Consider the following 55,263-nt stretch of genomic DNA (forward strand, 5'->3'; position numbering starts at 1 on the left):
GTCCTTCGGCGGGGCCCGCCGCGCGGGGGGGGGGGCCCGCCCGCCCCCGCGGCCGGGGCGGTTCGCGTCAGACGGCCCGGCCGGCGGGGGCGAGTTCCCGGTCCTCGTTCTCCGGCTCCGGCAGGCCGTCGCCGTTCGGGCCGCGGTACCGGTCGAGGTCCAGGATGCCCTGCCGCTTGGCCACGATGACCGGGACGAGCGCCTGGCCGGCGACGTTGGTGGCGGTGCGCATCATGTCCAGGATCGGGTCGATGGCCAGCAGCAGGCCGACCCCGGCGAGCGGGAGCCCGAGGGTGGACAGGGTCAACGTGAGCATCACGACCGCGCCGGTCAGCCCGGCGGTCGCCGCCGACCCGACGACCGAGACGAACGCGATGAGCAGGTAGTCGGTGATCGAGAGGGGAACGCCGAAGACCTGGGCGACGAAGATCGCGGCCAGCGCCGGGTAGATCGCCGCGCAACCGTCCATCTTGGTGGTCGCGCCCAGCGGCACCGCGAAACTGGCATATTCGCGCGGCACCCCGAGGTTGGTGATCGTCACCTGCTGGGTCACCGGCATGGTGCCGACGGAGGAGCGGGAGACGAACCCCAGCGTGATCGCCGGCCAGGCGCCGGCCAGGAACGCCCGCGGGGACAACCCATGCAGCTTGAGCAGCAGCGGGTAGACCGCGAACAGCACGATCAGGCAGCCGACGTAGACGTCGACGGTGAAGACGGCCAGCGGAGCGACCAGGTCCCAGCCGTAGGCGGCCACCGCATGCCCGATGAGGGCGCCCGAGCCGATGGGGGCCAGCCGGATGATCCACCAGAGGACGGTCTGGACCACGCTCAGGCCGGCGTCGGCGACGCGGACGAACGGTTCCGCCTTCGCGCCCGCCTTGAGCGCGGCGGCACCGAGGACGATGCCGATGACGACCAGTTGCAGCACGTTGAAGGACACCGCGGTGGTCGCCGTCCCGCTCGCCGCAACGGTCGTGGAGGCCTGCAGGCCCAGGAAGTTCGCGGGCACCAAGCCGGTCAGGAAATCGGTCCAGCCGCCGGTGCGTCCGGCGTACTCGGCCCCCGCGGTCGACAGCCCGGTGCCGGTCCCCGGGCTGGTGACGGTGCCCAGCACGAGCCCGATGGTGACCGCGATCAGCGCGGTGATGGCGAACCACACCACCGTCTGCACGGCCAACCGGGCGGCGTTGGCCACCGCGCCCAGGCGCGAGATCGAGACGATCAGGGCGAGCAGGATGAGCGGCACGACCACCGCGCGGAGCAGGGTGACGAAGATCGAACCGATTTGGTTGAGCGCGCCGTCCAGCCAGCCCACGTCGTAGACCCGGGCGATCAGGCCCAGGCCGACACCGACCACCAGACCGATGACGGTCTGCAGCCAGAATGGGACCCGACGGGCCGACTTACGCACTGCTAACAAAATGGACACCGTGATGAACCGCCTTCGACACTGCCGGTGGGTCGGCACGTCGCTGCGGGTCCGTGCCGATGCCGCTCGGTGATGAACGGCTGGGAACGCACCCGGAAAGTGCTGGGAGCGTCACTCGAGGCAACCGGTCGGCCGGCCCGGACATTCCCCGATCGGTGTGCGCTCCGCCACGCCGCCCGGCCGCCGCAGGGCCCGCCGGCCGGATTGCCCGGCCGGGAACGGGGGTACCTCAGGCACCGACGGCGACAGGCGAAGAGGGGCAACGATGAAGGTTCTGGGCAAGCTCGGCGCGGCGGCCACCGTGTATTCGTTCCTGCGCAGCCCGGCCGGGCAGCGGCTGATCGAGGAGGTCAAACGGCAGGCCGCGGACCCGGCGAACCGCCGCCGGGTCGCCGACCTGCTCCAGCGCCTGCGACCCGGCGACGTGGTGGACGGCACGGCCGATCCTCGACCCCGTCCCTGATCCGGCGCGGGATCGGATCAGGCGGCCGCCGGCCCACCGAGCCGGTGCCGGGGCCGGCGGGCGAGAGCGACGACGGCCGCGACCAGCAGGGCGGTGGCGACGAGGGCGGCGGCGACCCCGGTGACGACCGACGAGGGCGCCGCGGTCAGCCGGCCGACGGCGATCCACGCGATGCCCCAGATCATGGCGAGCGCGATGGCGGGGTTGCCGCGGCTCACGCGCAGCAGCGCGAGCCCGATCCCCAACGCGACGACCAGGACCAGCACCGCGGCGGTCTGTGCGAGCGCCGGGCCGGGCTGGACACCCGCCGCCACCAGCCAGGCGGTGACGTTGGCGCACGTCGCCACGCTGACCCAGCCGACGTAGAGGCCGATCGTGCCGTCCACGATGACCGCGTCGGCCCGCGGGACCGGTCCGGCCGCCGCCCGCTGCCGGACGATCACGCCCAGCACGAGGGCCAGCGCCAGGATGACGACGACGCTGACCGGCAGCCAGCCCGCCCGCACCACCAGCAGCCAACCCGCGTTGAGCAGCATCGACGCGCCGACCCACCAGCCGATGCGCCGGTGCAACCCGGACGCGAGCCGTCCCGGCAGCCACTGCAGGACCGTGTAGACGGCCAGGCCGAGGTAGATGACGGACCAGATGGCGAAGGCGGGACCGGCCGGCGCCAGCAGGGTCGCCTCGGCCGACAGGGCTCCGCCGGCCGACTGGGCCACCGGGGGCCCGCCGAAGATCCCGGCGCCGAGCAGGCTGCCGGCCACACAGGCGATCTCGCTGACCGTCACGAAGGTGGCGCGGGCGACGTCGGACCCGGTGGCCCGGGCCGGTGCCACCGGCCCGGGGACGGGCGGCGACGGGATGGTGGACGGGGACTCCGGCACGGTGATCGCTCCTCGGGTCGGCGGATGCTTCCCCTCCACTGTTACCCGTCCGCGCCGGTCGACTCGGCGGATCCGGCGGCGCCGCGGCAGCAGGACAGAGATCAGTACCCGCAACTGCGGTCCTAGCTGCTACCGGGACCCGTGAATGCGGCGCTATTGTTTCTCCCGTGACGCATTTCCTGATCCGCGATGCGGCCCGGCTACTGGGCGTGAGTGACGACACCGTCCGGCGGTGGGTCGACGCCGGCAGCCTGCCGGCGACCAGGAACGAGTCCGGACGGAAGGTGATCGACGGGGTGGCGCTGGCCGAATTCTCCCGGCGGCACGCCGCAACGCCCGCCCCCGACCCGTCGGGGGTGTCCAGGTCCGCCCGGAACCGTTTCGTCGGCCTGGTCACCCGGGTGGTCATGGACGGCGTGATGGCGCAGGTCGAACTGCAGTGCGGTCCGCACACCGTGGTCTCGCTGATGAGCAGCGAGGCCGCCCGCGACCTGGAGCTGCAGCCCGGCCGGCGGGCCGTGGCCGGGGTCAAGGCGACCACGGTGAGCGTCGAGCCCCCGGCAGGACAGTCATGAGTCGCCCACCCGCCCGGCGCCCGGGCCGCCGGGTCGCCGGCGTGCTCGTCGCCCTCGGTGCCGTGCTGGCGATGGCGGCGTGCAGTGCGGGGAGCACCATCCCGACCACGACCGGCCCCCCCGCGTCCGGCTCCGGTCCGGCGTCCGCATCGGCGGCCCCGGAGGCGGCCGGCACCCTGACCGTGTTCGCGGCGGCGTCGCTGAAGTCGACGTTCACCGAGATCGGGCGGACATTCCAGGAGCAGCATCCGGGCGCCTCGGTCACGTTCAACTTCGCCGGGTCCTCGGACCTGGTCACGCAGCTGACCAGCGGGGCCCCCGCCGACGTCGTCGCGACGGCCGACCGGAGCACCATGGCCAGGGCCGTGGACGGCGGCGTCATCGACGGCGCCCCGGTCGACTTCGCCGGCAACACCCTGACGATCGTGACCGCACCCGGAAACCCGAAGGGCATCACCGGGTTCGCGGACCTGGCCACGGCCGGCCGGCAGGTGGTGGTCTGCGCCCCGCAGGTGCCGTGCGGGGCGGCCACCCGGACGCTCGAGCAGAGCACCGGGGTCACGCTCACCCCGGTCAGCGAGGAATCGTCGGTGACCGACGTGCTGAACAAGGTGACCACCGGGCAGGCCGACGCCGGTCTGGTGTACGTGACGGACGCGACGGTCGCGGGGGACAAGGTCGCCGTGGTGCCCTTCCCGGAGGCCGCCTCGGTGGTGAACCCGTATCCGATCGCCCGGGTCGCGGGCGCCGCCCAGCCGGATTTGGCGGCCGCGTTCGTCGAGCTGGTCACCGGGCCCGACGGGCAGCGGATCCTCTCCGACGCCGGCTTCCGGCCGGCCGGGTGACGGACGCCCCGTGACCGGCGGCGGGCCGGCGCCGGCCCGGCTTCGGCGCCGGACGTCCGCCGGATCGGGCCTGCCCGCCTGGGTGTTCGCGCCGGCCGCACTGGGTGGCCTGTTCGTCGTCCTGCCGCTGGTCGCGATGCTGGCCCGGGTCCAGTGGTCCCGGTTCTGGACGCTGGTCACCTCCGAGTCGTCCCTGGACGCCCTGTGGCTGAGCCTGCGGACCTCCACCGCGAGCACGGTCCTGTGCGTGCTGCTGGGCACGCCGATGGCCCTGGTGCTCGCCCGCGCCCGGTTCCCCGGGCTGCGGCTGGCCCGGTCCCTGGTGCTGCTTCCGCTGGTCCTGCCGCCGGTGGTCGGCGGGATCGCGCTGATCTACACCTACGGCCGGCTCGGCCTGGTCGGGTCGTCCCTTGAGGCCTTCGGGATCCGGATCGCCTTCACCACGACCGCGGTCGTGATCGCCCAGACCTTCGTCGCCCTCCCGTTTCTCGTGCTGTCGCTCGAGGGCTCGCTGCGGACCGCCGGGCGGCGGTACGAGGCGGTCGCCGCCACGCTCGGGGCGAGCCCGACGACGGTGCTGCGGCGGGTCACGATCCCGCTGGTCCTGCCCGGCCTGTTCTCCGGGGCGGTGCTCGCATTCGCCCGCGCGCTGGGCGAGTTCGGTGCCACGCTCACCTTCGCCGGCAGCCTGCAGGGGGTCACCCGGACCCTGCCGCTGGAGATCTACCTGCAGCGGGAGACCGACGCCGACGCCGCGGTCGCGCTGTCCCTGGTGCTGGTGGTCGTCGCGGTGCTGATCGTGCTGGCCACCCGCCGGCGCGGCGGTGGGGCGGCCTCGTGACCGGATCGCGGGCGGCCGCGGGGGAGGGCGCGGTGGAGCTGGCGGCCACCGTGGCCGAGCGAGGCACCGATCTGCGGCTGCAGGTGGCGCCGGGCGAGGTCGTCGCCGTGCTGGGGGCGAACGGGGCCGGCAAATCGACGCTGTTGGCCCTGCTGGCCGGCCTGCTCCCCCCGGACACCGGCCGGATCCGTCTGGACGGGCGGGTTCTCGTCGACACCGCGGCCGGGGTCTGGGTGCCGCCGCACCGGCGCCGGGTCGTGTTGCTGGCCCAGCAGGCCCTGCTGTTCCCGCACCTGACGGTCGCGGAGAACGTCGCCTTCGGGCCGCGCAGCCGGGGCGCCGGGCGGTCGGCGGCCCGGGCGGCCGCGGACCGGTGGCTGGCCGCCGTCGACGCCGCCGAGTTCGCTGCCCGGACCCCTGCCGAGCTGTCCGGCGGGCAGGCGCAGCGGGTCGCGATCGCCCGGGCGCTGGCCGCCGACCCGGCGGTCCTGTTGCTGGACGAACCGATGGCCGCCCTCGACGTCGCGGTCGCGCCGGCGGTGCGCACCCTGCTGCGCCGGGTGCTGCGGGAGTCCGGCCGGACCGCGCTGCTGGTGACCCACGACCTGATCGACGTGCTGTCGCTGGCCGACCGGGTCGTGGTCCTGGAATCGGGGTCGGTCGTCGAGGACGGTCCGACCCGGACGGTGCTGATCCGGCCCCGGTCGGCCTTCACCGCCCGCATCGCCGGCGTGAACCTGATCGCCGGGGTGGCTCAGGGCGGGTCGCTGGTGACGCCCGCCGGCACCCGGATCGCCGGCCTGGTGGACCCGGGGTGCCGGCCGGGGGACGACGCGGTCGCCGTCTTCCGGCCGTCGGCGGTCGCCGTGCACCTGACCGATCCGGGCGGCAGCCCGCGCAACCACCTGCCCGTCACCCTGACCGAGCTGGAGCCCCGCGGGGACGTCGTCCGGCTGCACACCGCCCCCGTGCCGGGCGCCGGCGGGCTGCTGGCCGACGTGACCCTCGCGGCCGCGGCGGATCTGGGCCTGCAGCCGGGCTCGTCGGTGTTCTGTGCGGTCAAGGCGACCGAGGTCACGATCCACGCCGCGGCCCCGGCCGCCCGCGACGGGCGCTGAACCGGGTCAACCGGGACACCCCGCCGGGTCAGTGCCGGCGATCGGCGTCCGGCGGCACCACCAGCACCGGTCCGGATGCCGAGCCGATCAGGTCGTGACCGGTGGAGCCGAGCAGCAGGCCGGCCAGGGGTCCCCGGCCGCGGCTGCCGACGACGGTGAGTTGCGGGCGGGGGAAACCGGTCAGCTCGGCGACGTGGGCCAGGCAGTGCGCCGGCCGGCCGTCGAGCAGCACCCGATGCACCACCACGTCGGGGTACTTCTCCGCCCACCCGGCGAGCTGCTCCGCCAGCAGCGCCTCCTCCGACTCGATCTCGGCCGGCAGCGGCCGGACCGGGCGACGGGCGAAGCCCTGGTGGCCGACGACGCGATCCCCGGCGAGCACCGCCACCAGCGCGGCGCCGCGGCGGGCCGCCTCGTCGAAGGCGACGTCGACGGCGGCCTGGCCGGTGCCGGCCGGGTCGACCCCCACGACGACCGGCCCGTCGGCCGGGGCGGGACGGCGCGGCACGACGGCGACCGGGGTGACCGCGTGGGCGGTGACGTAGAGCGCCACCGATCCGCCCAGGGCCTCGGGCAGCCGGCCGGTTCCCCGGTTGCCCAGGACGGTCAGCTCGGCACCTCGGCCGGCCTCGAGCAGGGCGATCCGCGGGTCCCGGTGCTCGACGGCGCCCTCGACCCGCAGGTCCGGGTGGCGACGCCGCAGGCGCCGGGTCACCAGGTCGACCAGTTCCCGGCCGGCCCGCGGGTGCCCGTCGCGGTCCTCGCCGGGCAGGGCGGCCGGGGGCAGGCCGACCGCGGGCGGGCGGTGGGCCGACAGGACCAGCAGGTCGGCACCCCGCCGGGCGGCCTGGCGGGCGGCCCACTGGGTGGCCACCACGGAGGCGGGTGAGCCGTCGATGCCGACCACCACCCGCGCGGATCGGGGCGCGCTCATCGCACGGCCGGCTCGCGCCGGGCCGCCGCGGCGGTGCGGGTGCCCTCCGAACGCAGGTCGAACACCAACCGTGCCGGGACGGTGCCGGTCAGGACGTCCTGCATCGCCTGCTCGACGTCCTCGATCCGCCGGGTGCGGGCGATCACCGTGGTCCGGGCCAACGCGTGCAGGCGGAACACCTCGGCGAGGTCCTCCCGGGTGCCGACGATCGACCCGATCACCGAGATCCCCTTGATGACGGTGTCGAAGACGGGCAGCACCAGTTCGCCACCGGCCGGCAATGCCACCAGGACCAGGCGGCCGCCCCGGTTGAGCGCGGCGAACGACTGGCCCAGGACGGCGGGTGCCACGGCGAGCACGAGGGCCACGTCCGCACCGCCCAGCGCCCGGATGGCCGCGACCGGGTCGTGCCGGGCCGCGTTCACCGTGTGGTCGGCGCCCAGTTCGGCGGCCATGCGGAGCTTCTCGTCGGAGACGTCGACGGCGATCACCTCACCGCCGACCAGCCGCGCGTACTGCACCGCTAGGTGGCCCAGGCCGCCGACGCCGAAGACGGCCACCCGCTCCGCCGGCACCACCCGGGCCGCCTTGACCGCCGCGTAGGTGGTCACCCCGGCGCAGGTGAGCGGGGCGGCATCGAGGGAGCTGACCGCGTCGGGCACGGGCACGGCGTAACGGGCGTCGGCCACGGCGAACTCGGCGAACGCGCCGTCGACCGAGTACCCGGTGTTGCGCTGGGCCTCGCACAGGGTTTCGCGGCCGGACACGCAGTAGCGGCAGGCCCCGCAGGCCGACCCCAACCAGGCCAGGGCCACACGCTCCCCGATCCGGTGGCCGTCCACCCCCGGACCGACCATCTCGATCCGGCCGACGCCCTCGTGCCCGGGGACGAAGGGCAGCGCCGGGGGGACCGGCCAGTCCCCGCGCGCGGCGTGGATGTCGGTGTGGCACAGACCGCAGGTCTCGATCCGGACCAGCACCTGACCCGGGCCAGGGGCCGGGATGGGCCGGTCCGCAACCTCGATCGGTCGATCGAAAGCGGTGACGACGGCGGCACGCACGATCTCGTTCCTTTCCGGTGGCAATGGCTGTGGCTGTGGCTGTGGCTGTGGCTGTGGCAGTGGCAGAGGTCGGGTGAGGGATCCGGCGGACCGGTGGCCCGGCGATCAGGAGGCGGCGCCGGCCGTCGATCCGCGGAGCTGGGCGGCGATCGCGGCGGCCCAGGCGGTGATCCGGTCGAAGTCCCGGAAATCACCGGCCATGTCGCCCGCGGCCATGCGGCGGGCGAGGAAGCCCTTGGCCGTCGCCGGCTCCAGCCGCCCACCGAACGTCGTCGGCTGGTCGGCGCCCAGGGTGATGGCGTAGGCCGCCACCCGCGACGGGGCCGGGATCTCGTCCGCGGCCCGATCGGCGCCGAGCGGGCCGCTGTGGAAGAGCCAGACCCGCATCGGGTCGGCCAGGTGCCGGTTCGCGACCAGCCGCTTGAGCAGATCCCGGGCCGGCCGCTGCCAGCGCCCGGCGTAGACGGCGCTGCCGAGCACCACGGCGTCATACTCCGTGACCGACCGCACCTGGGCCGCCGGCCGGAGATCGACATCGATTCCGGCGCGCCGTATTTCGTCGGCGACGGCCCGGGCGATCCCCTCGGTTCCACCCATCCGGCCGGCGTACGCGACCAGCGTCCTGGACATTCTTCCTCGCCTCGATCCTGCGGCAGGCCGGTGAACGGGCCCGGGCCGGCGGCCTGCCGGGCCGTCCGGGCGATGGACGGGTCAGCTGATGGCGCCGAGCAGATCGCGCCGGGTGATCACGCCGACGACGGCGTGACCATCGACGACCGGCAGGCACCGGATCCCCTCGTCGAGCATGATCTCGGCCGCGTCGGCGGCGTCCGCGCCGGGCGTGAGCGACTCGACCGGGGTGGTCATCACGTCGGCCACGGTGCCGCCGGGCCGTCCGGGCCGGCCCGGCGCGGACGGCCCGCGGCGGCGCGGATCCGCCGGCACCCGCCCGTCGAGAACGTCGGCCTCACTGACGATCCCGACGAGATGGCCGTCCTCGTCGATCACCGGGAGGGCGGTGAATCCGCGGCTGCGCAGGACCGACGCGGCGTGCTCGACACTGCTGGCCCAGCTGATGGTGACGGCCGGGCTGGACATGAGGTCGCGGATCAACATGACGGTACCTGCTCCCTGGCGGGGTGCGGCCGGGCGCCGTCCGGGCGCCGCATCGCACCCGTCTCCATCGTGCGGCCGGCGCCCGCCCGCGCCCAGGGCCGAAGGTCCCCGGCCGGGGTGGGCCGGAGCCGGGCCTCAACTCGAGCGGGAGCCGGCATCGAACCGGGCCCACTCGTCCTCCCATGAACGGTGCCGGCGCCGGTCCAGGCTCCACCCGGCCGTCCGGCGGATCGCCAGGAACAGGATGCCCAGCATCAGCCAGGCGCCCGCCGCGACCAGGACGAGCAGTCCGGCCGCGGTCCGGGTGCTCATCGGCGGGTCGGCCACCCGGCCCTGCTCGTCGAGCCAGATGGTCTGCTGGTCGCCGGCCCGGGCGCCGATCCGGACCACGATCGATCCGCCGGCGGGTCGGCCGTCCCGGCCGGTCCAGGTCGCGCTCGCCATGGGCTGCACGACGCTGTACGAGTGCGCGTCGACGGTGGCCAGGTCGGCGTCCGTGACCAGGGTCGCCCCGACGGCCGTCTGCGCCTGCTGGACGCCGACCACCCTGGCCTGCACGCCGGGCCACTCCGCGCTGGCGATCGTGGCGATGAACGGGATGGTCAGCAACCAGACGACGACCAGACCGGCGACGAGCACGGCCTCGGCCCGGTCCGAGCCACGGGCCAGGGGACTGCCCCAGATCCGCAGGAACAGCGGCGCACGATGCGCTGGTCGACCCTGACCGGTGTTCATGGCCCCTCCGGGAATCGTCGAGGTGTGGCCGCGGCGGCCCGGCGACGGGTCGGGCGACTCCGGCTCCACTGTGCTCGCGGCGGGGCGGCGGCCGGGAGGGAACAAGGTCCCGTTCGCCGCCGTGGGACCTTCGGCCCGGTCGGACCGCCCCGTCCGGTCCTGCCGATCGGGACGCCGCGGTGATGGGCTGACATTGTTCCGAGCCCGTCCGGACAGGAGGTTCTCATGAGTACCCCGACCACCGGGCCGGGTCGCGTCACGGCCCGTCCCGCCCTGCGCGTCGCGCTGATCGGCATCGAGGTGTTCGTCGCCGTCGGTGCCGTCTACGGCGGCGTCGGCCTGATCGCCGACAATGCGATCGGCATGCTCCCGGAATGGCTGGCGCGCACCCCGTTCGCGACGTGGCTGTGGCCGGGCATCCTGCTGCTGCTCATCGTGGCGCTCCCGATGGCCACGGCCGCCTCCGCCGAGATCGCGCGCCGATCGTGGGCGTTCGCCGCATCCGCGCTCGCCGGCAGCGCGCAGATCGGGTGGATCGTCGCGCAGTGGTTGATCGTCCAGCGCTACTTCGTGCTGCAACCGATCATGCTGGCGTGCGGGATCGCGGTGCTGATACTCGCGGGCGTGGTCCACGGGCGCGTGCTAGGTTTCGCTCGATCGTGACCGGACGACGGGAGGTGGGACCCATGACCGCAGTCATCGCCATGGGCGCTCCGCCGTCGACCACGATCGCGCGCGGGGCCTGAGCCCCCCGGGAGCGCCCACCGGATTCCGAGTGGAAGGCCCTCCCACCATGCCCCTCTCACCATCGTTGCGCTCGTCGTCTCCCGATCCGCTGGTCCCGTTGCCCGGCGCTCCTGGGCCGGACGGCGGTCCGGACCGGCGGGCACTGGTCCTGGGCGGCGGCGGATCGACCGGCAACGCGTGGTTGATCGGCGTGGTCGCCGGCCTCGCCGAGGCCGGTATCGACGTCACGACCGCCGACCTCACCGTCGGCACCTCGGCCGGCGCCACCGCTGCCGCCCAGCTGGCCGGACGGCCGGCCGCCGAACTGCTCGCGGCCGCGCTCGACGCCCGCCCGCCGGCCGGAGCCGGGGCCGCGGCCGCCACCGCGCGTCCGGTGGCCGATCAGCTGGACCGGTTGCGCGCGACCATCGCCGCCGCCCGCGACCAGGCCGACCTGCGCCGCCGGCTCGGGGCCGCAGCCCTGGAGCGGATGGCCGCCACCGACGGTTCGTGGCCGGCTCGCTGGCGGGCGACGGTGGAGGCCCGGCTGCCCGCCGCCCGGTGGCCCGAGCGGGCCGTCCTGATCACCGCGGTCGACGCGCTGACCGGCGAGCCGATCGTCTTCGACCGGCGTAGCGGGATCGACCTGGTGGATGCGGTCGCCGCCAGCTGTGCCAGCGGGCTGCCCTACCCGGTCGCCGGACGCTGGTACCTCGACGGGGGATTCCGGGCGAACGCCGAGAACGCCGACCTGGCCGCCGGATGCGGCCGGATTTTGGTGCTCTCGCCGTTCGGCGGCCGGTCCCTGACCCCGCAGCGGTGGGGGACGCACCTGGCCACCCAGGTCGACGAGCTGCGCGCCGGCGGCAGCCGGGTCGAGACCGTCGTTCCCGCCGCCGAGGACGAGCACCTGTTCGGCGCGAACGCGATGGACCCGGCGCTGCGGCCGGCGGCGGCCCTCGCGGGTCGTCGCCGAGGCCGGGCGGTGGCCGCCCGGGTCGCGGGCTGGTGACGCCGACTCCCGACTACCCGTTTTGATACCCCCTTGGGTACCCGGTCGGCTGCGGGCGGGTCGGGCCCGTCGAGTTGGTCAGGCTCCGTCGCCGGACCGTCCCTGCCCGCGCCCCACCACGCCGATCCGGTCGAAGGCTCCCGCCACCATGGCGGCCGTGCCCGCGCCGACGACCGAGCCGATCACGACGTCGCCCGGGTAGTGCACCCCGGTGTGCACCCGGGAGTAGGCGACCCCGCCGGCCAGCAGCCGGATCGGCACCGCGAGTCCCGGCACGTGGCGACCCACCGCATACCCGAACGCGAACGCCGACGCCGCGTGACCGGACGGGAACGAGGTGGACCCCGGCATGGCGACGAATCGATCGTCGTAGGGCGACGAGCGGGTCGGGCGCCGTCGCCGGGCGATCGGTTTGAGGCCCAGGTTCACCGCGGCCGACGTGACCCCGATCGCCACCACGCCTTCCACCGCGGCCCGACGCCCCCGTCGACCGCCGAGCGCAGCGATCACCGCCGCCAGCCCGAGCCACAGGCGGGAATGATTCGCTGCCGTGGACAACCGACGCACCGGGCCGTCCAGTACCGGGGTGGGTGTGTCCGCCACCGCCCGGTACACCGCCCGGTCCACCGCACCGAGCTCCCGCAACGCCCTGACCACGACCGATTCGTCGCCGCGGCGGGCCGCGACGGTTCGGGCCAACGCGTCCTCGGGCGTCGGCTGCTTCTCGTCGAGCCGTTCGGACATGTCACCAGCCCTTCCTTGCCGGAAACCGGCTGTGGGTGATGACCCTGGCGGATCGCGACGGCCCGGTCAAGGCGTGGTGCGCGGACGTCGGCCGGCGGGTGGACCCCGGTCGCCGCCGCGGCCCGAGTACGCGACGGCGACCGGGCGATCGTCAGGCGTCCCGCCGCGCGCCCTGGGCCGGGGTCACCGACCGCAGGACCGGGGCGGTCCAGCCGTGGTCGGCGAAGGCGGCGGTGACAGCCGCGCCGACGGTGTCGATCCGGCCCGCCGGGACCAGCGCGATGACGGAGCCGCCGAACCCGCCGCCGGTCATCCGCGCCCCGAGGGCGCCGGCGGCCAGCGCCGTGTCGACGGCCAGATCGAGTTCGGGGCAGGACACGTCGTAGTCGTCGCGGAGGGAGGCATGGGACGCCGTGAGCAGATCACCGATCTCGACGATCCGGCCGGCCCGCAGCAGCGCGACGGTCCGGGCCACCCGCTCGTTCTCGGTGACCACGTGCCGGACCCGTCGACGCAGCTCCGGGTCGGGCAGCCGGTCCAGGGCCGCAGGCAGACCCGAGAACGGGACGTCCCGCAGTTGCCGGATGCCCAGGACGTCCGCGGCCCGCTCGCAGGACGCCCGCCGCCGGCCGTACTCGCCGTCGGCCAGGGAGTGCGCGACCCGGGTGTCGATCACCAGGATCGCCAGGCCATGGGCCGCCGGGTCGAACGGGATGTTCTCCACGGTGCCCGCGCGCGTGTCGAAGAGCAGGACGGCGCCGTCGGCGGCGGCCGCGGAGGCGGTCTGGTCCATCGGTCCGCAGGGCACGCCGACGAAGTCGTTCTCCGCGCGCTGGGCCAGGCGAGCCACGGTCAGCGGGTCGAACCGGTACCCGGCCAGGGCCGAGACCGCCAGCACGGTGGCGCATTCCACCGCGGCGGAGGACGACAGGCCGGCGCCGGACGGTACCTGGGAGTCCAGGACGAGGTCGAGCGGTTCGAGGGGTCGGCCGGTCTGCCGCACGGCCCAGAAGGAGCCGAGCAGGTAGCCGGGCCAGCCGGCGGCGGCCGGTGCGCCCGGTTCGATGTCGGCCGGCGCCACGGTGACGACCTCGCCCGGCTTCTGGGCGGACACGATCCGGACCTTGGACGAGTCGCCGCGACCGGCCGCGAGCTGCGCTCGGGCGTCGATGGCGAACGGCAGCACCAGGCCGCCGTTGTAGTCGGTGTGCTCACCGATCAGGTTGACCCGACCCGGGGCGGAGAAGATGCCGTCCGGGTCCCGCCCGAAGGTGCGGCGGAACAGCTCGGCGGCGCTACCGGCGCTCATCGGATGGTGCTCCCGGTGGTCTGGAAGTGCCAGGCGTCGGCGACCATGTCGTGCAGGGTCAGTTCCGGGGTCCAGCCCAGCCGGTGCCGGGCCCGGTCGGCCGAGGCGACCAGCCGGGTGGGGTCGCCGGCTCGGCGCGGGCCGACCGAGTGGGGGACCGGTCGTCCGGTGACCTCCTCCACGGCCGACAGGACCTGCCGGACGGAGTAGCCGTCGCCGTTGCCGAGGTTGCAGATCAGGTGTTCGCCGGGGACCGCCGCGGTCAGCGCGAGCACGTGCGCCCGGGCGAGGTCGAGCACGTGGACGTAATCCCGGATCGGGGTGCCGTCCGGTGTGGGCCAGTCGTCGCCGAAGACCGTCAGCGGGTCCTTGGTGCCGGCGACCGCGCCGAGGGCGTTGGGGATCAGGTGGGTCTCGACCGCATGCCGTTCGCCGGCCCCGAGCGCCGCGCCGGCGACGTTGAAGTAGCGAAGGGACACCGCCGCCAGGGACGTGGCCACGGTCTCGCCGGTAATCATCATGTCGACGGCCAGCTTGGTGGCGCCGTACGTGTTGGTCGGCCGGGTCGGCGAATCCTCGGTGATCGGCACGGTCTCGGGTTCGCCGTAGGTGGCCGCGGTCGAGGAGAACACCAACCTGGGCACTGCGTGCTCGGCCATGGCGTCCAGCAGGGCGCGGGTGCCGGTGACGTTCGTCCGCCAGTACGGCGACGGCTCGACCACGGACTCGCCGACCAGTGACCTGGCGGCGAAGTGCAGCACCGCATCGAATCCACCGCCGGCCAGAACGTCGGCGCAGCCGGTGATGTCGCGCGGGACCAAGGTTGCACCGGGTGGCACCGAGTCGGCGTGCCCGGTGGAGCAGTCGTCCAGCACGACCACCTGGTGGCCCTGGACCAGCAACAGGCGGGTGACCACGGATCCGATGTAGCCGGCGCCACCGACGACGAGCGCCTTCATCGGGCCACCCCGCCCACGGTGTCGGTGCCGGGTACCCACACGTCGCGCAGCCGCTGGGCGGCCGCCTCGGGGGTGATGTCGTTGACGAAGGCGCCCATCGCGGACTCCGACCCGGCCAGATACTTGATCTTGCCCTCGGCCCGGCGGATGGTGAGCACCTCCAGATGCAGCCAGTAGTCCTGCGGATCGGTGTGGACCGGTGCCTGATGCACCCCGGTGATCGCCGGGAGGGAGTCGTCGAACAGACCCTCCATGCGCCGGATCACCTCCAGGTACAGCACGGCCAGGGCGTCGCGCCGGGCGTCGTCCAACCCGGTGAGGTCGCGGACCTGCACGCGCGGGTACAGGTGGACCTCGACCGGCCACCGGGCGGCGAACGGCACGAACGCCACCCAGTGCTCGTTCTGCGCGACGATCCTGGATCCGTCGGCGATCTCGCCGGCCAGCAGATCGGCGAACAGGTTGCCGCCGGTCCGTTCCCGGTAGTGCCGCGCCGAGCGGATCGCGGCGGCGGTCTTCGGCGTGGCGAAGGGGTAGCCGTAGATCTGGCCGTGCGGGTGAGCCAGAGTGACACCGATCTCCACGCCGCGGTTCTCGAAGCAGAAGACCTGCTCCACACCGTCCTGGGCGGACAACGCGGCCGTGCGATCCGCCCACGCCTCGATGACCGTGCGCATCCGCCGCGGCGGCAGGGCCGACAGCACGCAGTGGTGGTCGGAGGTGAAGCAGACGACCTCGCATCGCCCATTGCCCGGCCGGGTCTGGAACAGCCCGGCCGCTGGGTCGCTGATCGCGGCGATCTCCCCGGTCCCGGCGAACGACGGGAACCGATTCTCGAAGACCACGACGTCATAGGACGGAGAGGGGATCTCGCTCTGATTGGTCGCGGTCGACGGGCACAGCGGGCAGGCGTTCGCCGGCGGATGGTACGTGCGCGTCTGCCGGTGCCCGGCGATGCCGACCCATTCGTCCAGCAGCGCGTCGTACCGGACCTGCGATCCGGGCACGACCTCGGGCAGGTCTCGCGGGTCGACCAGGATCCGGTCCGGGTGCGCGGTCTCGTCGAAGTACAGCAGTTCGCGGCCGTCGGCCATCCGGGCGACGGACCGGGTCACCGGGGCGAACGGGGAAGGGGAAGTCACGAGTGTCATCCTCCGGGACGCTGGGCAATAAGTCAACAGATATGAACAGGAACGCGCGTATTCATGTTCGATTGTGAGCGGATGTGCGTCATTGCTCGGGGGTCGCCCGCCGGTACCAGAGCAGGGTGGTCAGGGTGACCGGCACGTCCCGCTCATCCGGACCCTGGATCCGGGTGCCGTCCGGGGCGATCCAGGTCCCCTCGGGGAATCGCACCCGGCGTGAGGTCGCCGCCGGCCGGACCACGGGGGCCACGAGAATCCTTCCGCCGAGCGTGAACTGGTCGGCGATCCATGGTTCTGCGGACCGGTCGTAGTTCAGCGGCCGGAGGATCGGCTCCCCGGTGCGGGCCGCGTCGTCGACCATCGCCAGCAGATCCGGCAGCAGCGACCGGCGCAGCGCGACCGAGTCCCGGACGGCGGACAGGTGAGCGGCGTCCAGCACCCGGGTGGGGTCCAGCGAGAACTGCATCATCGGATGGAGCGCGGCCAGCTGCGCGTAGCGAACGAACAGCTCCTGGTCGACGCCGGCGGTGGCGAGTGCGAGTTCACCGCCGCCGATCATGTCCGGACACCCGAAAGGATGACCGATCAGGCCCTGGGCGATGGACTCGGGAATCAGGGACGCCAGCCCGTGGCCGTCCCAGGTGGCCGGCTTGTCGTGCAGCCGCTGGGCCAGCGGCCGGCCGCCCATCTTCCAGCAGGCCCGGAACTCGTTGAGCGGGAAGCTGGATCCCAGTTCGGCCCAGGCCTGGCAGTGGCCGGTGGGGCCGGCCATCGCAAAGGACACATCGTCGGCCCGGTAGTGGCGCAGGTCGCCGGCGTCGAACTTGAAGCCGTCGACGCCGTGACGCTGCTGCAGGTCCCTGAGCTCGCCGGTCAGCCAGGCGATCGCCTCGGGATGGGTGAGGTCCAGGATCGCGCTGTCGCCGTTCCACCAGTTCCGGACGGCGACCCGGCCGTCGGGCCGGCGCACCAGCAGGCCGCGCGACTGCAGTGCCCGCCGGGTCGCGCTGTCCGGGCTGACGAACGGCACCACCCACAGCATGACCGCGCATCCCCAGTCGTGCAGGCGGTCGATCATGGCGGACGGGTCGGGGAAGGCGACGGGATCGAAGCGCCAGACACCGTAGTCCTGGCTCCACCGGTCGTCGATCATCACGACGCCGGGCGGGAATCCCGCGTCGAGCAGGCCCCGCACGTAGTCCAGAACGCCCTGTTGGGTGGGGGTGTAGGGCAGTTCCATCCAGGTGTTGTACTGCGGGCCGCGGAACAGGGCGGCGTCGGGCGCGCGGCCCGACGGGGGGAAGTGGCGGGCGGCGGCGGCCCGGAACGCCCCCGCCAGCGAGGGGGTCGTGCCCGCGCCGATCTCGACGTCCATCCCCTGCAGCGACAGCCGGCCCCGGGTGACGGTGAACGCGAATGGCTCGGCCGACCAGACGTAGCGGCCCCGATCCGACAGCAGCAGCGGGGCGGACTGGTTCGCGCCGGCGGAGGGATCCTCGGCGTCTCCGGCGTTCACCCCCAGATCCCGGTGGTGGACGGCCGAACCGAAGGGCATCAGGGTCCCATCGGCGACCGCGCCGCCCCACCATCGCTCGCCGTGCACCAGCGCGATCTCGATCGTCCGCCGCGGCGGGCGCACGGCGGCGGACGCGGCGGTGGACACGGCGTCGGCCACGGCGGCCGGGTCAGACCCGGCGGGCATGGAGCAGGAGCAGTTGCTCGGGCAGCAGCTCGGGCCACTGGACGCCGGCGTGGCCCAGCACGGCGCCGGTGAGCCGGATCCCGGTGGTCAACCAGGGGGGCAGGCGGTGGTTGTTGCCCTGGGGTCGGTGCCCGTCCTCGTCCTGGATCATGTCGCCGGGCGGCAGCAGCGCGAGGTCGTAGAGCGCGTCCGGGTCCAGGCCCGGCAGCACCAGGCGGCCGGTCGGCGCGCTGTCCGCCGTGGCCACGGCGGCGACGCTGATCACGGCCTCCGACCGGTCGTCGGCGATGACCCCGTGGACCAGGAGGGAGGGATCGACGTCGTCGAACCGGACCACCCGGCCGCCGTGCAGCAGCGGCCGCAGTCGCTTGTGCAGCGCCACCCAGTCGGCGATCTCCGCGCGTTCGGTCGCGGACAACCGGGCCAGGTTGGCCTCGATGCCCATGTGCCCGAACAGTGCGGTGCCCGCCCGGAAGGACAGGTTGTGGCGACGGCCGGTGGTGTGCGCCCGGTCCGTGCCGATGTGCGCACCGATCAGCTCGGGAGGCAGCAGCAATCCGGTGTAGCGCTGGATCGTCTGCCGCTCGAGCGCATCGATGCAGTCGCTGGCCCAGACCCGGTCGGTGCGCTGCAGGACCTCGAGGTCGATCCGCCCGCCGCCGGAGGAGCAGGATTCGATCTCCAGGCGGGGGTGTCGCCGGCGCAGCTCGTCCATCAGCCGGTAGACCGCCAGTGTCTGCTCGTGCACCGCGGGCCGGCCGTCGGCGCGGTGCCCGGCGTCGATCAGGTCCCGGTTGTGGTCCCACTTGAGGTAGCTGATGCGGTATTCGCGCAGCAGGGCGTCCAGGCTGCCGAGGATGTGGTCGAACGCGTCGGGGTTGGCCAGGTCGAGGACCTGCTGGTGGCGGGACTCGACGGGCAGCCGACCACCGGTGGCCAGGATCCAGTCCGGATGGGCCCGCGCGACGTGGGAATCCGGGTTGATCATCTCCGGCTCCACCCAGAGCCCGAACTGCATGCCCAGGCTCGTCACCCGGTCGACCAGGGGATGCAATCCTCGGGGCCACACGTCGGGGTCGACCTGCCAGTCGCCCAGGCCGGCGTGATCGTCGCGCCGGCCGACGAACCACCCGTCGTCCAGCACGTAACGTTCCACCCCTACGGCGGCCGCGTGGTCGGCCAGATCCAGCAGGGTCGGCAGATCCATGTCGAAATACACCGATTCCCAGGTGTTCAGGATGACCGGCCGCGGGGTGGCCGGATGACCGGGCCGATCGCGCAGGAACCGGTGGAAGCGGCCGGCGACCGCGTCCAGACCCGTCCCGTAGGAGCCGTAGATCCAGGGTGAGGTGTAGGAATCGCCCGGTCCGAGCGCGACCTCGCCGGGCAGCAGCAGTTCACCGCCGGCCAGCAGGGCGTGGCCGTTGGGCGTGCGTTCGGCGACGGTGCGGTGGTTGCCGCTCCAGGCGGTGTGGACCGCCCACACCTCGCCGTGCCCGAAACCGAAGCCTGGCGTGCCTGCGGCCAGCAGCACCGTGGCATCGGAACCGGTGCGGCCGCGCCGGTTGTCCCGGACCCAGCTGCCGACGTCGAACGCCCGGCGCTGCGGGTGCCGTTCGCGCAGATGGCGTCCGGTGAAGTCGAGCAGCTCGGCAGCCCGCCGGGGGACGGGCAGCGACAGCGTCAGTCCGTCGAGGGTGTACGGCCGGTCCGGGTCGGCGTCGGCGGACCCGGTGACGGTGGCCTTCATGCGCAGGACGCCGCTGCGCAGGAGCTCGAGGACGAGCCCGAGCTCCAGCCGGGCGGCCTCGTCGACCGCCTGGACCGTGACCCGCTGGGTTCCGTCGAGATCCACCCGGGTCGCGACGCTGCGGACGACGAACAGGGTCGACCAGTCCGCGCCCCCTCGATGACCGATCAGGCCGGGCAGTCCCATCCAGCCGGTGGCGTGCTCGGCCAGGACGGAGGGGGTGATCGGCCGATCGGGCACATTGCTGACCACCGCCTGCACGTCCGCGCGGACGATGGCCTGCAGGGTGGCGGCATCCAGATCGCCCAGATCGGCCCCCCAGTGCACGACCCGCGGCAGCCGCGGCCCGTCGCAGTCCAGGACGATGCTGACGCCGGCGGCGCGCAGGTGGCGCACGGCCGAGCCGGGATGGGCGATGGTGGCGAGGGGGGACCCGGCCGACACGTCGATGGTGGGTGGTGCGGATGGTGGCGTCATGTGGGTCCTTCGGAGATGGTCGGTGAGTGGATCAACGGGTCAGGTGGTCGTCGATGGCGACCAGCGCCGCGCCGCGCGCCCATTCGGTGAAGGGCAGCGGCCGGACGTCGAGCCGGACGGGCGGGACGGTCGGGTGGAGCACCTCGGCGATCCCGCGGTGCAGCGGGGCGTCGAGCAGATCGAACAGGGCCGCACCTTCGCCGGCCAGCACGACCCGCTCGGGATTCGTGACGTTGCAGATGGTTCCGATGAGGCAACCCATCGCGTACCCGGCATCGGCGAGCACTGCGCGGGCCACGCGGTCGCCGCGGGCGGCCAGGTCGGCGACCGCGGCCAGATCGCGGACCTCGGCGTGGTCGTGCACGGCGGCCAGGATCGCCGCCGTGGTGGCGAATCCGCTGACGCAGCCGCGATGTCCGCGGTGGCAGATCGGCCCGTCGTCCCGGATCCGCAGGTGGTTGACCGCACCGCTCACGCCGCCGGGACCGACGAGCAGCCGGTGGTCCAGGATCAGACCGCAGCCGACGCCGGCCCCGAACGTCACCGTCGCCAGCGACGCGACCGGGCCCGCGGACCAGTGCTGGGCGACGGTCAGCGCCCGTAGATCGTTCTCCACGCTGACCGGGCAGGCCGACCGTCCGGCGAGGAGTTCGCCGAAGTCGAGATCCCGCCAGCCGAGGAACGGGGAGTCCACGATGTGCCCACGGGCTCGCAGGACCGCGCCGGCCACCCCCACCCCGATCCGGGCCGGTCGACGGTGCGGCGTCAGATGGTTCACTTGGTCAAGAATGACGGTGCAGACGGCGTCGACGTCGGTCCCGGGCAGGGATGCCTCGGCGTGGTCGGTGACCGCACCCGACAGGTCGGTCACCACGACATGACAGCTCTGTCCGGTCAGCTTGACCCCGGCGAACGAGCACCAGTCGGGGTCCACCGACAGCGGGTGGGATCGACGCCCCGGTGACGTGCGGACGAGCCCGTCGCCCTCCCGCAGCAGGCCGATCTCCAGGAGAGGAGTGGCGATCTTGGTCAACGCGCCGCGGCTGAGCGAGAGCCGCCGGGCCAACTCCGATCGCGCCATCGGCCCGTGTCGCAGCAGGAGCCGGACGACCTGGCGGGACGACTCCCCGATCGTGGGCAGGACACCGGTGGCCGTCGAGCGCATACGGTGACGGTAGGGCAGTAACTGTCAGACGTAAACAATATTGGCGAGTTGGACAAGTGTGATCCAGGTCACATCAACGCTCGGCTTTGATACACCTGGTCAACCAATGATCGACACCTCGGGCGCGATGATCCGTCAGGTCGGCCGGCCCGCCACCACGCCCCCGGGGCGGGCGGGGCAGGCCGGCCCGGTCCCCGCGCCGGTCCGCAGGTTCGCGAGAAACCCTGCACGTCAACGATTCCACTGAATCCCCAGCATGTCCCGAGAGGTTCTTGCCCTTCGAGACCTTCTTGTTATTGACGCCACCGCAGGGATGTGGTTCCATCCACTTAGTAACCAAGCGCAACTATGAATGAGCTCACCGACGAGATGCTGGAGGCATTCGACGTGGACCTACTGCATCTGTCCGCCGGGGGAGTGTCGGTCGTCCTCGACACGGCCGGTGGAGGTCTTCCCGCGGTGCTGCACTGGGGTGCAGAGCTCGGGTCGCCGGAGCCGGCCGACCTCGCGCAGCTCCGGCTCGCCGCGCAGGCGCCGTTCGGCGACAGCCGGATCGACGTCCCCGAGCGGGTCAGCGTTCTGCCGACTCCGGCCGAGGGTTGGGTCGGGCGCCCCGGCGTCACGGGAAGCAGCGCGGGACAAGCATTCTCACCGATGTTCACGGTCGTCGCCGTTGAGCCGGTGGCCGCGGATGCCGTGGTCGCCGCCGGTCACCGGTTCCGGGCGGCGGACGCCACCGCCGAACTGGCGCTGGTGCTGGAGATCCGCTTGACCCATTCCGGCCTGCTGCAGACCAGGGCGGCCCTGACGAACGAGGGGTCATCGACCTACCAGCTGGACGGACTGGTGATGGCGCTCCCGCTCCCGACCCGGGCGGCCGAGCTGTTCGACCTGACCGGTCGGCACGCCCGCGAGCGGGCTCCGCAGCGGGCGGACTTCACGGTCGGCATCCACGCGCGGGAATCGCGCCAGGGCCGGCCCGGCCTGGACTCGCCGTTCCTGCTGGCCGCCGGGACGGCCGGATTCGGCTGGGAACGGGGCCAGGTGTGGGGCGTGCACGTCGGGTGGTCGGGCAATCAGGTCAGTTACGCGGAACGGATGTACAACGGCCAGCGGTTGCTGGGGGGCGGCGAGTTGCTCCTGCCCGGTGAGGTACAGCTCGCCCCCGGTGAGACCTACACCTCGCCCTGGCTCCACGCCGCGTTCGGGGCCGGGCTCAACGGCGTCAGCCGGGCCTTCCATCATTACCTGCGGTCACGGCCGCAGCATCCGCGGACGCCGCGGCCGGTGGTGGCGAACACCTGGGAGGCCAGCTATTTCGACCACGATCTGACCAAGCTCTCCGCCCTGGCCGAGCGGGCGGCCGAGGCCGGCGCCGAGCGGTTCGTGCTGGACGACGGCTGGTTCCTGGGCCGCCGGGACGACACCTCCGGCCTCGGGGACTGGACCGTGGATCCGGCGGTCTGGCCGAATGGACTGAAGCCGCTGATCGACCGGGTCGACGAGCTGGGCATGCAGTTCGGCCTGTGGGTCGAGCCGGAGATGATCAATCTCGATTCGGAGCTGGCCCGGGCGCACCCGGAGTGGATCTTCCGCGCGGGCGGGCGGGCAGGCATCGCCACCCGGCAGCAGTACGTGCTGGACCTGGGCCATCCGGAGGCGTACGCGTACATCGCGGACTGCTTGCACGCCCTGCTCGACGAGTACGACATCGGCTACCTCAAGTGGGATCACAACCGCATGGTGGTCGAGGCCGGCCACTGGCCGACCGGCGTGCCCGGGGTCCACCGGCACACCCGCGCGGTCTACCGGCTGATGGACGAGTTGCGCGCGCGGCATCCCGGTCTCGAGATCGAATCGTGCGCGGGTGGTGGCGGCCGGATCGACCTGGGCATTCTCGATCGCACCGACCGGGTCTGGCCCAGCGACTGCCTGGATGCGCTGGAACGCCAGCAGATCCAGCGCTACACGCAGCTTCTGGTCCCGCCGGAGCTCATGGGCACGCACCTCGGCGACGCCGAAGCGCACACCACGCGCCGCCGCCACCACATCGCCTTCCGCGCCGCGACCGCGGTGTGGGGGCACATGGGCATCGAGTGGGACCTCACCGCCGCCAGCCCCGGCAAGCGGGCCGAGGTGCGCCGGTGGGTCGATCTGCACAAGTCCCTGCGGCCGCTGCTGCACTCCGGTGACGTCGTCGTCGGTGATCACCCGGATCCCGCCCTGTGGGTGAACGGGGTCGTCGCCCAGGACCGTTCCGAGGCGATCTTCGGTATCACCGCGGTCGATCGATCCGTCACCTTCCCGCTCGGCCGGGTCTGCCTGCCCGGCCTGGCCGCCGACCGGCACTACGAGGTGCGGCCGTTGCCGCCGGCCGACGCCTTCCCCGGGGCGCGCCAGTTCCCGGGCTGGTGGACCACCGGAGTCACGCTGTCCGGCCGGGCGCTGGCCGAGGTCGGGCTGCAGGTCCCGGCGATGTTCCCCGATTGCACCCACATCATCCGCGCCCGCGCCGTGCCCGCGGCGCCGGTCACAAAGGAGTGAACGCCATGACCGCGATTCCCGCCCCCATCGGCGGAGGTCCGACGTGACCACCACCGGCGCGACCCCCACCACGGTCGCTGCACCCGCGAAGAATGGCCGGGGCATCGGCGATCTGAAGATCGCGCTGGTGTTCATCCTGCCGTGCCTGATCGGGTTCGGGCTCTTCTTCCTCTGGCCGACCGTCCGGGGCTTCTACCTCAGCTTCACCAACTACGACGGCGGCAACCGGCCCGGCAAGTGGATCGGCCTGGCCAACTACCAGCAGATGCTCAACGACCCCGTGCTGGCCAAATCCCTGCTGGTCACGCTCGAATACGTCGTGATCAACATCGTCGTCCAGACCGTCCTGGCGCTGATGATCGCGCTGCTGATGCAGCGGGTCGTCACCTCGACCCTGTCCCGCGGCACGCTCCTGACCCCGTACTTCATCGCCCCGGTGATCGCCGCCCTGGTGTGGTTCTGGATGCTCGACCCGAACCTGGGCATCGTCAACGTCTTCCTGGAAAAGATCGGGATCGGGAGCATTTCGTTCTTCGGCAGCAGCCAGTGGGTGATCCCGACCATCGCGATGGTGAACGTCTGGAAGTACATGGGCTACACCGCGCTGCTCATCTTCGCCGGGCTGCAGACCATCCCGAGCAGCGTGTACGAGGCCGCGTCGCTGGACGGCGCGGGCGAGGTCAAGCAGTTCTTCACGATCACCCTGCCGCTCCTGCGTCCGGTCATCGTGCTGGTGCTCATCACGTCGGTCACCGGGTCGTTCCAGGTCTTCGACACCGTCGCGGTCACCAGCAAGGGCGGCCCGGCGAACGCGTCCAACGTCATCCAGTACTACATCGTCGACCAGGCGTTCAACCGCAGCCACTTCGGTTACGGGTCGGCCATTTCCGTCCTGCTGTTCGTCATCCTGGTCGTCGTCGCGCTCATCCAGTTCAAGGCGCTGCGCGGCCGCGAGTCGGACCTGGCCTAGGAGCGACCGATGACCTCACACAACCCGCCGGTGTCCCTCGAGGCACTCGACGAGCACGACGACAACCTGCACGGCGGCCACCCCGAGCAGAAGGAGGGGCGCTCGTTCTCCTGGGGCCGGCTGTTCGTCTGGATCGTCGCCATCGGCTTCATGGCCGTCACCCTCTTCCCGTTCTACTGGATGATCCGGACGGCGTTCTCCAACGGCGCCCTGCTGTCCACCGAGCCGGGCAACCTGCTGCCGGTCGACCCGACCCTGGGGGCGTTCAAGCGGGTGCTGGGCCTGGGCACGGTCGAACAGGCCCAGGCCGAGGGCGGCTCCGGTGCCTCGGTGAACTTCTGGCTCGCGCTGCGGAACTCGATCATCATCGCCACCACCGTGACCACCGGCCAGACCCTGTTCTGCGCGATGTCGGCCTACGCCTTCTCCCGGCTGCAGTGGCCGGGCCGCGACGTGGTGTTCGGCGTGTTCCTGGCTGCCCTGTTCGTGCCGCCGATCTTCACCAGCCTGCCGAACTTCATCCTGATGAACAACCTGGGCCTGCTGAACACGTTGCCCGGCATCATCCTGCCGACGCTGTTCATGACGCCGTTCGCGGTCTTCTTCCTCCGGCAGTTCTTCCTCGGGCTGAGCCGGGAGGTGGAGGAGGCGGCCAAGATCGACGGAGCCGGGAACTTCCGCATCTTCTTCCGGCTGATCGTGCCGATGAGCGCGGCCCCGATCACCACGCTGGCCATCCTGACCTTCATCAACACGTGGAACGACTACCTGTGGCCGCTGCTGATCGCCCGGGACGAGAAGGCGCAGACCCTCATCCTGGCCCTGGGCATCTTCCGCTCGCAGACCCCCGGTGGTTCGCCGGACTGGCCTGGCCTGATGGCCATGACCCTGCTGGCCGCCCTGCCGATCGTCGTCCTGTTCATCATCTTCGGCCGGCGGGTGGTCAACTCCATCCAGTTCTCCGGCATCAAGTAGTCCTCGGCATCACCCGGCCCGCATCATCCGACCCGGCATCCCCGATGCCGCGCCGGGGCGGCGTCGCCGTTCCTGCGGTCCCGTGACCGCCCCTCACCGGCCGTCAGGCCACCCATCCGGGTCGAACCGACCCATCGTGGCCGCAAGGCCCAGAAAGGAAGCATCTCGATGACGAGAACCCGTGCGGCACGGTCGGCGTGGATCGCCGGTACCGCCGCCCTGGCCATGATCCTGACGGCCTGTGGCGGGAGCAGCGACAGCGGCAGCGCCGGCGTCTCGGTCGGTGGCGGCGCCACCGCGACCGCGGTGAGCGGCGACGTCTCCGGCTCCATCGACTACTGGCTCTGGGACTCCAACCAGCTGCCGGCCTACCAGGAGTGCGCCGACGCGTTCAGCAAGAAGTACCCGGACGCGAAGGTCACCATCACCCAGTACGGGTGGGACGACTACTGGGCCAAGATCAACAACGGCTTCACCTCCGGTACCGGGCCGGACGTCTTCACCAATCACCTGTCCAAGTACCCGGAGTTCGTGAACAAGCAGTACATCCTGAACCTGTCCGAGGCCCTGAAGGCCGACGGCGCGGACAAGGACATCTACCAGCCCGGCCTGCTGAGCCTGTGGACCGCCCAGGACGGCGGGATCTACGGTCTGCCCAAGGACTTCGACACCATCGGCCTTTTCTACAACGAGGACATGGTCACCGCCGCCGGATACACCGACGCGGACCTGCAGGACCTGACGTGGAACACCACCGACGGCGGCAGTTTCGAGAAGTTCGTCGCCCACATGACGATCGACGCCAACGGCGTCCGCGGTGACGAGCCGGGCTTCGACAAGACGAATGTCAAGACCTACGGGTTCGGCCAGGAGAACGTGACCGACGGCAACGGGCAGACCCAGTGGAGCCCGTTCACCGGCAGCAACGGATGGACGTACACGGACAAGAACCCATGGGGAACCCAGTTCAACTACGGCGACGAGAAGTTCAACCAGGCGCTGACCTTCTACAAGTCGCTGTCGGAGAAGGGTTACTCGCCGACCCTGGACAAGACCGTCGGGGTGGACACCGGGGCCCAGCTGGCCGCCGGCACCTTCGCCACCGTGTTCGAGGGCGACTGGAACACCAGCAGCTACCTGGGCAAGGGCGTCGACCTGAAGATCGCGCCGACCCCGATCGGCCCGAGCGGCCAGCGGGCCTCCATGTTCAACGGCCTGGCCGACTCGGTGAACGCCGAAAGCAAGAACCAGGCGGTCGCGGTGAAGTGGGTCGAGTTCACCGGATCTCAGGAGTGCCAGGACCTCGTCGCGGCCAAGGCGGTCGTGTTCCCGGCCATTCCGGCGTCCACCGACAAGGCCGAGGCCGCGTTCAAGGCCAAGGGCGTTGACATGTCCGGCTTCCTGGTCCAGGTCAAGGACAAGACGACGTTCCTGTTCCCGATCACCGACCACGCCGCCGACGTCACCGCGATCATGGCCCCGGCCCTGCAGGCCTACCTCGGTGGCCAGGCCGACATCTCCTCCTTCAAGGACGCGAACGACCAGGTGAACGCCCTGTTCCAGTAGCGAGCAGGACGTCGGCGTCGCGGTGCGGGCGCTCGCCCATGCCGAGGCCGGGACGACCAGTCGCTGGTCGCCCCGGCCTCGATGGCGCGGGCGAGGTGTCGTTCTTCCAGTTCGCCCTCAATGACTTCGATGTCGTTCAGTCCGAGGGTGGCGCGCTGAGCGGAGGCCTCGTCATGGGTGAACGATGGTCGGCGTGTGCGGCCAGAAGCCGACCACCACGCAGGAAGAGGTCGTTCGTTGGATCCGGTCGAGGGGCGGCGTCGCGATCGCAATGCCCGGGATCGACCCGCAGATCGAGAAGGCGAGGGAAGCGATCATCCCGCTGGCCCGGATCGGCGGGCCCACGGACCGCATGGAACGGGGCACGGTCGCCGCCACCACCCCTCCGGACGGTGGCGACGCGGCATCACCCACTGGCCGGCGCCGTGGGTTGATCAGCAGGCCGGGGTGCCGGACACCTCGTAGGGTCACCACGATGACATCTCTTGCATTCGTCGCCAACGCCGTCGACGGCACGGTGTCGACCTTCCTGCTCGATGACGGAGCCCTCCGGCGGGTGGCCGTCAGCGAGATCGGGCCGGGCTGTTCCGCGGTGGTGGTGGACGCGGACCGTCGCCAGGTGCACGTGGCCGTCAAGGGCGATCAACCGGCGATCGTCACCGGCCGGATCCACCGCGACGGCCGACTGGAGCCGACGTCGCGCCGCGACGTGGAATCGTCTCTGAGCTACCTCGCCCTGACACCGGATGGACGGACGCTCCTGGGCGCCTCCTACGGGGGCGGTTTCGGGATCTCCCTGCCGGTCCACGACTCGGGTGTCGGTGACGTCGTCTCCCGGATTGCCCACCCGAACATGCATTCCTGCGCGGTCGGGCCCGAGGGAACGACCGCGTACTTCGTCTCCCTCGGGGCCGACCTCATTGCGCAGTGTGCCTTGGCCGGCGCCACCCTGACCCCGCTGGATCCGCCGACCGTGGCGGCGCCCGCCGGGAGCGGACCGCGCCACCTCGTGCTCACCCGCGACGGCACGAACATGTACGTGATGACCGAGTTCTCCGGCGAGGTCTTGCACTATCGGCGGGCGCCGGACGGCAGGCTCACCCTGGCCGGGCAGGCTGCGGCGTCCGTCCCGGGACGTGGATTGCGGCCCAGCCGACTCGGGGCGGATCCGGTTGCCGGCCATCTCATCTGGGGTGCCGATCTGCATCTGTCACCGGACGGGAAGGCGTGCTGGGCGAGCGAGCGCTCCGAGTCGACCCTGGCCACGGTGCCGATCGCAGCGGATGGGACACCGCGCCCCGCCGAACGGTTCACCCCGGCCGAACGACAGCCCCGCGGGTTCGCGGTTTCCCCGGACGGCCGGCATCTGCTGTGCACCGGGGAAAAATCGACGACGGTGTCCCTCTTTCGGACGGAACCCGACGGTGGCCTCGTCCTCCGCCAGCAGGCCGAGACCGGTCGCGGCGCGAACTGGGTGCGGTTCATGTCGGCGTGAAACCGTTCCGGGACCGGGCTGTCCGGAGGAGCCTGATGTGGGCGTCGGCGGGCCGCGCTCTGAGCTGCCCTCGCGCGGAATCGGTCGGTGTCCGTCGGTAGGACCGAGGCCACCACGAATGTCGACCCGGGCACGGTGCGGCCGGCCGGCATGGTTCAGCGCCGCTTCGCCGCGCCGGTACCGGACCGTCATGGGAGGCCGACGCGTCACCTGGGTCAGCCACCCGGTCGGGTGCTGTCCTTCGGGTCGGGGACCGATAGCGACGCCCGAGGCATCGTGGCCGGAGACCGGGACTGCGCGGACTGGGTCCTGAGCGGCCAGTGGAGTTCACGCCGGAGAGGAACATGCCGGACCACCAAAGTGCGCCATCAGGGACTCGAACCCCGAACCCGCTGATTAAGAGACATTCCCGCACTGTCTTCGGTTGTCTGGCAACGTCTCTGACGTGCTGCGATGTGTTTGCTCCGGTCTGCCAACGTGTGCCGTCGGCCGGGGACGTAGGTGTCAACCGTAGGTGTCAGATTCCTCCCGCTCGGTGCCTGTCGTTGGCCCGCGTCCGGCGCTGTCCGTCAGGGTCTCCTGTCTGTCGGCGTCTGTCTTCGTCTGCCGCAGATGCGCTGTGGTTGAGCGGCTCTCGCCCCGCTCGCCCGCAGATCTGCATCCCTCAGTGTGCTCCCGGCCGGCGAGTTGCTCAAGGCCTGGGCGGCGGTCATGTCGGTCGATGAGCGCGACACTGACCGGAACGCCGGTGAGCGCAGCGGGCGGTCGCGGCTGGTCCCCCTGCTGGCCCAGGTCGCCGACGAGGGCTGGGGGAGTGAGGCGGGCCGGCGGGCGATCGGCATCATGCGGGTCGCGTGCCGGCGGGAGGCGGCCGAGTGGACCCGGACGGCGGGTTGGCTGACCGACGAGGGCCTGTCGGTGGTGTGGGAGCAGATGGATCGGCTGGTCCGCACGGGCCGGTTCGCCGACGGCCCCGGGCTGCTTCGGATCGCGGCCCGCCGCGCCTACGCGGCGGAGGCGGCCGCGGCGATGACCGGGTTGGGATCGGCGTCGACCCGAGGGTTGATCGGCGCGGTTCGCCGCGCCGACATCCAGGAGGTGCGGCAGCTGGCCGACGAACCCGAAGCCGCGCCGGGTGAGCCCGAGGCGCCGACGGCGCCGCCGTGGATGCGGATCCTGGCCGCCGTGCTGGCGCGGGAGGGCTGGGCCTGGCCGATCGCCCCGCTGCACGCGGTGATGGCGTCGGCCGCGGGCGCGGCGAGCACGTCCCGGCGGTGCCGGTCGACGATGGCATCGCATGGAACGGGGGTGCCGGCGGCGACGTGGTCGGCGCTGGAGCTGCTCACGCTGGGTTCGGGGCCGGGGTGTCGACCGGAGGCGAGGACGACCGGTGTCGCGGTGCAGATCGACCTGGCCGGTGCGGCCGGCGTGCTGGGTAATCGGGACTTGATGCGGATCGTGCGGGCGGCGGTCGCCGGCCGTACGGTGCGTACCGGGCGTCGGCGGGCCGCCTGATGGTCGAGCTCCATTCTGTCGCGGGGCCGTCCGCGGCGACGAACGATCCCGAGGTCGACCCCGACGACCGGGTGGCGGTTTTCGAGTTGTCGCCGGCGAGCGCCGAGCAGGTCACGATCCAGATCCGGTCGTTGATGGAACGGGCGTGGGAGTACATCGCGATCGCCTACCAGGGCCGCGCCCACCTCGCTCTGGGCTACCCGAGCTGGGACGAGTACGTCGACGACCGCCTCGGTGACCTGCGGTTGACCGTGCCGCGGGAGCAGCGGGGCGCGGTGGTGCAGTCCCTGTCGAAGGCACAGATGTCGTTGCGGGCGATCGCGAAGGTTCTCGGCGTCAGCGTGGCAACGGCCTACCGCGACCTGGCGTCGGGCGGCTCCGAGAGTCCCGACGCGGGCGAGTCCGCGCCGATCGCGGTGAAGGGCCGGGACGGCAAGGAGTACCCCAACCGCCGGAAGATCGAGGTGCGCGCGTGCGCGATCTGCGGTGATGCCCACGAGGCGGACATCGACGAATGCCCATGGGACCTGTTCGCCCAAGGGCTGGGACCCCGACCGGACTCGGGTGGTCGACAGGACGACGAGCAGTCAGACCAGGAGGTTCCGTCGGTGACGAACCACGATGACTGTTCGCCCGATGGGCTCGCACCCTCGCAGGTACTCGGGTCGAGCGTGGTCGACGATGTCACGCGAGCCGTGTGCGTCATCGAGGAGCTGTCGGGTCTGCCGGAACTCGTCGACGAGATCGAGGCCGTCGCAGCGTCGTGGGGAATGGTCGCGTCGCATCCTGACCTGGTGAACCGGGTCCGGGAACTGATCGAACACATCCGCCTGCATGTCGAAGTGATCGCCGGCTTGGTGAGTCGGCTTGAGCGGGTTGCTGGCTCCGGATGACCGCCGGGGGTTGCCGGGCAAGCCGGGCACCTTTGGGCGCAGTCAGCTCGGGCCGCCGGGTCTGCGGTCCGGCAGAGGCTGGTTGCGTTCCCGGAGTTTGGATGCCCACGCGAGGAGCCGCGACTTGACGGCGAGGAACGCGTCTTGGCCGACTCCGTAGACCGCTGCTTCACTCGGCAGATAGGTTGCGACGCGCGACAATTGCTCGGTGAACATGCCGATACCGAATCCATCGTCGTGTTCCCGTCCGAGCTCCAGCAGCACATCGTCGGGCCACCGGCCGGACGACCGGATGGAGTCCAGATCGAGGAAGTCCCAGATCTCGCCGCGGGAGTACGCGGCTGACAGCTTGCCGGCGACGGCATCGCGTTCCGGACAGCACGGGGCCGATCGCCAGATGGACGGGTGGTTCGGACCGCCAGTTGAGCGCGATATCGATGTCCAGGATCTGACCGCGACCGTTGGTGACGCGGAGGCGGGCGAACTGGTCGAAGATCCGGAGTCGATCCACCGTGTAGTCCGCGCCCGTGAGGGCGTCCTGGGCGCGTCGAACGATGGCGGCGAACTGGTCGACCGTGGTCAGCGGTGGTCCGAAGAGATCGACGTCTGCGGTCGTTCGATCGGTCAGCGCGTGCTCGCGGATGGCTCCCGCACCCGCGAGCGCGAAACCGTCGGCACCGATCACGTTCACGTTCGGCCAGGTCCAGCAGTTGGCCGCGGTCGCCGCCGGCCTGCTGGCCGGGTTCGCGGCGCTGGTGCCGTTGCTGTCCGGCGCGACCGGACACCGGGACGCGGTGACGTGGGTGGACGTCGACGACACCATGCGCCAGACCCATGGCTACGCCAAGCAGGGCGTGGCCTACGGCTACAACAAGGTGAAAGGGTTGAATGCGCTGCTCGCGGTGGCCTCGACCCGGGTCAACGCCCCGGTCGTCGTCGGGCAGGGTGATCCGGTGCCGGTTGGACTCGGCGTTCTACACGCGCAAGGTCGTCGCCGCGGTCCTGCGGAGCAAGGCGCAGTTCTCGACCACCGCGCGGATGGACAAGGCGGTCGAGAAGGCGATCGCGTCGATCCCGGAGAAGGCGTGGATCTCGATCAAGTACCCGAAGGCGATCTTCGACGAACAGCAGCAGCGGTGGATCTCCGACGCGCAGGTCGCCGAGACCACCTACACCGCTTCCAGGTCCCTGTCCCGCAAGCATCACATCAAGGCCCGGCTGATCGTGCGATGGGTCAAACGCCTCAACCCGGCCACCGCCGGCGAAGGGCAGACGAGCTTGTTCAAGGCGTATCGCTACCACGCGATGTTCACCAACTCGCCCGCGCCGATGCTCCTCGCCGAGGCCGAGCACCGTGACCACGCGACCGTCGAGCATGTCGTCTGCCAGCGTGAAGGGACCACCTGAGCCGTTTTCTGCCACGGCGGATTCTGGTGGTGGTTGCAACAGAGGGGTTGAGAGTTGGTCAGCCTCTTGCTTGTAGGAGTGTAGCCATCAGTTGGGATGGTGTCTTCCACCCCAGTGTTTTGCGTGGTCTCGAATTAATTTCGGTAGCGACTTGGGCGAGTCTTTCCGGCGTGTGGACCGATAGGTCAGAGCCTTTGGGAAAGTATTGTCGAAGCAGTCCGTTCATGTTCTCGTTGGTTCCGCGTTCCCAGGGTGAGTGGGCGTGGCAGAAATAGATGGTCGTTCCTGTTGCGGCGGTGATGAGGCGGTGCTGGCCGAGTTCGTTGCCTTGGTCCCAGGTCAGCGAAAGGCGCAGCGAGGCGGGAAGAGCTTGCAGGACGGGCACCAGGGCCGCGGTCATGGCTTTGGCGGTTCTGCGTTCGGGCAGGTGCACCAGGATGAGGTACCTGGTGGTCCGTTCGACCAGGGTGCCGATGGCCGTGCCACCGTTGCGGCCGATGATGAGGTCGCCCTCGAGGTGGCCCGCCTCGGTCCGGTCCTGTACCTGGATCGGGCGGGCGTCGATGGACACGGCGGGGTCGACGATGCCGGCTCGGCGGCGTCGGTAGCAGCTGGGGCCGGCGACGCCGCCGGCCGGTCCGCAGACTGTGCCGGGGCGTGCAGGTCAGTCCGTTGCGTTGGGGCTGGTAGACGGCCTGGTACAGGGTCTCGGTCGCGAGCTGGCGGTTCGGGTCGTCGGCAAACTGCACGCCCAGTTCGTGTTTGATCTGTTCCGGGCTGTGCCGCTGGACCAGGCGCTGGTCGACGAACGCGCGCAGGATCGGGTCGGTTTCCAGTCGGGTTGGTTTGGGTCGGCTTCGTCGTTGCGCGGCCAGTCGGTGCGCGGTGTGGGGCAGGTAGATGCCGCTGACCGGGTCTGCGTTGCGGCGCAGCTCTCGGCTGATCGTCGAGGCGGACCGGCCGAGCTCGGCAGCGATCCCACGGATTGGTGTGCCGAGCCGGCGCAGGTCGGCCACTCGAATTCGCTCCGCCGCGGACAGAAACCGCGGAGAGATAATTTCCGAAATGACCTTGTCGACGGGCGAGTAGGAATGCACCCGGCCCTTCTTGGTTTCGTGGCGACCCAGTCGCCACCGAGTTCCGGTCTTTCGGCAGATTCCGACGGCTTTGCAGGCATCATTGTTGCTCCAGCCCAATTTCATCAGACGAAAGTATCGGGCCTGCTGCTCCGACGGCGCAGGCACGCCGCCGGGTGCTCGGGTTGGGTCGGCGGGAGGCATGGGCAGGGGCCCTTCGGATCGGCCCGTTGCGACCATCCCTGGAACCCGGGGGCAATGGGCCGGTCCCTTCACGCTGGCAAGCGACATCGAGCAGGTCATCAGCGACCTGAAGAACAGTGCCCTGGCGCACTTCCCGTCAGCCTCGATGAACGCCAACGCGGCCTGGCTGGTCTGCGCGGTGATCGCCTACAACCTGACCCGGGCGGCCGGGGTGCTGGCCGGTAGGAAGTTCGCCCGAGCCCACACGGGCACGATCCGGGCCAAGCTGATCGCGATCCCGGCCCGGATCGCCACGACCGGACGGGCGACCATCCTGCACCTGCCCGAGCACCACCGGCACCAGCAGCCGTTCCAGAAGATCCTGGACACCGTACGGGCCCCACCGAAAGCGGCCTGACCCACCCGCCCATCGGCCCCCGGCCACGACCAGCGCCACCCGGACACCCCGACAGACAGGCCGGACGGTCCCGGCCGCCCGCAACCGGATCCGCCCCGGAACAAGATCAAGATCGCGATTTCAAGATCAACATCCGGGCTGCGCGGTGGATCCAGGCTGAGCCAGCGATGGAACCGATGAAGCCAGACTTCTATACCTTGGTGCCTCCGGCTGTAAAGCAGTGCCGCGGGCAGTCACACACGCGGGGCTTATCACTTGGATCGGTCATTTAGTCAGGGATGCGATCTTGTTGTACGGACGCCCAGCGATCGTCATGAACGGCTTATACTCCGCATGCGCGTAACCCATCCGCTTCTTGATTAGCCAGTTGCAGTACTGGATCGTAAGAGTCGTGATACCGATCATGCGTGCGATCTGATCAAAGCCGATGGCGCTCTCCGTGAGGCCGCTTCCGTCATCAATGTTGCGGACTTGACCTGCGACTTTAGGACCCCATGGGCGGCCGTGAGCATAGGCGCTTGCCACGCGCCAGTATAAAACCGCCATTTCAGGGTTGACTGCCCGGACGTGCTCGGCTGCTTCCTTCACACAGTCCGAGAAGTTCGGTGTCCTACGGATCCAAGCCGCTACCGCTGGGGTATCCCAACGGGCAGCTTTTACTTTGAACTCTGCGTCATCCCAATCCTCTAGGCTATGTACCTTGTCCTGGTCGCGTGGACGGTAGGTGTGCCTCTCAGCCTTGAACTGGTTGCATCGGTCGTCGTAGCAAAAGCATAAATATCGCTTGATACGTTCGTCCTGGTCGTCCGGGCACGCCATCCATATTGCTTGGGACGCGGATTCAAATGCAGCACGTAGCAGTGTCCAGGGCGCACGTGCGTTCCAATGAGCCCTTCCAATGGGTGGCGCTCCTGATGAGAGCCGCAGCGAGTGGACATGGTCAACTGCGGTACCCAGGAGCGAAGGAACCAGGTTCGATAGTCTCCACTCGGGAATCTGATCGTTGTCCGAGGCGAAGTCGCTGCCCAGAAGAGTGTCGTACTTACCATACTCGGCATCAACTTTATCGAACTCTTCAAACATGTGCTCGATGTCTTCAAGGACCTGCCGGTGTTCTTCTCCTGGCGTGCTCTGCTCCATGGTTCCCCTCTGTCGTTTCTAGAACATCTCCAGCAAGCCGGCCTTAGGCGGTCCGAATCCATCCTTTTCCCACTCCGACACGCAGTATTGGAGCGAGGGTTGGACACGTCCAGGCCAGTCCCGGTGAAACTCATCCGTGAAGCTGAGAAACCTCTGGTGTTCAGGCCATGACACTATGCCTTGGGCGTAGCGGTTGGACGCGTGGTACCTCAGACCGTGATAGATGTAGTTTCTTGCCTGTTCGGAGTACTCCTGCCAAATGTAGGCAAATTGTTGGATAGCAATCCAAGGTGACTGCTGATTCGCGACCGACCAACGGACGACGCCTGCGTATGTACGGAGAATGACTTGGTTGAGCAGACTCTTAAGTTCGTTACCGTCGACGGTAGATAGGTCGGGATACACCATCTTGGTGATAGCGAAGTCGTTGCGAGACTGCTGGGAGACGAATTCTGCTAGTACCAGTTCGCGAAGCCGGCTTTCCACTAAGTCCTGGAACTCACGGTCAAGCTGTTCGAGGCTGTGGACATCCAGGGCATACATTTGCTGTGCGCGCTGGCCGTAGGTAAATGCGTCCTGGTGTGCCATCTCGCTGAGCCGTGTTAGGAACCCATCCTTCATGGCTTGTTCCAACTTCACGAGCTGCGACGTCCAGCTCATGAACGCAGCTAGCATGTCGCCCCCACCGGTGCGCCGGTAGTACTCCTGGAACTGTGAGAAGATCTCAGGAGCAACCTCATCCCTGATGATTTGTCGAACTACTTCTATGTTGAACGGCATCGTTGCGCCCCCCTGAGTCCGCCCGATCAACCTAGCGGGCCGCCTACATCTTAATCGGCCTGACTACCGGGTGTGTCCGCGCGGCGTGGGGGACATGGACGACCTGGCCATGCTGCGTGGATACTCTCATTGGCACCTGAAGACTCAAGCCAGGAGGCAGGACCGAACACTGTAGCGACCGGCGAAAGATTCTTGCCATACAAGCCAAACTGAGCTCAGCGGCGGCCGGCTAAGTACAAGGATGCTATCGCTAGTCCTCTTTGTGGCTGCGGCTGAATGCGGGCGCGCGGCTGCAAGCTGTCAGCCGCGCCTGATGAGCTTCTGAGCCTGGCAGTCGTAGGCATGGCCGACGATGCCGCCGGAGATGATCAGGTTGATCGCCTGGTCGATCAAGTTGAGTGGGACGACGAACCACTCCGAAGCTCGACGATGTCACCCGCGCCGCCACTTCAATTCGCGATGAACTTCAGCGCTGCAAGACTCACCCGGAGGTGCTGCGCTACTGCTCGGTCGAGGTCCTGAAGGACGCGCACTTCCACGCCTGCCTGGAAGCTACGAAGGGCATCTTCGACAGGCTGCGGAGCGTGACCGGAGCGCAGGGCGACGGCGCGAGCTCGTCGACACTACATTGACCCTCGGCAAGAGCGGGACGCCGATGCTCGCGATCAGTACCCTGCGTACGCAGACGGAAAGAATGAAGAGTGAACCGGTTTCGCGAACCTGATCAAGTGGCTGTCCAGCCTCCACCGCAATCCCGCAGCCGACGATGCCTCGCTGATCCGCTCGATCAGCGACCACGAGTTGCTGGAGGTGCTGACGATGGTCGCGATGGTCCATGGCAGGATCGGTGGACTCCGCGACCCGTACGCAATCACATCCAAAGGTCGAAGACGGTTGCGGCGAGTGGGAGTTCCGGCAGCAGACAAATTCTGTCAGCCGACTGATCACATGCACCGCACTTCCTTTCCGCCGGAGCTTGTCCTTTTCCGACGATAGGATGACCGCCAGTTGGACCCGTCCATGTGGGTGGTTGAGCCGGAGAGCAGGGGAAGCGTGGCGACGAAGGCATCGAAGCGGACCTACCCGTGCTGCAAGAAGTGAACGTCTGAGGTCGCTACCATGGCTACAGGAACAGACGCCGGGCTGTTGACCAGTCCCAAGCCGCAGTCGGTTTACAAGCACGGGATCCTCGAGCAGCACGTCATTCGGTTCGCGACGATGACGGCCAGCAAGCTGAATCCGAGGCGTGCGGTGCTCTTCGACGGATTCGCAGGCCGGGGCCGCTTCGACACTGGTGAGGCTGGGTCGGCCGAGCACATGATGCTAGCCGCCCAGAAGGTCATGGCGACCACGACAATCGATCTGCTCCTCGTCGAACAGGCAGCCAAGAGCTACGAGTCCCTCAACAGTGTGGCCGATGAGTACCGTGCCCACGGCATCCGTATCGAAAGCCGCAACGAAGACTGCAGCGACCACCTCGGCGAGGCGCTGCAGCTGGCCGACGGAGCCAGCCTTTTCGTTTTCCTCGACCCCTGTGGGGCGGTGCTCCCCATGGACTCCATCAAGGGCATCCTGAGCAAGCGGGGCACGTGGCCAAGGACCGAGGTCCTCCTGAACTTCAGCGCCGACCTGATCCGGCGCGCCGGCGGACAGCTGAAGAAGGGCCAGGTCGACCTGCACGGCGTCGCCAAGGTGGATGCTATGTGCGGCGGCGAATGGTGGCGGGATGTGGCGCTGCAGGCCCACGAGGTTTCGGGCACGCAGGACTGGGAGTCAGCGGCGGAGGCCGTGGCCGTCGAGTACGCCAGGCGTCTCACGGACGGCACCAAGTACGGGTTCGTCGTCGCGCCCGTACGGCGGCAGGTCCACCACCAGCCCGTCTACTACCTGATCTTCCTCACGCAGGACCCTCACGGCTTCTGGGTGTTCGGCGTCGCCGCCGCCAAGGCGCGCGAGAAGTGGATCGGGTTCCTCGGGCCGGACCCCGATGAAGCCGCTGCCATGCTCTGGGACACCGTGACCGATCAGCTCACGCGTGAGCACGCCAAGGCAATTGCGCATATCACCGAGAACCTGCGCCGGTTGACCGCCGACGGTCAACCGAAGGCCGTGGTCCAGCACGTCCAGGAAGTGTTCGGCGGCCTTTATGGCGAAGCCAAGGAGACGGCTTTCACGGCGGCGCTTCGCGCGTTGGTGAAGTCCGGCGAGATCGAATTCGTGACCAAGGGTAGCAAGCCCCACCAGCACATCATCCGCGTGGCGACAGGTTATGCCAATGCCACAGCCAGCTCAGGCATGTCGTCCCAGGTGCGACCTCCGAGCTGACGGCCGTTTGCCTTCGGCGTCCTGCCACCCCACTGCTTGAAGAAGAACGCCACGTCAGCCGCAATGCACTGATCCCGGATGTCCTCAACCCATGCGGGGTCCATCCGACGAGCCCGAGGCCCGGACTCACCGCCGGCGATCACCCAGCCGATGCCGTCGAGGTTCAGCCCCGGCAGCGCGGTGAGGAGTGGCTCGCACGATAGGAAGCGGGTGGCCGCCGGGACGGCTCGTAGGCGGTCGATCCGGTCGACCACGTCGAAGGACTCCACCGATACGCCCATCCAGAGGTTGTCCGGCCAGTCGAGCCTGTCGGCCAGCCTTTCCAAGCGATGTGCCCGCTTGGTGAGCGCCTGGTAAGTGTGCTGCGGGGTCTCCCGGATCACGTCGAAGATGTCGCGGATGAAATCGAGCGGCACCTTGGCGTGGAACAGGTCGCTCATCGAGTTTACGAACACGAGCTTGGGCGTGCGCCACTGCCGCGGCTGCCGCAGTGATGTCGGGTGGGTGGTGACCGCGAAGCCAGGCCCGGACGTACGGGGATCGCCGTCATTCTGGTACTTGTCGGCGCCCATCGCCTTGAGGCGCTTCGCGAGCGCGAGCGCGTAGCAGTTGTCGCAGCCGGCTGCGACCCGGTCGCAGCCCGTGACGGGGTTCCAGGTGACCTCGGTCCATTCGATTGCGCTGTTCGTGGCCACCATGATCACCTCCCCTTGTTCTGGCGAGCGTAACGGCAACGGACTGAGCCCTGAGGGATGCAGCGCCGAACGTCTCACCCGTCACTTGCGCATCACGCGCGATTTGCTGTCGTGCTGTGTCGCGGACAGCACGATCTCCAACCACACACCACTTGCCAAACCGTCCATGCTTGCCCTGGGCGATGCGCCCCCCGTGGGCGTTGCGGAAGTCAGGATGTTCTGCGGTCACCTGCTGTGACGACGACAGTCGAGCAACTCTGGCCAGACCGTCGCGACGGACGTCAACCTCGTATCGCGGCCTGCCGGGGGGCGGATCGGGGATCGCCCCAAACCCGCATGCAGAGCGGACGAGGAGGTAGCGCTGGCGACGGCCCGCGACTTGGTAACTCACTGCTGCGCACCGCACAGGTAGGCGACGCATCCGTCGCCGGGTGATCCGGCCCTACCTGTGGGAGCACGCGCATGTTCCGAATCCTGTCCGCACCCGATGACACCTCCACGCCGACCGCGCCGGCCGGCGGTTCGAATCCGCTGACCGGTGCAACCGAGACGACTTTGCCGGGTCTGGCCACGTTCAAGGGCCTGGTCCTGGGTCTGATCCCGTACGCCCTGGTCGCCTGCGTAGCGGCGTTCCTGATCGGCGCGATCCTGTGGGCGGTGGGCGCCTTTGGGCACAATCCGCAGCATTCGTCGCGGGGCAAGACGACGTTGATCGTCGCCCTGGTGGCGGCCCTGCTCGTCGGTGGGGCGGCGTACCTGGTGGGCTGGTTCCACGGGGTCGGCGAGACGGTGTCGGCGCCTCTGGTGGTGACGCCGTTGATGGAGCCGGCCGCGCCGTTCGTGACGGTCTGAGTGGCCGCGGCAATGTTGACTCCTGCGCGCCCGAACGGGCTTCGTCGCTGGACGTTGGTGGCCTGTGGGCTGGGTCTGGCCGGCCTGGTCGTCGTGACCGCGATCGTGGCGTTGTCCTCGGATGATTCGTCGGCGAGCCGGGCTCCGGCGACCGCGCCGGCTCGGTCGTCCCGGCCGGCGGTGGTTGCGTCCACCGCGCCGGTCTCGACGAGTTCGTCGGTGATGTTGCCGGGTGGCCGGCCGGACTCCGAGCTCATCGGCGGACAGACGGACCATTTGAAGTTCGCGCGTCTGGTCGCGCAGGCGCTGTTGGCGTATGACCCGTCGACTGACTTCCAGGCGCTGAATCAGGACCTGCTGCACGCGGCCGCGCCGGCCCCGTACGGGGACGAGGCCCGGCTGGCGGAGGATCTGGCGGCGTTGACGCCGTCGGGGCCGGCGTTGGAGTCGATGCGCCGCAACGGGACGACGGTGACGGTCGAGTTGACCGGGGTGCGGGTGTCGTCGTGGGCGGCGAACCGGCTGGCCGGGATCGGTGTCTCGCCTGGGGTGTACGGGGTCGACGTGACAGGTCGGCAGACGGTTACCACGAAGGATGGGTCTTCGACGGTAGTGCCAGTGCAGTTGGGGATCACGGTGGCGTGCCCGCCGGCCACCACGTTCTGCGCGTTGGACGGGGTCCTGCCGGCGCACCTGCAGGACGCGTTGGGGTCGAAATGATCCGCACCGTCCGCAGAATCCAGCTGATCGCGCCGGCATCCGTCGCACTGCTGATTGGCGTCGCCGCCGCGGTCACGGTCGCCGCGGTCGCCGACCCACCGACCACCCGCGCCCGGCCCGGAGCCTTCAGCTGCGTGCCGGTACCGGGCAGCACCAGTGGTGCGTTGGATGCGGCGCAAGAACGCAACGCGAAGATCATCATCTCGGTCGCGCTGGGCCGCGGCCTCGGCCCGACGGGGGCGGCGATCGGGGTGTCCGTCGCCCTGGCGGAGTCGACGCTGTTCAACTACGCCAACGACGGCACCTCTACCCTGGTCGGGTCGGCGGAGGGTCGGCAGCTCAACGACGCGGAGCGGGCGGTGGCCCGGAAATCCCTGGCGTTTCCGCATGATCGGGTCGGGAACAACTTGGACTCGATCGGCCTGTTCCAGCAGCGGCCGATGACCGGCTGGGGCACCCCGGGGGAGTTGATCGACCCGGCGACCGCGGCGGGGAAGTTCTTCGACCGCCTGGTGCAGGTGCCGGGGTGGCGGGGGATGCCGCCGTGGAACGCGGGACAGACGGTGCAGGGGTCCCCGTCGTCGGACGGCGGCATCTACCGCGACATGTACGAGCAGGCCACCGGCATCGTCACCACCCTCACCACAACAGCCGGCGGCACGGCAGTGGCGGTCCCGGTCGCGAACACCGACCCGGGCTGCGGCTCGCCGTCCATCGTGCAAGTCGCGACCACCGATGGTGGTGGGTCGGCGGCGTGGGGTGGGTATGAGAACGGGCGGATCCCGGTGACGGCGTTGTGCCCGGTGCCGTCCGCACCGGGGTTGCTGCTGGAGTGCGGCGCGGCGGCTGCGTTCGACCAGATGAACGGCGCGTTCCGGGCGGTGTTCGGGCAGGACATCGGGATCACCGACGGTTACCGCTCCTACGACGAGCAGGTCGCCTGCCGGGCGGAGAAGGGCAGCCTGTGCGCCGACCCGGGCACCAGCAACCACGGCTGGGCCAAGGCGGTCGACATCGGCGCCTGCTGCGGCGTCAACAGTGGCAGCGGGGCGGCGTTCGACTGGCTCACCGGTAACGCCGCCCGGTTCGGCTGGGTCCACCCGCCGTGGGCGCAACCGGGTTGGTCGAAACCTGAACCGTGGCACTGGGAGTACGGGGCGATCTCATGAACTGGCAACCACAACCCGGGACCGAGGCGATCACCAGCTGGATCAACCAGGGCGCCCTGTTCGCGCTCGTCCTGGCGGTGGCCGCGGTCGTCGCCTGCGCGGCGACGTGGGCCGTCGGGTCCCTGGCCGCGAACGGCACGGTCGTCTCCCGCGCCCGGACCGGGGTCGCGGTCAGCCTGGCCGCGGCGTTGCTGCTGGGCGGCGGGTTCACCTACGTGCAGTGGACGAGCGGCCAGGCGCGGGAGTTCGCCGGCGACCCGAAGGACTACGCCATCTCCGACGCCCCGGAGGTGCCGGGGGTGTGGGAGTTCCTGGACCTGTCGGAGCGGTGGACCGGCAACATCAACACGGTCCGCACGAAAGACGGCCTTCCCCCGTTCCCACGGACAGCGGTCTGGCGGAGCGGGCGCGGTCGTGTGCGAGCAGCCGCGCCGGGCAGGGCGGCGACTGCCCCCGGAACTATTTCTCCTGCCGGGAGGGCACCGGGATGGTGTTCGGCGCCTGGGACTACGGCCCGGGGGATCTGGACAAATTGAACCAGGACCTGGACGAGGCGTTCATCCGGCACCCGAACCCGTGGGGCGGCGACGACACCCAGCTGACGCTGGACGCGTCGGGGGACATGCGGTCGGCGTGGGTGGCGTTGCGGGACAACGCGAACAAGAAGGCCGTCGTCGTCGCGCTGCTGGAAAACGCGGCCGGACCGGGGGAGTGGAACGAATGCGGCACCTTCCAATGATGACGATCGGGGCTGAGAGACGATGACGATGGTGGTGGCGGATGGGGTGCAGGACTGGTTGTCCGATACCTCGGACGACGTGCTCAAGCGGATCGCCGCGGGGGCGGTGAACGCGAATCAGTGGATGATGCTCAAGGCGATCGACCAGATCAATTCCGGGTTGCGGATCAACGTGGGGGCCGACTACCTGCAGGACGTCCTGGGGATGATGCGGTACCTGGTCCTACCCCTGGTCGGGTTGCTGTTTGTGGTGCAGGTGGTGACGGCGATGCTGGCCCGGTCCCCGTCCGGGTTGTGGCGGGCGGTGTGGGGCAGCGCCCTCGGGTTGTTTCTGGGTTCGGCGTGTGCGGTGCTGACCGCCGGCCTGTTGCTGATCGTGGACCAGTTCTCCGCCTCCGTGCTGGGTGGGGCGCAGCAGGCGGCGCAGGACGGCATCAAGAAGGCGTTCGCGATGCAGGGCGCGATCGAGGGGTCCGGGTGGCTGGTCGTCACCCTGCTCGCCGGGTTCGGGATCCTGGCCTGGGCCACGGTCATCGTCGTCCTTTTGCTGCGCAAGGCGATGATCATCGCCAGTCTGGTGTTCGCGCCGTTCGCGATGGCCGGCCTCGCCGCGGGGAAAACCAGGTCGTGGGCGACCAAGTGGGCCGAGTTGGTGTTCGCGTTGGCCCTGTCGAAGTTCGTGATCTGCGCGATCCTGACCCTGGCCTACAGTGCGGTCGCGTCGTCGATCACCGGGGACATCTCCGATGCGCTGTTGGGGTCGGTGTGGGTGCTGCTGGCCGCGTTCAGCCCGTTGGCGGTGCTGCAGTTCGTGCACTTCGCGTCCGATCAGATCACTGCGGCCAACACCACCGGTACCGCCGCGGCGCTGCGCAACGCGAGCCGCGGTGTGGGGATGACCCGCACCGGCACCGCTGCCCTGGCCGGGGGCGCCGGCGCGGTCGGCGGATGGCTCGCCGGCAAAGCCGCCGGCAACGGTGGAAAGGCCGCTTCGCCTGCGAGTCCGGCGGCGGCCGTCGGCGGAAGGCCCGATGTCGGCTCAGCGGCCGGGAAGGCGGCCGGGGATGGAAAACCCTCCGCCTTAACCGGATCCGCGACTCCATCGGCGGCTACGTCATCGGGCGATGATGCGCAGGCGTCGGGTGCCGGGGTGGAGCCGGCGGGTCCGTCGCCGGCTGCGGCGACCGGTTCCCCGGTCTCGGGGGAGTCGCCGGACGGGGTGCAGTGGCCGCGGATGAACGAGTACCTGGGCCGGCAGGCCCAGGAGGGCGGGCACCACCCGCTGGTTCATCCGGCCGGCGCCGCTCAGGCACTGTCGATCCCCCGGTCGCAGGCGGACCGGATGTTCCTGGTCGCCGAGACCCAGGGGGTGCTGGGCCCGCAGCAGGTCGACGGATCCCGCCGGCTGCTCACCACCAGCCCGCCGTCGACGCCGATCCTGACCCCGACTGGTGGAGGTTCCCGCGGATGACGACCACCGAAAAGCAGACCACGAGTGCGCCGCGGACGGCGCGGTTGGCGCGGCGGTCCCGCCGCGGCCTGATCATGAATCTGTCGGTGCCGCAGGCGGTCACCCTGCTGGGCGCGGTGCTGCTGGTCGCCGCGACGGTGCCGCTGGCCGGTGTCGGGGCGGCGTTCTGGGTGGCGTTGCTGGTCGGCGGTCCGCTCACCGCCCTGGCGTTGGTGCGGTGGGACGGGTTCCCGCTGGTCGAGTGGTCGCCGATCCTGTGGCACTACTGGCGGCGCAAGCGGACCCGGCAGAACGGGTTCCGGGCCACCGCCACCCCTCGGACCGCTGGCCGGCTCGCGCTGCCCGGGCAGGAGGCCCGGCTGGTCACCCTCACTGCCGGGGACGGGTCGGTCACGGTGCACGATCCGTGGACGGGTGGGTACACGGCGGTGCTGCGGTTGCGGGCGCCGGCGTTCCTGCTGCTGGACCCGGAGACCCAGGACGCCCAGGTCAGCGGGTGGGGGCGGGTGCTGGCCGGGATCTGCCAGTCCAACCTGATCAGCCGGGTCCAGGTGCTGGAGCAGTGCGTCCCGGACTCCGGCGACGGCCTGCGCGACTACTACGCCCAGCACGCCGCCGGGCAGGACCTGTCGGAGTGGGCCAGTGAGAACTACCGGGACCTGATGGACATCGCCGGCCCCGCGTCGTCCCGCAGCGACGTCCTGCTCGCCCTCACGTTGGACTCGAAACGCTGCCGGGGGTTGATCCGCAAGTCCGGCGGCGGCCACCCCGGCGCCCTGAAGGTGCTGGCCGGGCAACGGCGGGTGGTCGAGGCCGCCCTGGCCGCATCCAGTCTCGCCGTCGAAGGCTGGCTCACCGCCGGGGAGTTGGCGTATGAGTTGCGGTGCGCGTACGACCCGGCGATCCGCCCGATGCTGGACTACCGGCCCACCGCCGGCCGCGACCTGGCGTCGGCGGGACCCTTGGCGGTGCAGGAACACTGGGACTACCTCCGGTCGGACACCGCCTACCACAGCGTGTTGTGGCTGATCGAATGGCCGCGCAGCCTGGTCTACCCGACGTTCCTCGCCCCGCTGGTGCTCACTCCGGGGATCGACCGGCGGCTGAGCCTGATCTACGAACCCGTCCCGACCGCGAAAGCCCTCAAGCAGGTGCAGCACGACAAGACCGAGCTGATCTCCAACGCGCACGACCGGCACCGCTTGGGTCAGGTGGAGAACCACGCCGACGCCGACGAACTGTCCGACACCCTGCAGCGGGAGGCGGAGATCAACGCCGGCCACGGCGACATCGGCTACGCCGGCCTCCTCGTTGTCTCCGCACCCACCCTGGACCAATTGACGCTGGCGGTGGGGGCGGTGCGGCAGGCCGCGATCCAGGCCGGTTGCGAGGCCCGGGTGCTGGCCGGGCAGCAGATGCAGTCGTTCGCCGCCGGCGCCCTCCCCCTCACCCGAGGATTCTGACGATGCGTGAAAACCATGAGCAAACCGCTCATTCCGGCGGGTTCCTGCCCGACGACACCACACGAGCGTCTCGTCGCCGCACCCAACGACTGTGGCGAGATGCCGCCGATCAGCTCGTCCGGGAACAGCAAGAACGGGCCGCCGCCGCCAAGGCCGCCGAGAAGCTGGCGCGGCGGGCGGAGTACCGGTCCCGCACCCCGAAGGCCGGAGAGAAACGCGCCTGGGCCGGCCGCACCAAGCGGAGCCTGCAGTTGCGGCGGCATCGGGCGACGACGGCGAACCTGTCGCACGTGTACCCGTTCCTGGCCGACGGCGGGCTCGGCGCCTCCGGCGTCTACGTCGGCCGGGACTCGTATTCGGGGGCGTCGTTCTGCTACTGCGGGTTCGACCTGTACAACCGGCGCCCGAGGTTGGTGTCGAACACCAACATCATGATGGTCGGCAACATCGGCTGGGGAAAGACGAACACCGCCATGGCCCTCGCGGTGCGGAACCTACCGTTCGGCCGCCGCATCGTCGTCCCCGGCGACCCCAAGGACGACTGGCTCCGCCTGGCCCTCGCCCTCGGCGGGCAAGGCATCCGATTGGGCCGCGGCCTGCCGGCCCGGCTCAACCCGCTGGATGCCGGGGTCAAACCGGCTGGGAAAGACCAGCTGATGTGGGACACCGAGGTGTGGTCCCGCCGACAGAAGCTGCTGGTCGCGCTGGTCGCGACCGCCGCCCCGGCGATCGCCCCGCTGGAACCGCTCGCGGTCGCCGCCCTCGACCTCGCGTTGGCCACCGCCGTCCACCAGGCCGGGACCCCGACGCTGCCGGACGTGGCGCATCACTTGGCCAACCCCGACCCGGACCGGGCCCGGGCGGCTGGGTATGACGTGGAGTTGCTGCGGCACCGCGGGCAGCCGGTGTATGCGGTGCTGTCCTCGCTGATCAACGGGCACCTCGGCGGATTGTTCGACGGGCCGTCCACGGTGCGGTTCGACCCGCAGGCGCCGATGATCGCCCTCGGCTCCGCCGCCCTGGGCGATGACGACCTGTTGCAGTCGCTGGTGATGTTGTGCTGCTCGGCGTGGGTGGGGTCGACGATGGCCGACCCCAGCTTCGGGCAACGGTTGTTCGTGTACGACGAGGCGTGGCGGATCATCGGCGGCGAGGCCCAGCTGGACCGGATGAACACCGATCTGCGGTTGTCCCGGTTCTACGGGATCGCGAACATCCTGGCCATGCACGCCCTGTCCGACCCGGACAAGGTCGGCCACGCCGACTCCGCCGCGGTCAAGAAGGCCCAGGGCCTGCTGTCGCTGTGCGACACCAGGGTGGTGTTCCGGCAGGCGCCCGGCGAATTGGAACGGGCCACCAGCGATCTCGCCCTCACCCAGGCCGAACGGGAGGTGGTCGCCGGCGCCGGCGTCGGCGAGGCCCTGTGGAAGCTCCCGTCGAAATCGTTCCGGGTCCATACAATCCTGTCCGACCGGGAAAAGATCATGTTCAACACCGACCAGCGTATGTCCACCATGTCGAAAACCCAGTGAGGACAACCATGTTCAAGCAGATCCCGATTCTTGTCCGAACGGTAGCGAATAGCGCCGTGACGTCTCTCGACGACCGCACGAGGGTCGCCGTGACCGCCCGGGTGGCGGCCGGCGCCGTCATACGGGACCAGGCCGTCGTCGGCGGCAGCGCGGTGGCACTGGGCGCGGTCACCGTCTCCGACCGGGCGCAGCTCGTCGAGCACGGCATGCTCGGCGGCGCCGCGACCCTCCAGGGTCGGGCGGTGTTGTCCGGGTGGGCCGCAGCCGTCGACCACGCCACGATCGATGGTGACGCGTGGGTGTTCGGCCGGGCCGTCGTCTCCGGGCACGCGAGCGTCGCCGGCCACGCCCAGGCCTTCGGTGACGCCACCGTCACCGGCGGGGCGGTCGTGGATGGGCACGCCTGGATCCATGGCCACGCCCTGGTCGCCGGGGAAGCCTGGGTCAGTGGCCGGGCGCAGGTCGGCGGCCACGCGATCGTCTGCGGCACCGCCAGCATCGCCGGCCCGCTGCGCATCGGCGGACACGCTGTCGTCGGCGACGGCGCGGACATCACCTCGCCGGATCATGTCGAGACGCACCGGCTCAGCTGGGGCGAACACGTCACCCTCTACCGCTGCGACGACGGCAGCGTCGGCCTCGGCCGCAGCGAGAAGAACCATGGCCCGGTCACGGCCGGCCGGTCTCATCTGCTCGACGGGCGGCTGTCCGCCAGAATCGAGGAACTGGGCGAGCTCTGGGCGCAGAACCGATCGGTTAGCGCATCGTGAACAACATGCGGGCGGCCATCCGGGCCAGCACCAGCCCGGCGAGCACGCCCAGGATCAGCGTGCCGAGGACGACCAGGAAGTAAAGCACGACCGCGGCGGCGGCGGTGCCCAGCACGATGAGCACGACGTTGCCGACGTACCGGGCGATCGTCAATCCGCGGGTGGTGGTGTCAGGTGCGTGCGGCATCGGTGGCCTCCTCGGTCAGGACCTGGCGGACGGACTGCAGGTGCCGGTGGACGTCCGGCTCGGTGTTGGCCGGGTCGTGGATGGTGATCTGCCCGGCGGTGTCGCGGCCGCTGGGGCAACCGATCTCCCACCGCACGGTGCGGCCCGGCGCGATCCACACGGCCAGGGCGTCACCGAGGGCGTCCACGGTGGACTCCACATCCGGCCGTTCGCAGACCTCGGCGTCGGCGTCGCTGCCGGCTCTCGGCAGCGTGATGGTGATCGTGTACATGCCGTTCACGGTCGACTCCTTGGAACGACCTGCCAAGCAGGATGTTCGGAAATGTGGATAGAACCTTCGATGTGGATAACCTGGTGCGGCTGAACGGGTCACAGGGTGGGTCGGCGTCCGGGGAGTTCGGCCCAAGCCGGCTGCCGGGACTCGTCGGCGGCCTTCGGCGGGGTCTTGTAGCGGGTGACGGGCAGCACCAGCGGGGCCAGGGCGGAGACCTCTCGCCACTTGCGTTCGGTGCTGGCCCAGGCGGCCTGGTCATGGATGCGCCAGGTCAGGCCGCCGATCCGGATGAGCGCGACATTGTGGGCGGCGTCGAAGACGTGGTCGACCGTGTCGGTCCCGTGGGCGCGGGCCATCATCACCGGTCCGTGGGTGGCGGGGCGGGTCTGGACGGTCTTGGGCAGACGGGATGCGTTGTACCAGGAATCGATCCATGCTCCGGCGTACTGGCGGGCGGCGAGCTGGTCGTGCAGATAGATCAGGAGATTGTCGGTGGCGACGGCGATGTGGCCGCCCCAGTCGCGGCGGTGACCGGACCCGTGGGTGTCCAGGGTCAGCTGCTGTTCGCCTGCGATGCTGACGGTGGCCAGGATCTGCTGACCGGCGCTGGGCGGCAGCTCGGTCTTGCTGCGGTTGGCGCGGCGGACTGCCTCGGCGATGGGATTGCGTCCGGCGTACGCGCCCATCAGCTGATCGCCTTGACTGCGGTGCCTCGCCCGGGGGTCTCCGCTGGCGACGAGGCGGGCTGGTCCCAGCGGTAGATCGCGCCGGGCCGGGCGAAGGTCACCGTTCGGTCGGGTCGGAACCTGATCTGCTGGTGTTCGTGGGTGCCGGCAGCGTGCGCGATTCCGGCGAGGATCAGGTGGACGTGGTGGCGGTCCAGGCCGGCGAGGGCGCGGCCGAGGTTGACGGTGGTGTCGCCGTCGTTGAGGGCGGAGGTGATCTGCAGGAAACGTTGTTCCCCGCCGGAAAGGGCGCCGATTTGGGCGGGGATGGTGTCGAAGTCGATCCAGTGGCCGGAGGTGGTGGGGTGGATCCAGGGGTTGCCGGGGTCGGCGAACCGGCCGTTGAAGCCGCGGATGAGCAGTTCGGTGGCGGCTTCCAGCCCGTAGTTGCCCTTGGCCCAGGCCCGCAGCTGGGCGTGGTGCTGGGAGGTTTCGGTGCTGGTCATCAGAGGCTCCGGCAGGCGGACGCGGCGGTGACGTCGGGGATCTCGATTAGTAGCGGCATGCTGGGTGGGTAGTAGCTGGTGGCGCCGGGGATCTCGGCGTACTGGACGGCGACGACGGGGTGGGCGCCCTGGATGCGGTGCTGGGTGACGTGCCGGTGCCCTCCGGTGTCGGGGATGACGACGTCGCCAAGTTGCAGCTGCAGGGCGGTGATGGTGCGCACGAGGTGACCCATGACGGTTCGGTCCTTCCTGAACGGGTGGATGGTCTGCACTCAGGTGCGGTCGACCAACGGGAGTTGTTGCCCGCCCGGCGCACTCGCCCGGCCGATCGCGGTTTCGAGTCGGATTGCGGCGTAGGTGTCCAGGTGTCCGCACGGGTTGGTCCAGGCGTCGCAGCCGAGGCGGCGGGAGCCGTCATAGGAGATCGCCGGCGTGATCTCGCCGCGTGGTCCACCACAAGCTGGGCAGACCCAGGGGAGGGTGACGGTGATCAGGTGATGGCCGGCATGGTCCTGGCTGCCGGGGATGCGGACGGTTCGCCGGTCGGTGGGGTCGTCGTGCTGGTTGGTGGGCATGATTCGTGTCCCTCCTGGTGTGGCTGCCCGAGGGCAGGGGTTTGTCGGGGCCAGCCGTTCTTCCGGCGGGCCGATCACGGCTGTGATCGGGGGTCGGGGCAAGGGGCCGAAGGCGCGAGGACGACCGGGGCGGATCGGTTCGGCGTGGATCTGTGGAGGAGCGAAGCGGGGGAGCGGATTCACCCGAACGGATCGGCAGTGGGCGGCATCGCCGCAGCCCTTGACCCGGCCCCGTACCATCGACCGTCGGTCGGCCCGCCGGAAGGGCGGGAGCCCCACTGGGCGACCCGAACTGTCAGGCCGCTGTGCGGCCTGTCCACTAAGGCAGTTCGGGCCTCACGTTCACCCCGGTCAGGCCGGAGCGTCGGTGCCGGTGCTCGTTTTCCGCGCTCCGGCTCGATCGTGGCGTCCGGACGCGGCGGATCCGGTCGGGCGGGACGGGCGGAGGAGCGCAGAGAGGGAGAACGAACCGTCCCGGGCTGATTGGCAGCGACCGGCGCCCCCTCCGGCGCCGGATCGCCCACCCAGGAGGTGCCGTTCGCCCGTACGGGCTTGATCCACCGGCGGGCACCGCACCACAGGGTGCGGATCGGCGTGGCGTTCACGTCGGTCCTGGAGGAGGAATCGGTGACGAACTCGACGTCGAAGGCGCCGGCACGGGCAGGCGACATGGACTGGGCGCTGATCGGGGTGGTGCTGCTGGTCGTCGGTGGGTGCCTGCTGCTGTGGGTCGGCGGGCAGGCGGCGAGCCTGCTGACCGGCAACGGGTTCGCCGCCGGCCCCGTGACGGCCGGCGTGCGGGCGCTGTTGACCGACCGGGACAACCCCGCGGCCGCCTGGGACTCGGCGATGCCCGACGCGCCCGCCTATTGGTGGATCACCACGACCGTCACCGGCGCGCTCCTCACGGTCGGCGCGGTCGCGTTCGCCCGGCTGCGCGGCGGACTGCGCCGGCGGGGCCGGCTCACGGAGTTGGCGTCCCGCCCGGGAATGGCGACCAGCCGGGCGATCACCGCCGCGGTGGGGTCGAAACGGTTGCGGCGCAGCGCCCCCGAACTGCGACCCACCCTGGCCGGCCGGCTCGGGCCAGGGGAGTTGGGGTGGTGTTGGGGCACGGCCCGCGGCGTCCGGGTATGGACCAGCGTCCGCGACTCGGTCGTGCTGCTCGGCCCGTCCGGCGCCGGCAAGGGCGTCTACGTCGTCAACAACCGCATCCTGGACGCGCCCGGCGCGGTCGTGGCCACCTCGACCCGTCCCGACGTCCTATCCGTCACCATCACTCACCGACGGACCACCGGTCCGGTCGCGGTGATCGCCACCGACGGGTCGATGGACGGACTTGCCGAGGTGGTGCGCTGGTCCCCGATCCAGGGCTGCCGGGACGGCCGGGTGGCGGCGGCCCGCGCCCAGGTCCTCGCGGCCGGCTCCTCCAGCGGGGTGGAGGACGCGTCGTTCTGGCAGGGCTGGTCGGAGAAGGTCATCAAGACCTTGCTGCACGCCGCCGCCTGGTCCGGCGCCGGGGTCGACGAGTTGTGGCGGTGGTCCCAGTCCGCGGTCGCCGCGCGGTCCGCGCTCGCCGTGCTGCAGAACCTGGACGGCCGCGACGCGAGCGTCGGCGAGCGGGTCGAACCGGGGTGGGCGGACACCCTGGCCCAGGTCGTCGAGGGGGATGAGAAGTTCCGCGGCAACGTGTGGGCCGGCGTCGGCAAGGCCCTGGCCGGCCTGGACCTGTCCGCGGTCCGCCGCCGGTTCGACCCGCGTCCGGGCGAGAACTTCAACCCGCAGCAGTTTCTCGCCGACCAGGGCACCCTGTATCTGTTGGCGGAGGCGGACGACCCGGCGTCCCGGTTGTTGCAGTGTCTGGTCGCGGATATCACCCGCACCGCGAAGGACCTGGCCGATCACTCGCTGCGGTCGCGGTTGGATCCGCCGCTGACACTGGTGCTCGACGAGATCGCGAACTGGGCGCCGCTTCCCGCCCTGCCGACCTATGTGTCGGCGTACGGGGGGTCGGGGATCGTGACGATCGCGGTGATCCAGTCGCGGGCGCAGATGGCCCGGTCCTGGGGCAGTGATGCGGCGAAGGCGATCTGGGACTCGGCGACGATCACCGGGATCCTGGGTGGGGTCACCGACGCGGAGAACCTGCGGGACTTCGTCGCGATCGCCGGCGATCGCGATGAGACCTCGTGGCAGGCGTCCACCGGCAAGGGTGGGGGCGTGCTGGGGTTCGGGGCCGGCCGGTCGTATTCGGAGCAGACCCGGACCCGGGCGGTGCTCACCACCGGGGAGATCCGCGGACTGCCCGAAGGCACGATGCTGATGTTCTATAAGGGCCTGGACCCGATGCTCGTCCGGATGACCGCCTACTACCGCCGCCGGGACCGCAAGGCGCTCCTGGCCGGCCGTGAACGGGTCGAGGCGACGATCAGCCGCGCCGGCACCGACCACCCGATCCTGGCCGAACCGGTCGAGGACTACTAAGTGCGGCCGCCCCGAGCTGGTTCGGCGTGGACACCCAGCCGGTGGGCCCGCCGCGGCTGGTACGCCGACTACATGAACAGCCCGGCCTGGGTCGCCCGGAAACGCCGCTGGTTCCGCGAGCACTGGGCGCGCACCCACCAGCCCGCGGTCTGCGTCGTCTGCGGCGTCCGTCCGGTCGAGCTGCACCACATGGACTACGGGCGACTCGGCAACGAGAAGCACGATCAGCTCACGCCTCTCTGCCATGTCCACCACGCTCGGATCCACATCGCCTGGGACGCGACACCACATCTGCGCCGGCTCGGCCGGCGAGCGGCCACCATCGTGCTGGTGCAGGCCATGCGGTGTGAGCGCTGAATTCCGAACTCGCCGGTGTCGGGCTGCTTGCCGCCCAGGTGTTTCATGATGAAACACCTGGGCGCAGTTACAGGGCGGGCCCCGGCAGCTTCGTCAGGTGTTTCATAGTGAAACACCTGAACCGGCGTCTACTGGAGCAGATCGCCGATGTCGGGATGGCGGCGACGAGCGGACGCGCGTTGGTCGACCGCGGTGGCGCGTGTGGAGGCGGCGGCTGCGGCCCGTTCCGCGGCGATCGCGGCGGGCAGCAGCTGCTCGAGGCTGTCCAGCCACAACTGGCTGATCTCCGTTGTGGGTGGGCCTGTCTCGCCGGCGAGCGCCTCCCTCGCAAAGAGGTCGGCGAGTTCGCGGCGTTCGTCCGCGACGACGGTCTCGCAGGCTGTGTGCTGTTGCGCGTCCAGGACGGTCCGGGCGGCGTCCGCGGCGGATTGTGCGGCCCGGTCGACGGCTTCGGCGGCCAGTTCCTGCAGGCGTTGGGCGACCTGCTCGCGGTCCTGGTCGGTGGCACCCGCCGGGTTCTCCACTGTGTCGGCCAGGATCGCGGGGGCGAGGTCGTGGCGTAGTTCCGCTGCTTGCAGGATGTCGGTGACGACGTCGGCGGCGGCCTGCAGGGCGGCCGCGCGGATGCGTTGCCGGGTCTGCTGGTCGAGGTGGTCGTGCCACAGTTGGTCACCTGCGGGGGGTGTCGCGGCGGCAGGTTCGGGTTCGGCCTGGTGGCGGGTGGCGGTGCAGCCGGTGATCGCGGTGGCTTCGCGGAGCCGGTTGACGGCGGCTTCGCGGCGTTGGTCCCAGTCCAGGCCGATCATGCCGACGCCGGCGTCGGGGTGGCGGGTGAGCAACCACCCGGTCCACAGGTGCCCGATGTCCTCGCGGAGGGCGGGGTGGGTGAACCAGCACGGTGGGATGACGGTGGCCGGGATCCGGTAGGTGCCGCGGAGCCAGCCGATCCAGTCGCCCAGGTCGGCCAGCGCGTGGCTGTAGGCGTCGGCGGGCAGGTCGTCCCAGCACACCACCATCGGGACCGGTGGTGAGCTGGCCTGCCCGCCGAACGTGGCCGGGTCGAAGACCGGTGAGGTCACCGGCCCGTCCCACGGGTGAGCCGGGCCTGCTGGTGGGCGGCGTCGACCGGTCCACCCAGGGTGGGCAGGGCAGCGGTGCGGCGTCGGATCTCCTGCTCCTGGCGGCGTTCGCGGGATTCGGCGACGGCGTCGACCAGGCCCATGAGTTGACGGCGGACCTGCTTGCCCAGGGCGTCGTACTCGGCGGCACGCTCGGGGTGGGGTGTCGCGTCACCGGACGCGATCATGCCCATCTTCGAGTTGTCGGCACCCTCCATGGTGCCCCCGTGGTTGGGGACGTCGGACAGGAACACGTAGCCGAAGCCCCCCGGGCCGGGTGGGCGCAGCACGGTGATCTTGCGGCCGGCGAACGCGGCGTCGATGGCGATGATGTCGTCCCAGTCGTCGTTGGATCGCACGGTTTCCGGGCGCAACGCCGGCTCGAGATCGCCCCGCGGCGATGCATCGGCCGGGACGGTGTCGTCGGGGGTGATGGTGTCCCACACCGGTGACTCGTCCAGGACCTGCTTGAGCCGGCCGACGAGTTCGACGTCCAGGCTGGTGAACCCGTGCCGTTGACCCCGGCCGCGGATCAGCGACAGGGCCGCTTCCGCGGCGGCGAGGTCCGCCTGCACGGACTCGGTTCGGCTGCGGTCCGCGTCGTCACCGACTCGATCGACGATGGACGCCAGCGGGTCGGGATCGGGGTTGCCGGCGTGGGCGTGGGCGCGTTGTTCGGCCTCCCGGGCCAGGACGACGGCCGGTTCGACCGTCGGGGTCCACCAACGGTAGGCGTCGTAGGCGGCCTCGTCCGGGGTGACCCATTTGGTCTGCCGACGCAGGTACCGGCCGAAGGCCAGTTCGGCCTCGTCGGTGCGGAGCCGGTAGTCCTCGCGAAGGGTCTGCAGGACGTTGGCGGCGAAGTGCCGGTGCCGGTCGGAGTCGTCGAGTGCGGGGTCGTACCCGTTGACCGGGGCCGCGGTCACAGCGACCGCCCGTTGGTGACGGCCTGCTCCGTCGTGGGGGAGGGCGCGACGCCGGCGGTGACCGCGGGGGAGCGGTTCGTGTCGTGGGCGGGTTGGTTGACGACGGGGATGTCGCGGCCGTTCTCGCGGACGACGGACAGGACGTCGCTGACCCGGGCGGCCCGGGTGTGCTCGTCCATGCCTGCCGGGAGGTTCCAGCTCGTGGTCGCGGCCGTCCAACGGAACCCGTGATCCTTCAGGGTGCGGTGCAGCGCCGTCGCGGTCCGGCCGACACCGACGACCACCGTCGCCTCGCCGGTGTGGTGGATGACCGGTGTCGTGTCCTGGGCGATGTCCTGGCCATTCGGGTCGGTGGATCGGTCGTCGACGGTCGGGGTGACGGTGCGGGCGTAGACCTTGATGGTGCCGCCGGTGGAGCCGTCTCGGCGGTCGAACAGTTCCAGTTCGGGGCGGCCTTCGACGGTGACCCGGTCACCCTTGTGC

The 55,263-nt window shown here is 70.6% G+C and carries 57 protein-coding genes and 2 pseudogenes (1 of these 59 only partly in view); 30 read left to right on the forward strand and 29 right to left on the reverse strand.

Annotated elements, in window-relative coordinates; translation table 11 throughout:
• Positions 1 to 67 precede the first annotated feature (67 nt).
• The gene (locus ACOJUF_RS00325; protein ID WP_420119870.1) at positions 68 to 1,411 is read right to left on the reverse strand and encodes a dicarboxylate/amino acid:cation symporter; all 1,344 of its coding nucleotides are present in this window, start codon (positions 1,409 to 1,411) and stop codon (positions 68 to 70) included.
• 283 nt (positions 1,412 to 1,694) lie between these two features.
• Here ACOJUF_RS00325 and ACOJUF_RS00330 point away from each other — a divergent pair, with 283 nt between their 5' ends.
• Positions 1,695 to 1,892 carry a hypothetical protein gene (locus ACOJUF_RS00330; RefSeq protein WP_420119871.1) on the forward strand — a complete coding sequence of 66 codons (198 nt, stop codon included), beginning with the start codon at positions 1,695 to 1,697 and terminating at the stop codon, positions 1,890 to 1,892.
• Between the two features lie 17 nt (positions 1,893 to 1,909).
• On the opposite strand, the gene ACOJUF_RS00335 is transcribed toward ACOJUF_RS00330, so the two are convergent.
• Positions 1,910 to 2,776, reverse strand: coding sequence for a TspO/MBR family protein (locus ACOJUF_RS00335; protein WP_420119872.1), 867 nt, complete (start codon positions 2,774 to 2,776; stop codon positions 1,910 to 1,912).
• Positions 2,777 to 2,943: 167 nt separating this feature from the next.
• Between ACOJUF_RS00335 and ACOJUF_RS00340 the strand changes: the two genes are divergently transcribed.
• The 4 genes from ACOJUF_RS00340 to ACOJUF_RS00355 are packed head-to-tail and all read left to right on the forward strand — an operon-like array spanning position 2,944 to position 6,155.
• Positions 2,944 to 3,351: a TOBE domain-containing protein gene (locus tag ACOJUF_RS00340; protein ID WP_420119873.1), complete on the forward strand. Its 408-nt coding sequence runs from the start codon at positions 2,944 to 2,946 to the stop codon at positions 3,349 to 3,351.
• Positions 3,348 to 4,196: a molybdate ABC transporter substrate-binding protein gene (modA, locus tag ACOJUF_RS00345; protein WP_420119874.1), complete on the forward strand. Its 849-nt coding sequence runs from the start codon at positions 3,348 to 3,350 to the stop codon at positions 4,194 to 4,196. The genes ACOJUF_RS00340 and modA overlap by 4 nt, the downstream gene beginning before the upstream one ends.
• A 10-nt stretch (positions 4,197 to 4,206) precedes the next feature.
• Positions 4,207 to 5,037: an ABC transporter permease gene (locus ACOJUF_RS00350; protein WP_420119875.1), complete on the forward strand. Its 831-nt coding sequence runs from the start codon at positions 4,207 to 4,209 to the stop codon at positions 5,035 to 5,037.
• Positions 5,034 to 6,155, forward strand: a complete 1,122-nt coding sequence (locus ACOJUF_RS00355) for a sulfate/molybdate ABC transporter ATP-binding protein (protein ID WP_420119876.1) — start codon at positions 5,034 to 5,036, stop codon at positions 6,153 to 6,155. The genes ACOJUF_RS00350 and ACOJUF_RS00355 overlap by 4 nt, the downstream gene beginning before the upstream one ends.
• Before the next feature lie 28 nt (positions 6,156 to 6,183).
• Here ACOJUF_RS00355 and ACOJUF_RS00360 read toward each other — a convergent pair whose 3' ends face one another.
• From ACOJUF_RS00360 to ACOJUF_RS00380, 5 genes are all read right to left on the reverse strand, one after another.
• Complete coding sequence (locus tag ACOJUF_RS00360) at positions 6,184 to 7,089, reverse strand: universal stress protein (RefSeq protein WP_420119877.1); 906 nt, start codon at positions 7,087 to 7,089, stop codon at positions 6,184 to 6,186.
• The gene (locus tag ACOJUF_RS00365) at positions 7,086 to 8,150 is read right to left on the reverse strand and encodes a zinc-dependent alcohol dehydrogenase (RefSeq protein ID WP_420119878.1); all 1,065 of its coding nucleotides are present in this window, start codon (positions 8,148 to 8,150) and stop codon (positions 7,086 to 7,088) included. The genes ACOJUF_RS00360 and ACOJUF_RS00365 overlap by 4 nt, the downstream gene beginning before the upstream one ends.
• Positions 8,151 to 8,255: 105 nt before the next feature.
• Positions 8,256 to 8,780, reverse strand: coding sequence for a flavodoxin domain-containing protein (locus ACOJUF_RS00370; RefSeq protein ID WP_420119879.1), 525 nt, complete (start codon positions 8,778 to 8,780; stop codon positions 8,256 to 8,258).
• 81 nt (positions 8,781 to 8,861) lie between these two features.
• Entirely contained in the window at positions 8,862 to 9,266 is a 405-nt protein-coding gene (locus tag ACOJUF_RS00375) for an HPP family protein (RefSeq protein ID WP_420119880.1), read from the reverse strand.
• A 135-nt stretch (positions 9,267 to 9,401) separates the two neighbouring features.
• The gene (locus tag ACOJUF_RS00380; protein WP_420119881.1) at positions 9,402 to 10,001 is read right to left on the reverse strand and encodes a hypothetical protein; all 600 of its coding nucleotides are present in this window, start codon (positions 9,999 to 10,001) and stop codon (positions 9,402 to 9,404) included.
• Positions 10,002 to 10,226: 225 nt separating this feature from the next.
• Between ACOJUF_RS00380 and ACOJUF_RS00385 the strand changes: the two genes are divergently transcribed.
• The gene (locus tag ACOJUF_RS00385) at positions 10,227 to 10,664 is read left to right on the forward strand and encodes a hypothetical protein (RefSeq protein WP_420119882.1); all 438 of its coding nucleotides are present in this window, start codon (positions 10,227 to 10,229) and stop codon (positions 10,662 to 10,664) included.
• 130 nt (positions 10,665 to 10,794) lie between these two features.
• Positions 10,795 to 11,739, forward strand: coding sequence for a patatin-like phospholipase family protein (locus ACOJUF_RS00390; RefSeq protein ID WP_420119883.1), 945 nt, complete (start codon positions 10,795 to 10,797; stop codon positions 11,737 to 11,739).
• A 78-nt stretch (positions 11,740 to 11,817) separates the two neighbouring features.
• Here the strand turns inward: ACOJUF_RS00390 and ACOJUF_RS00395 are convergent, their stop codons facing one another.
• The 7 genes from ACOJUF_RS00395 to ACOJUF_RS00425 all read right to left on the reverse strand — a co-directional run bounded on the left by ACOJUF_RS00395 (position 11,818) and on the right by ACOJUF_RS00425 (position 20,990).
• The gene (locus ACOJUF_RS00395; protein ID WP_420119884.1) at positions 11,818 to 12,483 is read right to left on the reverse strand and encodes a phosphatase PAP2 family protein; all 666 of its coding nucleotides are present in this window, start codon (positions 12,481 to 12,483) and stop codon (positions 11,818 to 11,820) included.
• 151 nt (positions 12,484 to 12,634) lie between these two features.
• Positions 12,635 to 13,792 (reverse strand): galactokinase, encoded by a 1,158-nt coding sequence (galK, locus tag ACOJUF_RS00400; RefSeq protein WP_420119885.1) that lies wholly within the window; start codon positions 13,790 to 13,792, stop codon positions 12,635 to 12,637.
• On the reverse strand, positions 13,789 to 14,751 hold the full coding sequence (gene galE / locus ACOJUF_RS00405; protein ID WP_420119886.1) for a UDP-glucose 4-epimerase GalE: 963 nt from the start codon (positions 14,749 to 14,751) through the stop codon (positions 13,789 to 13,791). Before galE ends, galK begins: the two co-directional genes overlap by 4 nt.
• On the reverse strand, positions 14,748 to 15,893 hold the full coding sequence (gene galT, locus ACOJUF_RS00410) for a galactose-1-phosphate uridylyltransferase (protein WP_420119887.1): 1,146 nt from the start codon (positions 15,891 to 15,893) through the stop codon (positions 14,748 to 14,750). Before galT ends, galE begins: the two co-directional genes overlap by 4 nt.
• Before the next feature lie 88 nt (positions 15,894 to 15,981).
• Positions 15,982 to 17,598 (reverse strand): glycoside hydrolase family 31 protein, encoded by a 1,617-nt coding sequence (locus ACOJUF_RS00415; protein WP_420119888.1) that lies wholly within the window; start codon positions 17,596 to 17,598, stop codon positions 15,982 to 15,984.
• The gene (locus tag ACOJUF_RS00420) at positions 17,582 to 19,825 is read right to left on the reverse strand and encodes an alpha-galactosidase (protein ID WP_420119889.1); all 2,244 of its coding nucleotides are present in this window, start codon (positions 19,823 to 19,825) and stop codon (positions 17,582 to 17,584) included. The genes ACOJUF_RS00415 and ACOJUF_RS00420 overlap by 17 nt, the downstream gene beginning before the upstream one ends.
• 31 nt (positions 19,826 to 19,856) lie before the next feature.
• A complete protein-coding gene (locus tag ACOJUF_RS00425; RefSeq protein WP_420119890.1) occupies positions 19,857 to 20,990 on the reverse strand; it encodes an ROK family protein in 1,134 nt (377 codons plus the stop codon).
• Positions 20,991 to 21,338: 348 nt separating this feature from the next.
• Here ACOJUF_RS00425 and ACOJUF_RS00430 point away from each other — a divergent pair, with 348 nt between their 5' ends.
• The 4 genes from ACOJUF_RS00430 (at position 21,339) to ACOJUF_RS00445 (ending at position 27,045) form a co-directional block, all read left to right on the forward strand.
• The gene (locus ACOJUF_RS00430) at positions 21,339 to 23,534 is read left to right on the forward strand and encodes an alpha-galactosidase (protein WP_420119891.1); all 2,196 of its coding nucleotides are present in this window, start codon (positions 21,339 to 21,341) and stop codon (positions 23,532 to 23,534) included.
• A gap of 43 nt (positions 23,535 to 23,577) precedes the next feature.
• Entirely contained in the window at positions 23,578 to 24,504 is a 927-nt protein-coding gene (locus ACOJUF_RS00435) for a carbohydrate ABC transporter permease (protein ID WP_420119892.1), read from the forward strand.
• Positions 24,505 to 24,513: 9 nt separating this feature from the next.
• Complete coding sequence (locus ACOJUF_RS00440) at positions 24,514 to 25,479, forward strand: carbohydrate ABC transporter permease (protein ID WP_420119893.1); 966 nt, start codon at positions 24,514 to 24,516, stop codon at positions 25,477 to 25,479.
• Between the two features lie 168 nt (positions 25,480 to 25,647).
• Positions 25,648 to 27,045 (forward strand): ABC transporter substrate-binding protein, encoded by a 1,398-nt coding sequence (locus tag ACOJUF_RS00445; RefSeq protein ID WP_420119894.1) that lies wholly within the window; start codon positions 25,648 to 25,650, stop codon positions 27,043 to 27,045.
• Between the two features lie 171 nt (positions 27,046 to 27,216).
• On the opposite strand, the gene ACOJUF_RS00450 is transcribed toward ACOJUF_RS00445, so the two are convergent.
• The gene (locus ACOJUF_RS00450; RefSeq protein WP_420119895.1) at positions 27,217 to 27,390 is read right to left on the reverse strand and encodes a hypothetical protein; all 174 of its coding nucleotides are present in this window, start codon (positions 27,388 to 27,390) and stop codon (positions 27,217 to 27,219) included.
• A 130-nt stretch (positions 27,391 to 27,520) separates the two neighbouring features.
• On the opposite strand from ACOJUF_RS00450, the gene ACOJUF_RS00455 reads away from it, so the two are divergent.
• From ACOJUF_RS00455 to ACOJUF_RS00465, 3 genes are all read left to right on the forward strand, one after another.
• Positions 27,521 to 28,540, forward strand: coding sequence for a lactonase family protein (locus ACOJUF_RS00455; protein WP_420119896.1), 1,020 nt, complete (start codon positions 27,521 to 27,523; stop codon positions 28,538 to 28,540).
• 669 nt (positions 28,541 to 29,209) lie between these two features.
• Positions 29,210 to 30,055 carry a hypothetical protein gene (locus ACOJUF_RS00460; protein WP_420119897.1) on the forward strand — a complete coding sequence of 282 codons (846 nt, stop codon included), beginning with the start codon at positions 29,210 to 29,212 and terminating at the stop codon, positions 30,053 to 30,055.
• Positions 30,055 to 30,948, forward strand: coding sequence for a helix-turn-helix domain-containing protein (locus ACOJUF_RS00465; protein ID WP_420119898.1), 894 nt, complete (start codon positions 30,055 to 30,057; stop codon positions 30,946 to 30,948). The genes ACOJUF_RS00460 and ACOJUF_RS00465 overlap by 1 nt, the downstream gene beginning before the upstream one ends.
• 169 nt (positions 30,949 to 31,117) lie before the next feature.
• On the opposite strand, the gene ACOJUF_RS00470 is transcribed toward ACOJUF_RS00465, so the two are convergent.
• On the reverse strand, positions 31,118 to 31,771 hold the full coding sequence (locus ACOJUF_RS00470; protein WP_420119899.1) for a hypothetical protein: 654 nt from the start codon (positions 31,769 to 31,771) through the stop codon (positions 31,118 to 31,120).
• Positions 31,772 to 31,908: 137 nt separating this feature from the next.
• Between ACOJUF_RS00470 and ACOJUF_RS00475 the strand changes: the two genes are divergently transcribed.
• Positions 31,909 to 32,355 carry a hypothetical protein gene (locus ACOJUF_RS00475; protein ID WP_420119900.1) on the forward strand — a complete coding sequence of 149 codons (447 nt, stop codon included), beginning with the start codon at positions 31,909 to 31,911 and terminating at the stop codon, positions 32,353 to 32,355.
• Positions 32,356 to 32,413: 58 nt separating this feature from the next.
• Here the strand turns inward: ACOJUF_RS00475 and ACOJUF_RS00480 are convergent.
• Positions 32,414 to 33,557, reverse strand: a pseudogene (locus ACOJUF_RS00480) (IS30 family transposase).
• A gap of 163 nt (positions 33,558 to 33,720) precedes the next feature.
• Between ACOJUF_RS00480 and ACOJUF_RS00485 the strand changes: the two are divergent.
• Positions 33,721 to 34,032 (forward strand): annotated as a pseudogene (locus tag ACOJUF_RS00485) (transposase); the annotation flags it as partial.
• Positions 34,033 to 34,296: 264 nt separating this feature from the next.
• On the opposite strand, the gene ACOJUF_RS00490 reads toward ACOJUF_RS00485, so the two are convergent.
• Positions 34,297 to 35,172 (reverse strand): hypothetical protein, encoded by an 876-nt coding sequence (locus ACOJUF_RS00490; RefSeq protein WP_420119901.1) that lies wholly within the window; start codon positions 35,170 to 35,172, stop codon positions 34,297 to 34,299.
• Between the two features lie 18 nt (positions 35,173 to 35,190).
• Positions 35,191 to 35,952, reverse strand: coding sequence for a hypothetical protein (locus ACOJUF_RS00495; RefSeq protein WP_420119902.1), 762 nt, complete (start codon positions 35,950 to 35,952; stop codon positions 35,191 to 35,193).
• A gap of 398 nt (positions 35,953 to 36,350) precedes the next feature.
• Here ACOJUF_RS00495 and ACOJUF_RS00500 point away from each other — a divergent pair, with 398 nt between their 5' ends.
• Positions 36,351 to 36,584 (forward strand): TIGR02391 family protein, encoded by a 234-nt coding sequence (locus tag ACOJUF_RS00500; RefSeq protein ID WP_420119903.1) that lies wholly within the window; start codon positions 36,351 to 36,353, stop codon positions 36,582 to 36,584.
• A 514-nt stretch (positions 36,585 to 37,098) separates the two neighbouring features.
• The gene (gene tcmP / locus ACOJUF_RS00505) at positions 37,099 to 38,277 is read left to right on the forward strand and encodes a three-Cys-motif partner protein TcmP (RefSeq protein WP_420119904.1); all 1,179 of its coding nucleotides are present in this window, start codon (positions 37,099 to 37,101) and stop codon (positions 38,275 to 38,277) included.
• Here tcmP and ACOJUF_RS00510 read toward each other — a convergent pair.
• The gene (locus ACOJUF_RS00510) at positions 38,220 to 38,972 is read right to left on the reverse strand and encodes a DUF5131 family protein (protein WP_420119938.1); all 753 of its coding nucleotides are present in this window, start codon (positions 38,970 to 38,972) and stop codon (positions 38,220 to 38,222) included. The two genes, tcmP and ACOJUF_RS00510, sit on opposite strands and share 58 nt — an antisense overlap.
• Here ACOJUF_RS00510 and ACOJUF_RS00515 point away from each other — a divergent pair.
• The 10 genes from ACOJUF_RS00515 (at position 38,965) to ACOJUF_RS00560 (ending at position 47,688) form a co-directional block, all read left to right on the forward strand.
• The gene (locus tag ACOJUF_RS00515) at positions 38,965 to 39,210 is read left to right on the forward strand and encodes a hypothetical protein (RefSeq protein ID WP_420119905.1); all 246 of its coding nucleotides are present in this window, start codon (positions 38,965 to 38,967) and stop codon (positions 39,208 to 39,210) included. The two genes, ACOJUF_RS00510 and ACOJUF_RS00515, sit on opposite strands and share 8 nt — an antisense overlap.
• Before the next feature lie 224 nt (positions 39,211 to 39,434).
• Complete coding sequence (locus ACOJUF_RS00520; RefSeq protein WP_420119906.1) at positions 39,435 to 39,824, forward strand: DUF6112 family protein; 390 nt, start codon at positions 39,435 to 39,437, stop codon at positions 39,822 to 39,824.
• A gap of 222 nt (positions 39,825 to 40,046) precedes the next feature.
• Complete coding sequence (locus ACOJUF_RS00525) at positions 40,047 to 40,544, forward strand: hypothetical protein (RefSeq protein WP_420119907.1); 498 nt, start codon at positions 40,047 to 40,049, stop codon at positions 40,542 to 40,544.
• Entirely contained in the window at positions 40,541 to 41,713 is a 1,173-nt protein-coding gene (locus tag ACOJUF_RS00530) for a M15 family metallopeptidase (protein WP_420119908.1), read from the forward strand. Before ACOJUF_RS00525 ends, ACOJUF_RS00530 begins: the two co-directional genes overlap by 4 nt.
• On the forward strand, positions 41,710 to 42,249 hold the full coding sequence (locus ACOJUF_RS00535; RefSeq protein ID WP_420119909.1) for a DUF6112 family protein: 540 nt from the start codon (positions 41,710 to 41,712) through the stop codon (positions 42,247 to 42,249). Before ACOJUF_RS00530 ends, ACOJUF_RS00535 begins: the two co-directional genes overlap by 4 nt.
• Positions 42,246 to 42,452: a hypothetical protein gene (locus ACOJUF_RS00540; protein ID WP_420119910.1), complete on the forward strand. Its 207-nt coding sequence runs from the start codon at positions 42,246 to 42,248 to the stop codon at positions 42,450 to 42,452. The genes ACOJUF_RS00535 and ACOJUF_RS00540 overlap by 4 nt, the downstream gene beginning before the upstream one ends.
• Before the next feature lie 22 nt (positions 42,453 to 42,474).
• Positions 42,475 to 43,923, forward strand: a complete 1,449-nt coding sequence (locus tag ACOJUF_RS00545) for a hypothetical protein (protein ID WP_420119911.1) — start codon at positions 42,475 to 42,477, stop codon at positions 43,921 to 43,923.
• Positions 43,920 to 45,386 (forward strand): SCO6880 family protein, encoded by a 1,467-nt coding sequence (locus ACOJUF_RS00550; RefSeq protein WP_420119912.1) that lies wholly within the window; start codon positions 43,920 to 43,922, stop codon positions 45,384 to 45,386. Before ACOJUF_RS00545 ends, ACOJUF_RS00550 begins: the two co-directional genes overlap by 4 nt.
• A gap of 2 nt (positions 45,387 to 45,388) precedes the next feature.
• Positions 45,389 to 46,918, forward strand: coding sequence for an ATP-binding protein (locus ACOJUF_RS00555; RefSeq protein WP_420119913.1), 1,530 nt, complete (start codon positions 45,389 to 45,391; stop codon positions 46,916 to 46,918).
• Between the two features lie 56 nt (positions 46,919 to 46,974).
• Complete coding sequence (locus ACOJUF_RS00560; RefSeq protein ID WP_420119914.1) at positions 46,975 to 47,688, forward strand: hypothetical protein; 714 nt, start codon at positions 46,975 to 46,977, stop codon at positions 47,686 to 47,688.
• Here ACOJUF_RS00560 and ACOJUF_RS00565 read toward each other — a convergent pair.
• The 6 genes from ACOJUF_RS00565 to ACOJUF_RS00590 all read right to left on the reverse strand — a co-directional run bounded on the left by ACOJUF_RS00565 (position 47,675) and on the right by ACOJUF_RS00590 (position 49,895).
• Positions 47,675 to 47,875, reverse strand: coding sequence for a hypothetical protein (locus ACOJUF_RS00565; protein ID WP_420119915.1), 201 nt, complete (start codon positions 47,873 to 47,875; stop codon positions 47,675 to 47,677). The two genes, ACOJUF_RS00560 and ACOJUF_RS00565, sit on opposite strands and share 14 nt — an antisense overlap.
• On the reverse strand, positions 47,859 to 48,155 hold the full coding sequence (locus tag ACOJUF_RS00570; RefSeq protein WP_420119916.1) for a hypothetical protein: 297 nt from the start codon (positions 48,153 to 48,155) through the stop codon (positions 47,859 to 47,861). Before ACOJUF_RS00570 ends, ACOJUF_RS00565 begins: the two co-directional genes overlap by 17 nt.
• A gap of 89 nt (positions 48,156 to 48,244) precedes the next feature.
• Complete coding sequence (locus ACOJUF_RS00575; protein ID WP_420119917.1) at positions 48,245 to 48,835, reverse strand: hypothetical protein; 591 nt, start codon at positions 48,833 to 48,835, stop codon at positions 48,245 to 48,247.
• Positions 48,835 to 49,320 carry a hypothetical protein gene (locus tag ACOJUF_RS00580; protein WP_420119918.1) on the reverse strand — a complete coding sequence of 162 codons (486 nt, stop codon included), beginning with the start codon at positions 49,318 to 49,320 and terminating at the stop codon, positions 48,835 to 48,837. The genes ACOJUF_RS00575 and ACOJUF_RS00580 overlap by 1 nt, the downstream gene beginning before the upstream one ends.
• A complete protein-coding gene (locus ACOJUF_RS00585) occupies positions 49,320 to 49,553 on the reverse strand; it encodes a hypothetical protein (protein WP_420119919.1) in 234 nt (77 codons plus the stop codon). Before ACOJUF_RS00585 ends, ACOJUF_RS00580 begins: the two co-directional genes overlap by 1 nt.
• Before the next feature lie 39 nt (positions 49,554 to 49,592).
• Complete coding sequence (locus tag ACOJUF_RS00590; protein WP_420119920.1) at positions 49,593 to 49,895, reverse strand: hypothetical protein; 303 nt, start codon at positions 49,893 to 49,895, stop codon at positions 49,593 to 49,595.
• Between the two features lie 594 nt (positions 49,896 to 50,489).
• On the opposite strand from ACOJUF_RS00590, the gene ACOJUF_RS00595 reads away from it, so the two are divergent.
• Together ACOJUF_RS00595 and ACOJUF_RS00600 are read left to right on the forward strand one after the other, a co-directional pair.
• The gene (locus tag ACOJUF_RS00595) at positions 50,490 to 52,379 is read left to right on the forward strand and encodes a type IV secretory system conjugative DNA transfer family protein (protein ID WP_420119921.1); all 1,890 of its coding nucleotides are present in this window, start codon (positions 50,490 to 50,492) and stop codon (positions 52,377 to 52,379) included.
• Positions 52,380 to 52,451: 72 nt separating this feature from the next.
• Entirely contained in the window at positions 52,452 to 52,736 is a 285-nt protein-coding gene (locus ACOJUF_RS00600) for a hypothetical protein (protein WP_420119922.1), read from the forward strand.
• A 128-nt stretch (positions 52,737 to 52,864) separates the two neighbouring features.
• Here ACOJUF_RS00600 and ACOJUF_RS00605 read toward each other — a convergent pair whose 3' ends face one another.
• The 3 genes in view from ACOJUF_RS00605 to ACOJUF_RS00615 are tightly spaced (each overlapping or abutting the next) and all read right to left on the reverse strand, a layout consistent with a single transcriptional unit that may run on beyond the window.
• Positions 52,865 to 53,815, reverse strand: a complete 951-nt coding sequence (locus tag ACOJUF_RS00605) for a hypothetical protein (protein ID WP_420119923.1) — start codon at positions 53,813 to 53,815, stop codon at positions 52,865 to 52,867.
• The gene (locus ACOJUF_RS00610) at positions 53,812 to 54,780 is read right to left on the reverse strand and encodes a hypothetical protein (RefSeq protein ID WP_420119924.1); all 969 of its coding nucleotides are present in this window, start codon (positions 54,778 to 54,780) and stop codon (positions 53,812 to 53,814) included. Before ACOJUF_RS00610 ends, ACOJUF_RS00605 begins: the two co-directional genes overlap by 4 nt.
• Positions 54,777 to 55,263 carry the 3' portion of a single-stranded DNA-binding protein gene (locus ACOJUF_RS00615; protein WP_420119925.1) on the reverse strand. 200 nt of this gene lie beyond the right edge of the window, so the window shows 487 of its 687 coding nt (coding positions 201-687); the start codon falls outside the window, past its right edge; it ends in the stop codon at positions 54,777 to 54,779. Before ACOJUF_RS00615 ends, ACOJUF_RS00610 begins: the two co-directional genes overlap by 4 nt.

Source organism: Nakamurella sp. (assembly GCF_048594475.1).
Taxonomy (GTDB): Bacteria; Actinomycetota; Actinomycetes; order Mycobacteriales; family Nakamurellaceae; genus Nakamurella.

Coding starts and splice junctions, on each gene's coding strand:
- ACOJUF_RS00470 (WP_420119899.1), bottom strand. CDS start 31,771: ATGGTGTCGTCGACGTCCACCCACGTCACCGCGTCCCGGTGTCCGGTC.
- ACOJUF_RS00420 (WP_420119889.1), bottom strand. CDS start 19,825: ATGACGCCACCATCCGCACCACCCACCATCGACGTGTCGGCCGGGTCC.
- ACOJUF_RS00465 (WP_420119898.1), top strand. CDS start 30,055: ATGGTCGAGCTCCATTCTGTCGCGGGGCCGTCCGCGGCGACGAACGAT.
- ACOJUF_RS00445 (WP_420119894.1), top strand. CDS start 25,648: ATGACGAGAACCCGTGCGGCACGGTCGGCGTGGATCGCCGGTACCGCC.
- ACOJUF_RS00385 (WP_420119882.1), top strand. CDS start 10,227: ATGAGTACCCCGACCACCGGGCCGGGTCGCGTCACGGCCCGTCCCGCC.
- ACOJUF_RS00425 (WP_420119890.1), bottom strand. CDS start 20,990: ATGCGCTCGACGGCCACCGGTGTCCTGCCCACGATCGGGGAGTCGTCC.
- ACOJUF_RS00380 (WP_420119881.1), bottom strand. CDS start 10,001: ATGAACACCGGTCAGGGTCGACCAGCGCATCGTGCGCCGCTGTTCCTG.
- ACOJUF_RS00565 (WP_420119915.1), bottom strand. CDS start 47,875: ATGCCGCACGCACCTGACACCACCACCCGCGGATTGACGATCGCCCGG.
- ACOJUF_RS00535 (WP_420119909.1), top strand. CDS start 41,710: ATGAACTGGCAACCACAACCCGGGACCGAGGCGATCACCAGCTGGATC.
- ACOJUF_RS00375 (WP_420119880.1), bottom strand. CDS start 9,266: ATGTTGATCCGCGACCTCATGTCCAGCCCGGCCGTCACCATCAGCTGG.
- ACOJUF_RS00370 (WP_420119879.1), bottom strand. CDS start 8,780: ATGTCCAGGACGCTGGTCGCGTACGCCGGCCGGATGGGTGGAACCGAG.
- galE (WP_420119886.1), bottom strand. CDS start 14,751: ATGAAGGCGCTCGTCGTCGGTGGCGCCGGCTACATCGGATCCGTGGTC.
- ACOJUF_RS00575 (WP_420119917.1), bottom strand. CDS start 48,835: ATGGGCGCGTACGCCGGACGCAATCCCATCGCCGAGGCAGTCCGCCGC.
- ACOJUF_RS00520 (WP_420119906.1), top strand. CDS start 39,435: ATGTTCCGAATCCTGTCCGCACCCGATGACACCTCCACGCCGACCGCG.
- galK (WP_420119885.1), bottom strand. CDS start 13,792: ATGAGCGCCGGTAGCGCCGCCGAGCTGTTCCGCCGCACCTTCGGGCGG.
- ACOJUF_RS00415 (WP_420119888.1), bottom strand. CDS start 17,598: ATGCCCGCCGGGTCTGACCCGGCCGCCGTGGCCGACGCCGTGTCCACC.
- ACOJUF_RS00360 (WP_420119877.1), bottom strand. CDS start 7,089: ATGAGCGCGCCCCGATCCGCGCGGGTGGTGGTCGGCATCGACGGCTCA.
- ACOJUF_RS00580 (WP_420119918.1), bottom strand. CDS start 49,320: ATGACCAGCACCGAAACCTCCCAGCACCACGCCCAGCTGCGGGCCTGG.
- ACOJUF_RS00330 (WP_420119871.1), top strand. CDS start 1,695: ATGAAGGTTCTGGGCAAGCTCGGCGCGGCGGCCACCGTGTATTCGTTC.
- ACOJUF_RS00490 (WP_420119901.1), bottom strand. CDS start 35,172: ATGGAGCAGAGCACGCCAGGAGAAGAACACCGGCAGGTCCTTGAAGAC.
- ACOJUF_RS00545 (WP_420119911.1), top strand. CDS start 42,475: ATGACGATGGTGGTGGCGGATGGGGTGCAGGACTGGTTGTCCGATACC.
- ACOJUF_RS00550 (WP_420119912.1), top strand. CDS start 43,920: ATGACGACCACCGAAAAGCAGACCACGAGTGCGCCGCGGACGGCGCGG.
- ACOJUF_RS00590 (WP_420119920.1), bottom strand. CDS start 49,895: ATGCCCACCAACCAGCACGACGACCCCACCGACCGGCGAACCGTCCGC.
- ACOJUF_RS00600 (WP_420119922.1), top strand. CDS start 52,452: ATGAACAGCCCGGCCTGGGTCGCCCGGAAACGCCGCTGGTTCCGCGAG.
- ACOJUF_RS00395 (WP_420119884.1), bottom strand. CDS start 12,483: ATGTCCGAACGGCTCGACGAGAAGCAGCCGACGCCCGAGGACGCGTTG.
- ACOJUF_RS00430 (WP_420119891.1), top strand. CDS start 21,339: ATGAATGAGCTCACCGACGAGATGCTGGAGGCATTCGACGTGGACCTA.
- modA (WP_420119874.1), top strand. CDS start 3,348: ATGAGTCGCCCACCCGCCCGGCGCCCGGGCCGCCGGGTCGCCGGCGTG.
- ACOJUF_RS00555 (WP_420119913.1), top strand. CDS start 45,389: ATGCGTGAAAACCATGAGCAAACCGCTCATTCCGGCGGGTTCCTGCCC.
- ACOJUF_RS00525 (WP_420119907.1), top strand. CDS start 40,047: ATGTTGCCGGGTGGCCGGCCGGACTCCGAGCTCATCGGCGGACAGACG.
- ACOJUF_RS00440 (WP_420119893.1), top strand. CDS start 24,514: ATGACCTCACACAACCCGCCGGTGTCCCTCGAGGCACTCGACGAGCAC.
- ACOJUF_RS00455 (WP_420119896.1), top strand. CDS start 27,521: ATGACATCTCTTGCATTCGTCGCCAACGCCGTCGACGGCACGGTGTCG.
- ACOJUF_RS00585 (WP_420119919.1), bottom strand. CDS start 49,553: ATGGGTCACCTCGTGCGCACCATCACCGCCCTGCAGCTGCAACTTGGC.
- ACOJUF_RS00390 (WP_420119883.1), top strand. CDS start 10,795: ATGCCCCTCTCACCATCGTTGCGCTCGTCGTCTCCCGATCCGCTGGTC.
- ACOJUF_RS00495 (WP_420119902.1), bottom strand. CDS start 35,952: ATGCCGTTCAACATAGAAGTAGTTCGACAAATCATCAGGGATGAGGTT.
- ACOJUF_RS00530 (WP_420119908.1), top strand. CDS start 40,541: ATGATCCGCACCGTCCGCAGAATCCAGCTGATCGCGCCGGCATCCGTC.